Genomic DNA, 47,488 nt, shown 5'->3' with positions numbered 1-47,488 from the left:
GGGCGGCGCGGGAAATCCTGGTTCCGCACCGGCCTCGATGCCCTACGCGGCGATCTCCTCAATGCCCCTCAAAGCGCAGCGACCCTCTGGGCCAATCGATGCCCAAAACGCCTCCCAGCCTTGTGAGTCGTGTACCGTGGGCAAGCCAACGCCTCATCTGCTTAGCTCTTTGTTATGTCACAGGTTTTTGTCACAAAACCGGTGGCCACTTTTGCGAAACCTGCTTAGCCCCCCGCAGAGGGGGGAGGGAGAAGCCCGGGTCTGACGCCGTCCGGTTTCCAAGGATCGTTGCGTAAAGCCTGACACGATCAGGCCGCCCGCATCGGCCGGATTGTGTTCGAAGTCCCCCGCTCTTCAACTTCAGTTCAAGACGCGACAAACGAAATCTGCTTCGGCTTGCGCCGCAGACAGGTTAAAAGACACGATCCAGAGAAACGCCACGCGAGCAAAAAAACCATGTCCGCATCCCCCGCCATCCAGACCGAGCCGCAGGATCTCGTGGCCCTCACCAAGGCCGCCGGCGAGAGCGCCAAGGCGCTGGCCGCCGAGGCCACCCGCCGGGTCCGCACGCGGATCCTCGGGACGGATGGGCGGATCGACGCGGCCAAGCTCGAAGGCCAGCAGCACGCCGCCCACGGCCTCGCGTGGCTCGCCACCTACGCGGAGGCAGTCCGCGAACTCGGCAGCTACGCCGAGCGCCTGCAGGCCGAGGGCCGGTTCGGCGAGACCGAGTCGCTCCTCGTGCGGATCGGCGCGGGCGAGTATCTCGATCAGCTGTTCTCCGGCATCCCGATGAGCCAGGGCGAGATGGTCCGCCCGATCGGCTCGCTCGGCCTCACCGCCAAGGAGGTGGCGCAGTACCGCACCGATGCGGTCGAGACCCTGATCGCCGAGGGCAATACCCTCGAGAACCGTGCCGCCCTGGTCGCCCAGATGCGCGACGGCAGCGGCGCGGCGACCGTCGGCGCCTCGGGCCTCGACGAGGACATGGAGGCGATCCGCTCCGAGATGCGCCGCTTCGGCAAGGCCGAGGTGGTCGATCAGGCGCATGAGTGGCACCTGAAGAACGCCTACATCCCGATGGAGATCGTGACCAAGATGGCCGAGCTCGGCGTCTTCGGCCTGACGATCCCCGAGGAATACGGCGGCATGGGCCTGTCCAAGACCGCCATGTGCGTGGTTTCGGAGGAGCTGTCCCGGGCCTATATCGGCGTCGGCTCGCTCGGCACCCGCTCGGAGATCGCCGCCGAGCTGATCCTGTGCGGCGGCACCGAGGAGCAGAAGCAGCGCTTCCTGCCCAAGATCGCCTCGGGCGACATCCTGCCCACCGCCGTCTTCACCGAGCCGAACACGGGCTCGGATCTGGCCAGCCTGCGCACCAAGGCCGTCAAGGACGGCGACACGTGGAAGATCAGCGGCAACAAGACTTGGATCACCCATCCGGTCCGCGCCGACATCATGACCGTGCTGGTGCGCACCAAGCCCGAGGAGAAGGGCCACAAGGGCCTCTCCATGCTGATCGCCGAGAAGCCCCGCGGCACCGACGCGGATCCCTTCCCGGTCCAGGGCCTGTCAGGCGGCGAGATCGAGGTGCTCGGCTACCGCGGCATGAAGGAATACGAGCTGGCCTTCGAGGGCTTCGAGGTCCCGGCCGCGAACCTGCTCGGCGAGGTCGAGGGCAAGGGTTTTGCCCAGCTGATGCAGACCTTCGAGTCGGCCCGCATCCAGACCGCGGCGCGCGCCGTCGGCGTCGCCCAGTCGGCTCTCGATGTCGGCCTGCGCTATGCCGAGGAGCGGGTGCAGTTCGGCAAGCCGCTGGTCAGCTTCCCGCGGGTGGCCGACAAGCTCGCCATGATGGCGGTGGAGATCAACATCGCCCGCCAGCTCACCTACTTCTCGGCCCGCGAGAAGGACGAGGGCAAGCGCTGCGATCTCGAGGCCGGGATGGCCAAGCTGCTCGGCGCCCGCGTCGCCTGGGCGGCGGCCGACAACGCCCTCCAGATCCACGGCGGCAACGGCTTCGCGCTGGAATACGCGGTCAGCCGGATCCTGTGCGACGCGCGCATCCTGTCGATCTTCGAAGGTGCGGCCGAGATCCAGGCCCAGGTGATCGCCCGCCGGCTGCTCGAAGCCGCGTGAGGGACCGGGCGGCTACGCGGCCGCCCGGCATCGTCGGGGCTCTGCCCCGCGTCGGGGCTCTGCCCCGCGGCGGGGCTCTGCCCCGACACCCCGCCAAAGGGCCCCAGGCCCTTTGGAAACCCAAATCTACTTGGTGATCTTCACCGAGACCGGGTCGCTCGACGGGAAGGTCTCCTCCAGGGCGTCGTCCAGGCGCTCGTTGAGCTTCTCCTGCTTGTTGTCGGGATGCGCGTTGTCGCCCGGCTTGGCGCTGCCCTGCTGGAAGCCCGGCTTGGTCTCGTTCTGCTTCTGCTCGTCGGCCATGGTGGTCGCTCGTCCGTGACGGGGGCACGCAAGGTGCCGGTGCGCATCAACGCGGGCGGCGGCGGGTGTTTCCGATCTTTCGGGGACCGCGCGGCAATCCGGCCCCCGTTCGCTCACGTCGCCGGGATCGACCGCTCGGCCGCCGCGGCGGCGACCGGATCACGGGCATCGGCGCCGCGCATCACGGTCTCGTAGACCCGCGCCAGACGGTCGAGATGGGCGTCGAGGCTGAGCGGCGCCGCCCAGTAGCGCGCGTAGGCGGCCCGGCCCATCCGGGTGGCGAGCCTATCGTCCGACAGGCTGCGCAGATGCGTCGCCAGCGATTCCGGGTCGCCCGAGCGGAACCAGAACCCGGTCTCGCCGTCGACCACCGCCTCCCGGCCCGCGCAGGCATCGCTGACGATCACCGGCGCGCCGCAGGCCAGCGCCTCGTAGACGGTCAGCGGCTGGCCCTCGTACCAGACGCTCGGGAAGACCAGCGCCCGGGCCTGCCGCATCAGGGCCTGCACGCCGGCGGCATCGCGCCAGCCCAGCATGACGGCCTCGGGATAGCGTGCCGCGAGCGCGGCCCGCTCGGGCCCGTCGCCGACGAACACCGCCCGCGCCCCCGCCCGCCGCGCCGCCTCGGCGAAGATCGGCGCGCCCTTCTCGGTGGAGATCCGCCCGACGAACAGGGCATCGCCCGGCGGCCCGTCCCGCAGCGGCGCCTGCGCCACCGCGATCGGGTTGTCGACCCGGTGGAACGCCGTCCCCGGGGGCATCAGCGGCCGCACGACCCGCTCCTGCAGGTCGCTGATCGTGATGACGTGAGAAAATAGATCCGGCAGCCGGGCCACCTGGGTGAGGCCGATATGGCGGACCATGCGGGCGACCTTGCGTGGGTAGCTGCGCGCGTCGCAATTCGCCACGATGCAGGAGGCCGACATCGGCGTGCGGTGGCAGATCTTCTGCTCCGGATAGGCGTAGAAGCCGCCGGTCGGGCAGACCAGGAAGAACTCGTGCATCGTGTAGAGGCAGGGCAGGCCCGAGGCCCGGAGCGCCGTGCCGATCGACGGCGAGAGCGCCTTGGCGAAGGCGTGGACATGGACCACGGTGTCGCGCGGGTCGCAGGCGGCGAGTTCCCGCGCGAGCGCCCGGCGCGCCGGGCCGTTCCAGATCGCCTGCGCGGCAAACGCCAGCTTGTTGCGCGTCGTCGCGATATCGTCCTGCTCCAGGCAGACGACGCGGATGCCGGCGGGTTCGAGCCGCGGATCCACCGGGCCGACGGCGGCGAACAGGCTCACCCGGACCCCGCGGGCGGCGAGCCCCAGGGCGGATTCGATCGCCACCTTGGCCTGTCCGCCATTGATCGAGGCGTGGTCTGCGACGAGGACGACGTGCATGGTCGGGTTTCCGACGCTCTAATTCCGGATTGAGCGTTGTAACGACCCGCGGTTGATCCCCCGTAAACTGGTTTTCGCCATGATCCCGGCTGTCGAGACCGGGGCCGTTTGCATGCACGTCGTGATCCTGGCCGAGTTCGCGTCCGCCAGCGGCGGGGCCGAGAAGGTCGCGCTGGAATCGGCCCGGGGGCTCGCGGAGGCCGGCGTCTCGGTCACCTACCTCCAGGCGGTTGCGGGCGCGGCCGACCCGTTGCTCGATCACGCAAACATCCGGCGGGTGGTGCTCGGCTTGCCGGACATCTGGTCGCTCGGCGGCGCGAAGGCCGCGGCGGCCGGGATCTGGCACGCGGCGGCGGCGCGCAGCCTCGCCGCGGCGCTCGCCGCGCTGCCGGAGCGGCCGGACTGCATCCACCTGCACCAATGGACCCGTGCCCTGTCGCCGGCGATCTTCCCGGTCCTGTCGGGGGCGGGCGTGCCCGTCATCGTCACCCTGCACGACTATGCCCTGGCCTGCCCGAACGGGGTCTATTACCGCTTCGACCGGGCTGAACCCTGCGGACTCAAGCCCCTGTCGGCCGCCTGCATCGCGGCGCCCTGCGATGCGCGCAGCCGCGCCCACAAGCTGGTGCGCGTCGCCCGGACCGTGGCGCTGCGGCAGGCGATGCGGGGGCTGCCGCTCCACGTGGTCCATGTCAGCGACGCCAGCCGGCGGCGGATGGGCGACCTTCTCGGCGCCGACGCCCTCACCCACCACCGGATCGACAACCCGGTCCGGGTCGCCGAGGGACCGCCGGCCGAGCCCCACCGCGGCGATGCGATCGCGTATGTCGGGCGCCTGACCCGCGAAAAGGGCGCCGATCTGGTCGCCGAGGCCGCCCGTGCGGCGGGCCTGCCGGCCCTGTTCATCGGCGCCGGGCCCCTGGAGGCCGAACTGTGCGCCCGGGACGGCGTGGAGATCATCGGCTGGCAGAGCCCCGCCGCGGTCTGGGAGATCCTGCGCCGCCGGGCCCGGGCGCTCGCCGCGCCGTCACGCTGGTACGAGACCGGTCCGCTCACGATCTACGAGGCGCTGGCCGCCGGAATCCCGGTGGTCGCCTCCGACCGGTCCGGGGCCGCCGAGAAGGTCCGCCACGGGCAGACCGGCTTCGTGGTCGCCCCGGCGGTCGGGGCCCTGACGGCCGCCTTCACGGCTCTGCGGGACGATGCCTGCGCCGGAGGCCTCGGCGCGCGGGCCTATGCCGAAGCCCGCGCTGCGCCGATGACGCTGGCGACCCATGCGGCCGCACTCCGGACGCTGTACGGCCAGCTCGCACGCGATACGGGTGCGGTGCAGCATCGCCCGTTGCCGGCTCTGCTGGAACGCCCGTGAGGTCCATCACACCGCAATATGTATTCAGGATACACGACCCGTTCCGACCCTCTGGACAACAGGACGATTTCTTGTAAACGGATGCGCGCTCCAAATCGCCAATCCAGGTAGCCTCTATAAACGGCAAAGCTTTGCCGATGGTCTGGTGTATCGGCCCGGGTCCGGAGAAAAACCTTCTGAGATCCTGGATTCGGCATTTTATCGATCCTCCCGAGGGTGTATCCAGCCCCGCATTATGCACTTGACTTCTTGTTGCAGTGCAACATATAGAGGCGCGTCACGGCGGACGCAGCTGGCGTCCCGCTCCAATGATCGTTCTGGAGACACAGATGCAGACCCCGAATTTCGAGATGCCGACCGAGATGCGCGACTTCGCCGAGAAGAGCGTCGACCAGGCCCGCAACGCCGTCGGCACCCTGATGGCCAATGCCGTCAAGGTCACCGAGCAGGCCCAGGTCTCGGGCCAGACCTTCCAGTCGACCGTCAGCGCGGCCCTCGCGAAGGGCTTCGACCACGCCCAGGCCAATGCCAACGCGACCTTCGACTTCGCGCAGAAGCTTGCGCGCACGAAGGACCTGCGCGAGGCCTTCGAGCTCCAGTCCGAGTTCGTCCGGAGCCAGTTCGCGGCGTTCCAGGCTCAAGCCAAGGATTACGGCGCCCTGGTCCAGAACGTCGCCCGCTAGAGCGCTCTCCGCCGAAGTGGACGCCGGTTCGGCGCAAGAGAGCGCGTTAAAATAAGGGTTTAGATCCGTGCCCGATTGCAATGCGATCGGTACACGACAGTGACGACACCGTTGCCGAATAGGGCGCGGGTCCCCTCTCCCGCACGGGAGAGGGTGCAGGTTGCGCTTGCCGACCCAGGCGGCTGACAAGTGTCGTGGGCGGTGTGCAATGCGATCGGGCACGGCTCTAAGGACGGGTCTACCTGCCGGTCCGCATGGATCGGGGGTGTTCCAAAAGATCCGGGCGGCCGCTTCGGGCCGGCCGGATCCAACGATTCGACGCCCGAGCGTCCCGGGTTCGACCCCGGATGGCGCCGACAGGCCGACCGTCGCTTCTGCGGGTCGGGAGCGGACAGGAGGAGATCGCGCGATGGGAAAGCCGCGTCGGCCACGAGTGGGCCTTTCCAACTGGCAGCCGAAGCCGCCCCTGAATACGGGGATGCCTGCTCCGCTCGCGTCCTTGTCCGAGGCCTCGGTGGACGAGTCGGATGTGTCCGTCGTGGCCCTGTCACGCGCCGGGTTCGCGGATGATGACGCGCCGGTCTTGGCGTCAGCTCCGGCGATAGACCCCATCACCCCGGCCGAGTTGGTGGCGCAGGCAGCGCGGGTCGAACCCCGCCTCGCGCCCGAAACCGAGACCCCTGACAGCGTTGCCCACGCCGTGAATCCCCCCGAGGCGGATCGCGACGAAGAGGCCGATCAGGACTCCCACGATGATCGTCATGCGCCCGACCGCGCGGAGCCGGAGACGGCGTTCGCCGCCGCCCCGCCGCCGGATCTCGTCCCCGCCGCGATGCTGCACGCCGCGGAGCCCGCGCCGCTGAACCGGTTCGCGTTCGCACCGGACCGGATCGACATGATCGAGATCGGCTCGACCATCGCCCGCTACATGCAGGGCGAGGGCACGGCCGCCCTGGAGCATTTCCGGGCTCTCTCGGATGTCCGTACGCCGGCCGATCTGATCCGTCTCCAGGTCGGCGAGGCCCAGCGCGCCGCCGACGCCTCCCTGACCTGCTGGGTCACGGTGATGGGCAAGGCGAGCCGCGTCGTCGCGTTCCGTTGAGGCCGGACGTGTCGCCCCCGCGCAAAACGGATGGCCGGATCGAACCGGGTGCGACAACGCTCCGTTAACCAAGCCGGTCCCATGCCGTATCGGAGGGTACGGGAAACCAAACCGCACCAATGCCGAACTGCGCACGTCTGATCCGATCCGCCTGCTTCTGCCTCGCCCTCGCGCTCATTCCGGCGCTGGCGGGTCCGCCCGCGGCCGCGCAGAACGGTGACAAGCCCGCCATCGCCATCGGGGCCGATCTCGCCAGCCAGGGCGGCACGACCCGCCTCACCCTGACCCTGTCCCGGGCCGTGGAGGCCCGCGGCTTCGTGATGGAGCGGCCCGACCGGGCGGTGATCGACCTGCCCGAGGTCAACTTCCAGCTCGAATCGGGCACCGGCAGCCGCCGGGACGGCCTCGTGCAATCCTTCCGCTACGGCCTGTTCGCCCCCGGACGCTCGCGCATCGTGATCGACCTCGCGAGCCCCGCCACCGTGGGCAAGATCGAGACCGCAACCCGGGCCAAGGACGGCGCCGTGCTGCTCACGATCCCGCTGCAGCGCGCCGACCGCGACGCCTTCCGCAAGGCGGCCGCCGCGGCCGATCCCGCCCCCGCGCAGGCCCGGGCCGCCGCGCCCGAACCCACCGACCAGCGCCCGCTGATCATGGTCGATGCCGGCCATGGCGGCACCGATCCCGGCGCCATCGCGGTGGGCGGCGTGTTCGAGAAGGACATCGTGTTCGGCTTCGCCCAGGCGCTCGTCGAGAAGCTGGAGGCAGGAGGCCGCTACCGGGTCCGGATGACGCGCGACCGGGACGTGTTCGTGCCGCTGGCCGACCGCGTCCGCCTCGCCCGCGAGGCCAGGGCCGACCTGTTCGTGTCGATCCACGCCGATTCGATCTCGGCGGCCCCGCAGGTGCGCGGCGCGACGATCTACACCAACGCCGAGAAGGCGACCGATCTCGAATCCGCCAAGCTCGCCGAGCGCGAAAACCGGGCCGACGCCGCCGCGGGCGCCGAGTCCGCCGAGGCGCCGCCGGACATCGCCGACATCCTTCAGGAACTCACCCTGCGGGAGACGCGCGGCTTCTCGTCGGGCTTCGCCCGGACCTTGATGGGCCAGCTCGGTCCGGTGATGGAGATGAGTTCCAAGCCTCACCGGGAGGCGCGGTTCGTGGTGCTGCGCTCCCCCGATGTGCCGAGCGTGCTGGTGGAACTGGGCTACCTGTCGAGCAAGCGCGACCTGGAGATGCTGCAATCGCCGGAGTGGCGCGCCGGGGTCACCGGCTCGATGGCCAAGGCGATCGACATGTTCTTCACCAATCGTGCCAGCCTGGGGCGGCCGGTGATGACGCGTCGCTCGGCCGCCGTCGCCCCAGTTTTACCATAGAGTAAGTGTCGATACGGGCTGTCCGAACGCCCGCTCGCAGCCGTCGCAACCGGCAATCCGAGGGGGCCTCAGGTGACCATCCGGGGGCCGACCGCATCGTGAGCGGAGCTGCGCGCCGGGTGAGCCGATTCCGGCATGCGGCCGGGCCAGCGACGAGCGGAACACCGGATGCGTCTGATCCTTCGTTTCTTCGGGATCCTGTTCAGCGCCGCCGCGGTGCTGTTCGTGATCGGCGCGGCGGCGGGCGGTTACTTCTACTGGAAGTACAGCCAGGACCTGCCCGACCACGCCGCGCTCGCGAATTACGAGCCGCCGGTGATGACCCGCATCCACGCGGCCGACGGCTCGCTGCTGGCCGAATATGCCCGCGAGCGCCGGCTCTACCTGCCGATCCAGGCGATGCCGAAGATCGTGGTCGCGGCTTTCCTGTCGGCCGAGGACAAGAACTTCTACAAGCACGGCGGCATCGACCCCGAGGGGATCGTGCGCGCCTTCCTGACCAACGCCAAGTCGGGCAAGCGCCAGGGCGCCTCGACCATCACCCAGCAGGTCGCCAAGAACTTCCTGCTGTCCTCCGAGCAGACCTACGACCGTAAGGTCAAGGAGGCGCTTCTGGCGCTCCGGATCGAGTCGGCCTACTCCAAGGACAAGATCCTCGAACTCTACCTCAACGAGATCTTCCTGGGCACCATCGTCCCGGGCCGCAACCTGCACGGGGTTGCCGCGGCGGCGCTCGACTATTTCGGCAAGTCGGTCCACGAATTGACCATCAACGAGGCGGCCTACCTCGCCGCCCTGCCGAAGGGGCCCAACAACTACCACCCCTACCGCAAGACCCAGGCGGCGCTCGACCGCCGCAACGAGATCATCCGCCTGATGGCGGAGAACAACTACATCACCAAGGACGAGGCGGACGCCGCCAAGAAGATGCCGCTCGGCGTCAACCCGCGCGTCGCCTTCCCGAACGCCGCCAACGCCAACTACTTCACCGAGGAGGTCCGTCGCGAGATCTCCGAGCGCTACGGCGAGAAGAAGCTCTACGAGGGTGGCCTCTCGGTGCGCTCGACGCTGGATCCGAAGATGCAGGCCTGGGCCCGCAAGGCCCTGGTCGACGGCCTCGTGCGCTACGATCAGGCCCATGGCTGGCGCGGTGCCGTCACCCGGGTCGACCTGACCGGGCGGGACTGGGGCATGGCGGCGGCCGAGGTGCCGGCGCTCGGCGACGTGGCGCCCTGGCGGCTCGCCGTGGTGCTGGGCAACGGCGGCGGCGGCGTGCAGGTCGGCCTCCAGCCCAAGCGCGAGGCGTCGGGCCAGGTCGGCAAGGACCGCGAGACCGGCGTGATCACCCCGGACGGGATGCGCTGGGCCGGCCGTGCCAATCTCCAGGCCGGCGACATGGTCTATGTCGAGGCGATCGAGGGCGGGAAGGGCCAGTTCCGCCTGCGCCAGAAGCCCGAGGTCTCCGGCGCCATCGTGGCCATGGACCCGAATACCGGCCGCGTCCACGCGATGGTCGGCGGCTTCTCGTACGACGAATCCGAGTTCAACCGCGCCACCCAGGCGATGCGCCAGCCCGGCTCCTCGTTCAAGCCGATCGTCTACTCGGCGGCTCTGGACAACGGCTACACCCCCGCCTCGATCGTGCAGGATTCGCCGATCACCATCGAGGGCGGCCCCGGCCAGGAGGCCTGGACGCCTTCGAACTACGACGGCAAGTCCGGCGGCCCGCACACCCTGCGCTACGGGATCGAGCACTCGAAGAACCTGATGACGGTGCGGCTCGCCAAGGATGTCGGCATGCCGCTCATCGCCGAGTATGCCCGCCGGTTCGGCGTCTATGACGACATGCTGCCGGTGCTGCCGATGTCGCTGGGCGCGGGCGAGACCACGGTGATGCGCATGGTCACCGCCTACTCGATGCTGGCCAATGGCGGCCGGCGCATCCGGCCGACCCTGATCGACCGGATCCAGGACCGCATCGGCGAGACGATCTACCGTCACGACAACCGCAAGTGCATCGGCTGCGACGCCGAGAAGTGGTCGGGCCAGGACGAGCCGAAGCTGGTGGACGATTCCGAGCAGGTGCTCGACCCGCTGACCGCCTACCAGATGGTCTCGATCATGGAGGGCGTGGTCCAGCGCGGCACCGCGACCCTGCTGAAGCAGATCGGCAAGCCGCTCGCCGGCAAGACCGGCACCACCAACGACGCCAAGGACGCGTGGTTCGTGGGCTTCTCGCCGGATCTGGCGGTGGGCATCTATCTCGGCTTCGACAAGCCCCGCTCGCTCGGCGACCGCGCCACCGGCGGCGGGCTGGCCGCGCCGATCGCCCTGGAATTCCTCAAGACCGCCCTCAAGGACAAGCCGCCGACCCCGTTCCGCGTGCCACCGGGCATCAAGCTGATCCGCATCAACCTCGCCAGCGGCACCCGCGCCGGCTCGAGCGAGGGGGCGGGGACGATCCTGGAGGCGTTCAAGCCCGGCACGGCGCCGCCGGATTCCTACGTGGCCCCGTCCGGCGGCAGCCAGGCGCCGGCCCCCGCGGCGGCGGTGCCGGCGGATCCCGATCGGGCCGCGCAGGCGGGTGGGCTTTATTGAGATGAGAGGCAGCGCGGCGCGCTCTTGAGAAAGAGCCGGCGCCGCGTTCCACTCTCCCCCACAGAGGGCCTTTGGGATTCACACATCAGGTCTGGGCTCAGTGTGCCGTCGATAGGCTTGGCAATCCCAACGTGCCACGCGCCCTCCCTCCCCCCCTCTGCGGGGGGAGGGGGCCCGCGTATGATGATCGCCCGCACGCCATCCGCACAGAAAAAAGCCGCCCCGGAGGGAGCGGCTTGGAGGAGTCTTCAGGGAGGCATCAAACAGAGCGGACGAGAAGGTCCAACTCCACATCCAGAAAACTGGATGCCTGTTTATCAATTAAGAACCTTAACACGTAGTAAATACTAGTCTCCGCAAGCGATCATGCCGCCAGACTGTCGAACAGCCCGCGCCCGTCGGTGCCGCCGATCAGATCCTCGACGAAGTTTTCCGGGTGCGGCATCATGCCGAGCACAGTCCGGTTCTCCGAGAGGACGCCCGCGATCGCGTTGAGCGAGCCGTTGCGGTTGGCCTCGACGGTGACGGTCCCCGCCGCGTCGCAGTACCGGAAGGCCACCCGACCCTCGGCCTCGATCCGCGCCAGGGTCTCGGGATCGGCGAAGTAGTTGCCCTCGCCGTGGGCGACGCAGACGTCGATGACCTGACCCTGCCGGTAGGCACTGGTGAAGCGGGTATCGGTGCGCTCGACCCGGAGCGTCTGCCGGTGGCAGATGAAGCGCCGGTTCACGTTGCGCATCAGCACGCCCGGCAGCAGGCCGGATTCGCACAGGATCTGGAAGCCGTTGCAGATGCCGAGCACGAGGCCGCCCCGACCCGCATGCGCCCGCACCGCATCCATGGCGGCGGCCCGTCCGGCGATCGCCCCGCAGCGCAGATAGTCGCCGTACGAGAAGCCGCCCGGCAGGACGGCGAGGTCGGTGCCGGCCGGCAGGTCGTGGTCCGCGTGCCAGACGAGGCTCACCCGCGCGCCCGACCGGCGCAACGCCCGGACGACATCGCTCTCGCGGTTCGAGCCGGGGAAGACGATGACCGCGGCGTGCATCAGAGGATCTCGATCGCGTAGTTCTCGACCACCGTGTTGGCCAGGAGCTTCTCGCAGGCGGTGCGCAGCGTCGCCTCGGCGGCGGCAGCGTCGGTGGCCGCCACCTCGATGTCGAACACCTTGCCCTGCCGCACGCCCTCGACCCCCTGGATCGCCAGCGACTTGAGCGCGGCCTCGATCGCCTTGCCCTGCGGGTCCAGCACGCCGGTCTTCAGGGTGACGATAATACGGGCTTTCATGGATTTTCGGGTCTCGCGCGTCGCCGGGACGAGGGTCTCACCTGCGGCAACGTTTCACAGGCTGCCGCAGTTCTCTGTAGCAGGAAGGCCGCCGGCCTGTCGAACGCGGGTCGCGTTATCGACGGGGCGCGGCGGTGCCCGCGCGCAGCGGCTCGATGCTGATCGCCCGCCGCCAGAGCTGCAGCATGATCCAGGCCGCGAACAGGCTGAACAGACCCATCAGGACATGGCCGACCCGGTCCCCGAGATCGAACAGGCCCGCCAGCGCCCAGCCGGCCGCGATGGCGACAGCGAACACCTCGGTGCCGACGAGGACCATCATGCTCACGATGGTGATGGCGTTGCGCCCGTTCACGCGATCGACCCCTGAAAATAGGACGGGTCCCGGACGAAAACCGTCCGAGACCCGCGCAGCTAGCCCGGCAGGGCCGCCGATGCAACCAAGCGCACCGCTGTTAGCGCGGCGCGCGCTTCGCCAGGATCCGCTGCAGCGTCCGCCGGTGCATGTTCAGGCGCCGGGCCGTCTCGCTGACATTGCGGCCGCACAGCTCGTAGACCCGCTGGATGTGCTCCCACCGGACCCGGTCGGCCGACATCGGGTTCTCGGGCGGATCGGCCCGCTCACCCGGCTGCGCCATCAGCGTGCCGTGGATCTCGTCGGCATCGGCGGGCTTGGCGAGATAGTCGAAGGCGCCGAGCTTCACCGCGGTGACCGCGGTTGCGATGTTGCCGTAGCCGGTCAGGATCACGCCGCGTGCTTCCGGGCGGCGCTCCTTCAGACGGGCGATCACGTCGAGGCCGTTGCCGTCGCCGAGGCGCATGTCGATCACCGCGAAGGCCGGGGCCCGGGCTTCCACGGCCGAGACGCCGTCCGCGACGCTGTCGGCCACCTGCACGTGATACCCACGGCTCTCCATGGCGCGGGCGAGACGGGTCTGGAAGGGCTTGTCGTCATCGACGATCAGCAGGCTGCGGTCGGAGAAGGCGGCCAGTGGATCGGCGTCGCTGAGCACGGCAGCGTCGGTCGCCGCCGCGGTCCCGGGCTGCGTAAGCATCGGGCGTTCCTTTCAGGTTTTCATCGTCGGTTCTTGGTCTGTCCCTTATATAGGGACGACATCGCGCGGGGGCAGGGGGTGTTGGATATTGAGTTCCGGCGAATGACGCGGCGCTGCCCCGCGCTCGAAGATGTGGCGGGCCCAGGAGACGCGCACCACTGCCCCGTGGGCCTCCGGCGTGGGCACGTTCATCAGCACCAGCTGGGCGCCTGAGCGCTCGATCAGGGTCTTGGCGATGAACAGCCCGAGCCCCAGCCCCGCCCCGACAGTCCCGCCCGATTGCGGCCGGTCCTGACTGCGGGTGGTGACGTAGGGCTCGCCGGCCCGCAGCAGAACCTCGCTGGAGAAGCCCGGACCGTCGTCCCGGATCTCGAGCCAGACCCGCTCCTGGCTCCAGCGCCCCTCCACGGACACCCGCGCCTCGGCGAAGTCCGCGGCGTTGTCGAGAATATTGGCGAGGCCGAACATCACCCCCGGGTTGCGGCGGCAGGCCGGCTCCGGCCCGTCCCCGAGGCTCGTGATGTCGAGCGCGGTGCCGAGCGCCCGCTGCGGAGCCACCAGCTCCTCGACGAGGTGGCTGAACGTGACCGTCTCCAGGAAGCCGGCGCCGGCGCCGTCGCCGTCGAGCGAGGTCAGCTTGCCCAGGATGCCGCGGCAGCGGTCGACCTGCTCGCGCAGCAGGTTCAGATCCTCCGCCACCGCGGGCGAGGCGGTGGGGCCGAGCTGGCGGATCAGCTCCTTGGTGACCAGCATGATGGTGCCGAGGGGGGTGCCCAACTCGTGGGCGGCCGCCGCCGCCAGCCCGTCGAGCTGGGACAGGTGCTGCTCCCGGGCGAGCACGAGCTCGGTGGCGGCCAGCGCCTGGGCGAGGAGCCGCGTCTCCTCTGCGACCCGCCACGCGTAGACGCCCGTGAACGCGGTGCCGAGCAGGATCGCGGTCCAGACGCCCGAGACGTACAGGAACGGCAATTCGATCCGCCCGTCCGCGAACCAGGGGAGCGGCCGGTGGACCAGGGCCAGCAGGGTCGCGAGACCGACCGCCAGCAGGCCGAGCGCCAGCGTCCGCTCCGGCGGCAAGGCGGTCGCCGAGATCAGCACGGGGGCCAGGAACAGCAGCGAGAACGGGTTCTGCAGCCCGCCCGTGAGAAACAGCAGGGCGGCGAGCTGCACGATGTCGAACGCGAGGAGCAAGGCCGCGGAATCGTCGCTCAGCCGGTAGCTCGCGGGGAAGCGGATGCGCAGCGCGAGGTTCAGCCAGGACGAGGTGGCGATCACCAGGAAGCACCAGCCGAAGGGCAGCGGCAGACCGAGGCCGAACTGCGCCCCGACCACGGCGGCGCTCTGGCCGGTGATGGCGAGCCAGCGCAGGCGGACGAAGGTGTCGAGCCGCAGGTGTCGCGCGTCGCGGACGAGGCCGTTCAGATCGGAATCGGGCATGCACTGCTTCGGTGGGGCGTCGGGCGGACTGAGCCGGTACGAAAGTTTCGCGACAGCCGGCGACGTTCAAGTCCGGCGATGTCGCGGATGCGGGAGGCCGGCAAATTTTCCGGGGCAAGTCTTCCGGGGCAACTCATCCGGGCCGAATCGTCACAGGCGCCATCGTCACAGGGGAAATCGTCCCCATCTGGGGATGTTCCATTATCGTTCAGGGTGGAACATTATCCTGCCAATTCCGGTCGGGGGGCGTTCGGTGCCGGTTGGCCCGCAACACCGAAGGCCGGCGGCAGACCGTGAGGTAACGATGCTCCTGGCCTATTCGATGTACGAGGGCGCCCGCGCCCTGATGACGCCGGCCCGGGTCGCCGCCGATCTCACGCGCTACGGCCTCCAGATTCCCGGCAATCCCCTGGCCTACGGGCCCTACGCGCGGGCGGTCAGCGCGGGCTGCGAGATGTTCGAGCGCGTCACCCGCCAATACGGCAAGCCGGCCTTCGGCTTCACCGAGACGATGGTCGACGGGCAAGCGGTGCCGGTCAGCGAGCGGGTGGTTTGGGAGCGGCCGTTCTGCCGCCTGATCGCCTTCGACCGCGCCTTCCCGACACCGCCCGCCGAGGCGCAGCCGAAGCTCCTGATCGTCGCGCCGATGTCGGGCCATTACGCCACGCTGCTGCGCGGCACCGTGGAGGCGATGCTGCCGAACCACCGGGTGTTCATCACCGACTGGACCGACGCCCGGATGGTGCCGCTGCTGGCCGGCCGCTTCGACCTCGACGACTACATCGACACCCTCCAGGAGATCTTCGCATTCCTGGGGCCGGATCTGCACGTCATGGCGGTGTGCCAGCCGGCGGTGCCGGTCTTGGCCGCGGTGGCGCTGATGGAGGCGGCCGACGAGCCCGCCGTACCGAGTTCCATGACCCTGATGGGCGGCCCGATCGACACGCGCCGCTCGCCCACCGCGGTGAACTGCCTCGCGCAGGAGCGCGGCCAGAAGTGGTTCGAGCAGAACACGATCAGCCTCGTGCCGCCGATCTACCCGGGGGCGTGGCGCCGGGTCTATCCGGGCTTCCTGCAGCTCTCCGGCTTCATGGCGATGAACCTCGACCGGCACGTCACCGCCCATTCGGACATGTTCGACCATCTGGTGGGCGGCGACGGCGACTCGGCCGAGAAGCACCGGGACTTCTACGACGAGTACCTCGCGGTGATGGACCTCACCGCCGAGTACTACCTCCAGACGGTGCAGACCGTGTTCGTGAACCACGCCTTGCCGAAGGGTGAGATGCAGCACCGGGGCGTTCCGGTCGATCTCGGGGCGATCCGCCGCTGCGCGATCCTGGCGGTCGAGGGCGAGAACGACGACATCTCCGGCGTCGGCCAGACCAAGGCGGCGCTCGACCTGACGCCGAACCTGCCCGATGCGCGCAAGGCCTATCACCTCCAGGCCGGGGTGGGGCATTACGGGGTGTTCAACGGCTCGCGCTACCGCACGGTGATCGCCCCGCGGATCGCGGCCTTCATCCGCGCCATGCAGGCGGTGCCGGCCGCGCGCGGCGGCCATCTGCGGCAGGTGGGCTGAGGCTGGAGAAAGTGGGTGCTGCTCGGTGTAGAGCGCGCGCCCTCTCACGCCGCGAGCCTGCGATGTTCACGCATCGGGTCTTGAAGGTCGCGACACCCCCCTCTCTCCGCTTGCGGGAAGCGAGAGGCGAAGCCGGAGCGAAGGTGAGGGGGCGATTCCGGAAGAGACTCCTCCGTTCAAGCCCCCTCACCTTCGGCTGCCGCCTCGCTCCGGTGACGACAAGGTCGCCGGAGCACTCTCCCCGCAAGCGGGGCGAGGGGTTTGCTGGTGCTTTCGTCGGCGCAGCGCGCGATGTGTGCATCCGGTAGCCCCGCAAGGGGGAGGGGAACAGCGCCTGCCGTTCAGACGGTCCGGTCACAGCACCCGCCGCGGATCGAGCGCATCGCGCAGGCCGTCGCCGATGAAGTTGATCGACAGCACCGTCAAAAAAATCGCGCCCCCCGGGAACAGCGCCCAGTGGGGCGCGACGTCGAGGTGGTCCTTGGCGTCGAATAGCAGCCGCCCCCAGGTCGGGATGTCGGGCGGGAAGCCGAGCCCCAGGAACGAGAGCGTCGATTCCGCGATGATCGCCGCCGAGACCTCGATCGAGGCGGCCACGATCACCGGCCCCAGCGCGTTCGGCAGGATGTGGCGGCGCACGAGGTGCCCGGTGGTCGCCCCCTGCGAACGGGCCGCCTCCACGAACTCCTTCTCCCGGAGCGTCAGGAACTGCGCCCGCACCAGCCGGGCGACCGGCATCCAGCGCAGGCCCCCGATCACCGCGACGATCATCAGGAACACGCCGCCCTGCGTGCCGAACACGGCCTTCAGGCTGTCGCGGAACAGGTAGATCACCAGCAGCAGCAGCGGCAGTTGCGGCAGCGACAGGAACAGGTCGGTCAGCCACATCAGCAGGGGGTCGAGCAGGCGGCGCGACATGCCGGCCAGCGCCCCGACCAGCACCCCGATCAGGCTCGCCACCGCCATGGCGGCGAAGCCGACCGCGAGGGAGATCCGGCCGCCATGGATCATCCGGGCCAAGAGATCCTGGCCGAGATCGTCGGTGCCGAACGGATGGTCCCAGGACGGGCCCTGGAGCTGGGCGGCGAAATCGATGTCGTCGATGGCGACCGGCCAGAGCAGGCCGCCGAACACCACGCCGGCGACCAGTACGGCCAGCACGCCGACGCTCGCCAGCGCCAGCCGGTGCCGCCGGAAGCGCCGCCACGTCTCCCGCCCCGGCGAGGCCGGCACGCGGGCAGGGGCCATCGCCTCATCGGAGGGCGATGCGGGGGTCGAGCCAGCCATAGAGCAGGTCCGCGACGAGGTTGAACAGGATGACGAGGCCGGCGAACACGAAGGTCACCGCCATCACCACCGGCGTGTCGTTGGCCAGCATCGCGTCGATCAGCAGCGAGCCGATGCCGGGGATCCGGAAGATCTGCTCGGTGACGATGGCGCCGCCGAACACCGCCGGGATCTGGAGGGCGACCAGCGTCACCACCGGGATCAGGGCGTTGCGGGCGATGTGCCGGCGGGTCACCGTGCCCTCGGAGAGGCCCTTGGCGCGGGCCGTGGTGACGTAGTCGAGCCGGGCGACGTCCAGCGCCGAGGCGCGCACGTACCGGGTGTAGGAGGCGGCCTGGAAGAAGCCCAACACCGCCACCGGCATGATCGCCTGCCGGATGTTGGCCCACATCCAGGGGAGGCCGGAGCCCGGCAGGTCGGCCTGGTAGACGAAGGGCAGCCAGCCGAGCTTGATCGAGAACAGCAGGATGAACAGCAGGCCGGTGAAGAAGGTCGGCAGCGAGAAGCCCACGAAGGCCAGGGTGTTGGCGACCTGATCGGCCAGCGAGTAGGGCCGGCGCGCGGCGTAGAGACCGACCGGCACCGCGATCAGCAGTGCCAGCACCTGAGAGGAGCCGACGATGAACAGGGTCGTCGGCAGCCGCTGCAGGATCAGCGCATCGACATTCACGCGGCTCGCGAACGAGAAGCCCCAGTCGCCGTGCAGCATGGCGGTGAGCCAGTGCAGGTAGCGGGTGAAGATCGGGTCATCGAGGCCGAACTTCACCCGCAGAGCCGCCCGCACCTCGGGGGGCACGTTCGGGTTGCTGGCGAGTTCGCCGAACGGGTCGCCCGGCGCGAGCGCCAGGACGGTGAACAGGATCAGGCTGATGCCGAGCAGGCTCGGGATCGCGATCAGGAGCCGTCGCAGGATGTAGGCGCCCATTGGTGTGCCCCTTCTTGGCGCCGCGCTCCCGCTCAGGCCTCCCGGTACCAGTCGGGCAGGAACGACAGGTCGTTGTCCCAGCCGCTGCGGGGCGCCGTGAGCGCGGCGCCCACCGCCGAGACCTCGGCGCGGTGGATCAGCGGCAGCACGTTCTCGGAGACCGCGAGGTCGTTGCAGGTGATGAGGAGCGCCGCGCGCTTGACCGGGTCGAGCTCGCTCTGGGCGGCGCTGTAGGCTTTGTCGTAGGCATCGTTGCGCCAGCGCACGACGTTGCGGCCCTGCCACTTGTTGGCCTTCTGGGCGACCTCCCAGGAGGCGTACATCAAGAGCCAGATCGCCGGATCGGCCTGGGTCATGCTGTAGGCGTACATCTCCATGTCGGCGTAGAAATGCGTGCAGGTGTCGGGGTTGGCCGGATCGGAGGAGAAGAACACCGAGCCGGTCACCGATTTCAGCTCGATCGCGATGCCGGCCTTGGCGGCCGCCTGCTTGATGATCGCCTGGGTCTTCTGGCGCGGGGCGTTGATCGAGGTCTGGAAGACCAGCTTGAGCGTCTTGCCGTCCTTGGCGCGGATCCCGTCCGAGCCCTTGGTCCAGCCGGCCTCGTCGAGGAGCGCGTTGGCGCGTGCCGGGTCGAAGGCGAAGCTGGTATCCTTCGAGACGAAGCGCTCGGGGCCGTTCACCGTGTTGGCGGTGGCCCTGCCGGTGCGGCCGTAGATGTAGGTCTGGATCGACTTGCGGTCGACCAGCAGGTTCATCGCTCGGGCTACCTTCGGGTCCGAGAAGGCGGGGTGCTTGGTGGTGATCGAGGCGCGCTCGCCGTCGACCTCGACGTTCGGGTCGGTGGCATTCAGCAGCAGGAATTCCAGCTTGCCGCCGTAGACCACGTCGACCCGGCCCTTGCCGCCGGTCTCCAGGCGCTTCAGCACCTCGTCCTCGATCAGCATGTTCCAGGCGTAGTCGTACTCGCCGGTCTGGAGCACGGCGCGGGCGGCCGAGACCGCATCGCCGCCGCCCTTCATCTCGATCGTGTCGAAATACGGCCGGTTCGGCAGGTGGTAATCCGGGTTGCGTTCGCCGCGGACGATGTCGCCGGGCCGGAACTCCACGAACCGGTACGGGCCGGTGCCCACCGGGGCGAGGTTCTGCGGCGCGTCGCGCGATTTCGCGCCGCTATAGGGGCCGAACAGGTGCTGCGGCAGCACCATCCCGACGATGCCCACGAAGGCGTCGCACCAGAACGGTGTCGGCTTGTCGAACAGGACCCGGACGCTGAGGTCGTCGATCTTCTCGACCGTGCAATCCTTGTAGGAGCCGGCCGTCACCGCCGCAGTGGCGGGATCGCGGGCATACGCCCAGGTGAACACGAGGTCGTCGGCGGTGAGCGGCTTGCCGTCGTGCCATTTGACGCCGGGCTTGAGCGTCCAGACCACCGAGCGGCCATCGGCGGCCAGCGCCCCGTTCTCCTTGGACGGGATCGTGGCGGCCAGCACCGGCACGAGGTTGCCGTCCGGGTCCCAGGCGGCGAGCGGCTCGTAGAAGATCCGCGAGGCGTCCTGATCCTTGGTGCCGACCGCGAAATGCGGGTTGATCAGCGTCGGCGCCTGCCACCAGAGCAGCTTGAGCGCACCGCCGCCGCCGGCCTTGGTCGGCTTGTAGCCGGCCCGGATATCGGCCGCCATCGCCACGCCGTTGCCGGCCAGCATCAGCCCGGCCATCGGCGCGGTGAGGCCGACCGCTACCATCCGCTGCACGAAGGCGCGCCGCGACAGGCGGCCGTCCTTCACACGTCCGATGAGGCCGCGCAGATCCCGCTCGTCCATGATCATTCCTGATTGCCGCCGTGACGGGCACAGCACCATTCCGAATGCGGTGTTGGCAAGGGGCGGGCCAGTGACGCTTCAATCGAAACGTGTTGACGATCCGGCATGCCGGACGCCTTCCTGGCCCCGGCCCTGCATGCACGAACGCCCGCCAGGGTGGCGCGGGTTCGATCGGTACCACACCGGGAGACGACACGATGGATAACCGCAGCACCGTGTGGCGCCATGTCGACGCCCGGAAGGCGCGGCTGATCGCCCTGTCGGAGCGGGTCTGGGGCATGCCGGAGGTCTGCTACACGGAAGAACGCTCCTGCGCCGAGCACGTCGCCGAATTGCGCCACCAGGGCTTCCGGATCACGGAAGCGGTCGCCGGCATCCCCACCGCGGTGATGGGCGAGGCCGGGGAGGGCGGGCCGGTCATCGCGTTCCTCGGCGAGTACGATGCGCTGCCCGGCCTGTCGCAGGAGGCGGGACTCGCCGAGCACCGGCCGATCGAGCCGGGCGGGCACGGCCATGGCTGCGGCCACAACCTCCTCGGCTCGGCGGCTCTGCTGGCCGCCACAGCCGTCAAGGACTGGCTCGCCGAGACCGGCACCCCCGGCCGCGTGCGCTATTACGGCTGCCCGGCCGAGGAGGGCGGGGCCGCCAAGGCCTTCATGGTCCGCGCCGGCGCCTTCGCGGATGCCGACATCGCGATCTCCTGGCACCCGGGCAGCTTCTGGGAGGTGGCGCCGCCGGCCGCGCTGGCCAACACGCGGGCGGACTTCACCTTCACCGGGCGGACCGCCCACGCCGCGGCGGCTCCGCATCTCGGACGCTCGGCGCTCGACGCCGTGGAGCTGATGAGCGTCGGCGTGAACTACATGCGCGAGCACATGCCCTCGGATGCAAGGGTGCACTACGCCTATCTCGACGCGGGCGGCATCGCGCCGAACGTCGTGCAGGCGGGGGCGCGCGTGCGCTACTCGATCCGCGCCCGCGATCTGCCCGGCATGCTGGCCCTGGTGGAGCGGGTGAAAAAGGTGGCGCAGGGCGCCGCGCTGATGACCGAGACCGCGGTCGAGGTGCGGATCGTCAGCGCCGTGTCGAACCTGTTGGGCAACACGCCGCTGGAGCAGGCGCTCCACGGGGTGATGGAGGAGCTGGGGCCGCCGCCCTTCGACGATGCCGACCGGGATTTCGCCGAACGAATCCGCGCGACGCTCAGCGATGGCGACATCGACGCCGTGTTCCGTGCCATCGGGATGCCGCGGACCGCGGCGCCGCTCGCGGATTTCCTCGTGCCGCTCGACGCCCCGCGCAACCCCGCGATCGGCTCGACCGATGTGGGCGACGTGAGCTGGGTGGTGCCGACCGTGCAGGCGCACGCCCCGACCGTGGCGATCGGCACGCCGTTCCATACGTGGCAGGTGGTGGCGCAGGGAAAGACCCCGGCGGCCCACAAGGCGATGGTGCAGGTCGCCAAGGCGATGGCGGCCACCGGCACCCTGGCGCTGACCGATGCGGCCCTGCGGGACGCCGCCCGGGCGGATCTCGCCCGGCGGCGCGGCGCGGCCGGCTACGTCTCGCCGCTGCCCCCGGAGGTCGAGCCGCCGCTGCGCATGTCGTTGGCGTGAGGCGAGAGCAGGGTACGGGGTTTATAAGTTCAGAGACTCGGTTGGCTCAGCCGACAGCTTGAAGAGACGCGGATCCCCTCTCCCCGCGCGCGGGGAGAGGCCCGCACGGACCTCGTCGTCCGTGCGGGAAGCGCAGGCGCAGCCGGAGCGAAGGTGAGGGGGCTCGTCAGGACGAGCCTCTTCCGGCACCACCCCCTCACCTTCGGCTGCCGCCTCGCTCCGGCGACAACGAGGTCGCCGGAGCCCTCTCCCCGCCCGCGGGGAGAGGGGTGCTCTGCGGGTATCATCGGCGCAGCGGGCTAAGCATGAATTCGCAAGCCCGCACATGAGAGAGAGCGCATCCCGCTCCATTAGGAGCTGGTGCCACAAAGATATGTTATCGCCCGATCAGGCGGACAGCGAAGCCCCACCGCTGGCATAGCGGCTCGGCGGCCGTGCCAGCCCGAGATGGTCGCGCAGGGTCGCGCCCGCGTAGTCGCGGCGGAACAGGCCGCGCCGCTGCAGGATTGGCACGACCGCGTCCACGAAGGTCTCCAGCCCGTCCGGCAGCACGTCGGGCATCAGGTTGAAGCCGTCCGCCGCGCCCGCCCGGAACCACGCCTCGATATCGTCGGCGATCGCCTCCGGGGTGCCCGCCATGATGCGGTGGCCGACGCCGCCGCCCAGCGCCCGCAGGAGCTGGCGCACCGTCAGACCCTCGCGCCGGGCGAGCGCGACCGTGCCCAGGAACATCGTGTGGTTGGCGTCCGCCGGCAGGGGCAGCGGGTCGGGCAAAGGCTTGTCGAGCTCGAGCCGCGTGGGGTCGATCCGCAGCGTCCCGGCGAGCCGGGCGAGGCTGTATTCCAGGGGCACGAGATCCCAGAGCTCGTCCTGCCGCCGCCGCGCCTCGGCCTCCGTGGAGCCGATCACCGTGGCGAGGCCGGGCAGGATCACCAGCGCGTCCGGCCCGCGCCCGTAGCGCGCCGCCCGCGCCCGCAGGTCCCGGGCATACGCCACCCCGTCCGCGATGGTCTGCGCGAGCGAGAACACCGCGTCCGCAGTGGCGGCGGCGAGTTCGCGCCCGTCCTCCGAGCCGCCCGCCTGGAAGGTCACCGGGCGCCCTTGCGGGCTGCGCGGCACCGTGAGCGGCCCTTCGACGGTGTAGTGCGCGCCGCGATGGTTCACCGCGTGCACCTTGGCGGGATCGATGAACCGGCCGCGCGCCGTGTCGCCGAGGAAGGCGTCGTCCTCCCAGCTGTCCCACAGGGCGTGGACGAGGTCGGTGAATTCCCGCGCCCGCGCATAGCGCGCGCCGTGCTCGGAGGCGCCCGCGAAGCCGAAATTGCGGCCCGCGGCGGCGTCCGCGGTGGTCACCACGTTCCAGCCCACCCGGCCCCGGCTCACGAGGTCGAGGCTCGCGAAGCGGCGGGCGAGGTTGAACGGCGCGTTGTAGGTGGTCGAGGCGGTGGCCACGAGGCCGACATGGCGCGTCACCGCCGCGATGCTCGCCAGCACCACCGTGGGTTCGAGGGCGTTGAACGGCCGGTAGTCGATCCGGTCGTTGATCGCCGGGGTGTCGGCCAGGAAGATCGCGTCGAGCTTGCCCCGCTCGGCGACGCGGGCGACGCGGATGAAGTGGTCGATGTCGATGAACGCGTCCGGCCGGCTCCCCGGCAGCCGCCACGCGGACGGGTAGACGCCGGAATGCAGCAGGTTGACGTTGAGATGCAGGGTGCGGCCGGTCATCGGTGGGCTCCGGGTCAGCGGACGCGCGGCAGAACCTGCCCGGCGAAGCGGCGCATCTCCGCCTCGAACGGCTGGAACTGCAGCATGAACAGGTCGATCCCGGCGGCGTGGAACGCGCGGATCCGCCCCGCTACGGTCTCGTAGCTGCCGACCAGCCCGGCCGCGGTGCCGCCGTTGGTGCCGACATGCCGCGTGGCCGCCGCGTCGGTCTTGGCGAACATCACGCTGGCCGTGTCGGTGCGGGCGCGGGTGTCGGCGCGCAGGTCCGCGTCGCGCTGCGCCAGGGCGAGGAGCCGCGCGTGCTCGGCCTGCGCCTCCGCGTCGGTGTCCCGGGCGATCACGAAGACCGAGAGGCCGTAGCGCAGCGGGCCGTTGGCCGCGGGCCGCCGCGCCACGTCGGCGATCAGCGCCGCGACGTCGGCGAGCGGCTGGCCGTTGATGAACCAGACATCGGCGTGGTCGGCCGCCAGCGCCCGGGCGGGCTCCGACTCGCCGCCGACATAGAGGGTCGGCCTGGGCCGGACGGTACCGGCGGGGCGAAGCTGGTAATCCGCGACCTGGAAATGCGCGCCCGCGAAAGTGACCCGCTCGCCGCGCATCAGCCGGTCCACGAGGCCGATCCATTCCCGCCCGTAGGCGTAGCGATCGTCATGGGCGGGGAAGGGGAGGCCGGCCCGCTCGAACTCGGCGCGGTTCCAGGCATTCACGAGGTTCAGGGCGAAGCGGCCGCCGCTGATGTGCTCGATCTGCAGCGCCATCTTGGCGAGCACCACCGGATGGTAGAGCCCCGGCTTGATCGCTGCGATGATCTCGATCCGCCGGGTCAGCGCCGCGAGCGCCGCCGCGGCGGTCCAGGCCTCCAGCTGGTCCCGCTCGGCGTCGTAGGGGTTCATCGTGTGCTGCGCGACCAGCACGGACTCGAAGCCCAGGGCCTCGGCCTCCAGCACCAGGGCGCGGTTGCGCGCCCAGCTGGCGTCGTCCGGCTCGTCGGGATCGTGGTGCGCGGCCCGGGAGCCGTGGACGGCCGCCCAGATGCCGAAGCGGGGCGCGGTGACGGGGCCGGCCATCGGCTCAGCCCCGCCCGGCCGGCGGCTGCCAGATCGGCACGGCGGTGGCGTCGATCCGGCGGGGGATGAGCTTGGCCTCGTGGAACACGTCGGCGATGGCCTGCTGCTCGCCGAGCTGGCCGCGCTCCACCGGCTCGACCGCGTAGGTGCGGCGGCTGTTGGCTGCGGCCACGACGGGCGGCGGCAGATCGCCCCAGATCGGGGCCAGGAGCGCCACGGCCGCCTCCGGGTTCGCCCGCATCCAGGCGCCGGCCTCGACCAGCGACCGGTAGATCGTGGACACCACCTCCGGCTGGGCGGCGACGAAGCTGTCGTTGGCGAGGTAGTAGCGGTGGTAGCTCGTCAGCCCGGCGGCGTCGGCGATGACCCGCACCGGGCGCTTGGCCTCCGCGAAGGCGAGGAACGGGTCCCAGATCGACCACGCGTCGAGGCTGCCCTGCTCGAAGGCGGCCGCGCCCTCGGGGGCCTGGAGATAGGCCGGCTTGATGTCGGCGAAGGTCAGCCCGGCACGCTTGAGCGCGGCGGCCAGCACGTAGTGGCTGCCCGAGCCTCGGGACACGCCGACCGTGCGGCCCTTGAGGTCCGCCACCGTGCGGACCGGCGAGTCCGCGGGCACGATGATCGCCTCGGCGGCGGGTGCGCCGCGCTCGCGGGCGTAGAAGGTCAAGGGCGCCCGGGTCGCCTGCGTGAAGATCGGCACCGCGTCGGCGACGTCGGCGTGGATGTCGACCGCGCCCGCCGTCATCGGCTCGATCACACGGGTGAACAGGTGCCAGCTCGGCGCGAAGCCCAGCGGCGCGAGGCGCTCGGCCAGCGTGCCCTTCACCTTCAGCACGGTGAACAGCACCGAGGAGCGCTGCAGACTGATCTTCACCTCGCGCGGCGCCGCGTGCACGGAAGGCGCGCCGAGCGCCACGGCGGCGGCTCCGCCGAAGCCGGCGCGCAGGAGCCGGCGCCGGGACAGGGTTTCGTCGGTCATCGGGCGCTCGGGGGGCATCGGGTCAGGTGGGATGAGGAGCCGGAGACGTGGGCTCGGCGCTGAGTCGGCGAAGCTTTTCGCCTCATCGCGACCGCCTCCATTGGTGGCCGAGGTCGATTCCCGGATCAAGGAAACGGTTTTTCGATCTTTCCGCCGCTCGTGGAAGTCGATCCTGCATCGGATCGTAACGGCAGCGATGCTGTTCCGATCGGAAGCGGACAACGTGCGCCGACAATGATCGCGCGTGCCCCGGATGAGCCAGCGTCATCGGTGCTGCAACCGGAAACGACTGCGCCGAACACGGGAAACCGTTTTTCTCCTCACCCCGCCGCGCGCAAGATGAAAGTATTCCGATGGCCTCTACGGAGAAACGACGCTTCCAAAGGCGTGACCGAACGCCGGTTCGCTCTTGAGATCGGAAAAGAACTTCGCGATTCCATGGGTCTGCCCATCGGGCGGGCTTGGAATTGGCCGCGCTTGGAATTGGGCGGGCTTGGAATTGGGAATTTGTGCCATGTCGCAGACGGAAGCGGGCTGGGGCGCGGGTCCAAGCGCGCGCTACGAGGCGCTGGCCGAGCGCTTCCGCCCGGTCTTTGCCGAGATCCGGGCCACCGCGGCGGAGCGGGATCGCACCCGCGGCCTGCCCCATGCCGAGATCGGCTGGCTGCGGGAGGCGCATTTCACGACCCTGCGGCTCGCCGAGGCGGAGGGCGGCCACGGCGCCAGCCTGCCCGAATTGTTCGCCCTGCTGATCGAGCTGTCGAGCGCCGATTCCAACGTCACCAACGCGCTGCGGGCGCATTTCGGCTTCACCGAGGACGCGCTCTGCTCGTCGTCGCCCGCATGGCGCGCCGCCTGGATCGCGCGAATCGCCGCCGGGGCGACGATCGGCAGCGGCGTCTCGGAGACCGGCCCCGCCAAGGTCGGTGCGTTCGACACGCTGGTGCGCCACCGGGACGGGCACCCCGTGGTCGACGGCCGGAAATTCTACACCACCGGCTCTTTGTTTGCCGACTACATCCACCTCGCGGCCGAGGATGAATCCGGGGCGGCCGTGACCGCGGCGGTGCCGGTGCGGGCCCCCGGCGTGACCATCGTGGACGATTGGGACGGGTTCGGGCAGGCGCTGACCGCCAGCGGCACCGCGACCTTCGCGGGCGTCGTGCTCGATCCGGACCTGATCAAGCCGGATGCCCCCCGCTTCCCCTACGCGATGGCGTATTTCCAGCTCGTGCACCTCGCCACGCTGGCCGGCATCGGCCGGGCGGCCGCCGAGGACGTGGCCCGGCTGGTGGCCGAGCGCACGCGGGTCTACAGCCACGGCAATGCCGGGCGCACCGCGGACGATCCGCAGATCCAGGCGGTGGTCGGCCGGGTCCGGGGCAACGCCTACGCGGCCGGCGCCATCGTGCTGAAGGCCGCCGAAGCGCTCGAACGGGCCTACGCGGCGCACCAGGCCGGGGACGGCCCGGCGGCCGACCGGGCCGCGACGCTCGCCGATGTCGAGGTCAACCAGGCGGTGAGCGTGGTGACCGATCTCGTGCTGCAGGCGACGACGACGCTGTTCGACGCCCTCGGCGCCTCCGCGGTGAAGGCCGGGCTCGCGCTCGACCGCCACTGGCGCAACGCGCGGACCATCGCGTCCCACAATCCCCGGATCTACCGGGACCGGATCGTCGGCGCCTTCGCCATCACGGGCGCGACGCCGCCCCGGCAATACCGGGTCGGCACGGCGTGACGCTTCGGGGCCGGGCGGCCGATCCGGTCAATGCAGGTGGGCCGGTCAATGCAGGTGGGCGAGCCGGCCGCGCACCTGCGCGCGGGCGAGGCAGAAGCCGAGTTCCATCAGCAGCGCCTCCGTCAGGGCCACAGCCTTCGGCTCCCCCAGATCCTTGAGGGTGCGGTAGCTCGCCAGAACGAGGTCCACGACCTGCTCCAGCGGCGGCGTCGCCTGGGAGATCCTTGAGGCGACGAGCGGATCGTCGCAGGCGTCGCTCTGCGTGATGTCCACCACGATGCCGCGGCCCGCCACCACGGTGCCGGTCTCGTCCGGATCGAACTTCCCGCGGGCCAGGATCCGGCGCATCTGGCCGTCGGCCGAGCAGACCCGGTGCTCGGCGATGAACCACCCGCCGACCTCCGCGCATCCGAGGATGTGCTCCATGACGTGGGCGCGGTCATCCGGATGGACGCCGTTGTTGAAGGTCTCGAACGGGATGCCCGCCGCGCCGAACTCGGGTGTGAAGCCGAACAGCTGGGCCACGATGGGATCGGCCATCACGACGCCCCGGCGCACGTCGATCTGCCAGCGGCCCACAGCATCGGCATCGTCGAGAACGGCCTGCAGCTCCTCGTGGCCCGGATGGGCGCTCACGCCTCCCGACATTCGCATCGGCTCGATTCCCCCCCAAATCAGTCTGATTTCAACTAGAGATAGCACACGACCAAATTGTGGTCACATCAAGCAGTCAATCGGCCGCCCGATCGCATGCGAATGGGTCTCGGCGCGTCTTCAGGGGCTTCGTCACCGCGGCAAGACCATCGTGGATGCGGTTTCAGGCCGCACCCAAGTATCAGAAGCGCAATTGCAGGCGCGCGGTCCCGGATTGCGCGACGAAGTTGTCGCCGACCTGTGCCTGATACTCGCCCGTCACCTCCACGCCGTTGCCGAGACTGATCTGAAGCCCCAGCCCGGCTTCGCCGAGGCGGTCGGGGATCGACGAGTCCGTCGCGAACCGCCCGAGCGCGCCGGTGCCCTGGAAGCTCGCCCGGCCGGTGAAGTGGTCGTCCGACAGGACCATCATGCCCAGCGTGCCGTAGGGCCGGATCCAGCGCCCGCCCTCCAGATCGATCCGACCGCCGATCTCCACGTTCGGGCTGAACGCCACGAGCGTCTTGGCCAGGGGGCGGACGTCGAGGTTGAAATCCCCCGCGCCCGACTCGGAATAGGCCGGGCTGTAGCTGTAGAGCAGGTCGAGATCCGCGTAGGGCTTGATGTACCAGTCGCCGAACAGGACCTGATAGCTCGCCCGCAGGCGCCCGCCGGCGCTGAGGATCTCGGACCGGCTGCGCGCCGTGGCGCGGGCCCCCGCGAAGTCGATCAGGCGCTTGTTGTCGGCCCAGGCGTAGCCGACGTTGGCCGAGGCCGCGAACAGCCAGGGGCCGACCTGATGCTTGAGCGCGGCCGAGACGTCGCCGGCATCGCTCGTCGTGCCGGTGATCCGGTCGGGATCGCTCTGGATCGCGCGGGTGTAGGCGCCGGTCAGGCCGAAGAACCAATCCGGCGCGAACTCGGTCTGGAGGCCGGTCTGGTAGCTCAGGGCGTTCTGGTGATAGCCGCCGTCGTCGGGGGTCGAGAAGTACCGCGTGTTGGTGCCGGTGATGCGGCCCCAGACGCACTCGCCTTCGCGCAGCAGCGTGCCGGTGCCCACGAAGGCGGGGCAGCTCATGGCCCGCTGCAGGCCCTTGCGGGTGTCGAGCGTCCGGTCGGTCAGCGTGTCCTGGTTGGATTCGGGCTTCAGCTCGTCGAGCGCGGCGGCATAGCCCTTCTGGCTGTCGACCGACAGGAAGCGGGCGTAGAGGTTGCCGAGCCGCGTGGTGTTGCCGTCCCAGGCATCCTGCAGGCCCTGCGCGACGTTGCGCTGGTCGGTGGTGAGCGTGATCCCCACCGGCGTCGTGAAATGCGCCTGCGGGCTGAGCGCGACGGCATCGGCGGTCGAGGCCAGCGCCCACGAGATCGGAACCGCGCCGGAATGCAGGACGCTGTCGGTCGTGGTGGCGGTGACGGCCTGGACCTGCCCGGCCCTCAGGAAGGTGTAGCGCCCCGGCAGCAGGCCGCTGACGATGTGGGGCTCGACCACGCCGCCCAGGGTCGCGGTGCCGCTGACCGTCAGGAGGTCGTTGCGCGGCGCGCCCGCCGGCGCCAGCGGCGCGATGTCGACCAGCAGGCGGCCGGCCGCATTCTGCACGAAGTTGCCGGTGACGGTCGCCTGCGCCACCGTGCCGACGCCACCGATATCGAGGATCGCGCCGTTGCGCAGCAGCCCGTCGCGGCCCAGCGCGACGATGCCTTCCGGACCCGTGCGCAGGATCGCCGACGCCGTGCCGTCGAACCCGTTGTCGAACACGACGCGCCCGGCCTGCCCGCCGCCGGTCACGTCGATATCGCCGGTCACGGTGCCGCGGTTGGTGATCGTGCCGGTGGTGAAGGCGCCGGTGATCGCGCGGCCCGAGGCCGCGCCGACCACGCCGCCCTGTTCGATGGCGATCCGGTTGTCGCGGCCGCCCTCGACGCGCAACGCCGCGCCGGTGCCGCTGCCGCCGGTGACGAGGCCGTCCACCCGGATGACGATCCGGCCGCCGCGGCCCGGGTCGGGCTCGAGGCTGCCGTCGGTGCGCTGGACGCCCGACTGGGCGTAGATCGCGTGGGCATCCAGGCCCGACGCGATGATCGATCCGGACGCGTCGATGGTGATGGCGCCGCCGTTTCCGGTCACGGCGCGGCTGCGCACGGGATCCGTCGCCGTCTCGCCCGACAGGCCGACGAGCAGGCCGCCGCCGCCGCCGAGGCTCTGCGCGAAGAGGCCGTGGGATTCCGTGCCGGTGGTGCGGATCACGGAGCCCTTCTCCAGGGCGACCGCGATCGTCCCGCCGTCGCCGCGGCCGCCGTCCCGCAGCGCGTAGGGAATCGCGTAGCCCATCGCCTGATGGGCGCCGCCGTAGCCGCCACCGCCGCCGATCGATTGCAGCAGCAGGGCCGGCGCGGCGTCGCCGGTGGTCGAGACCTGCGCGCTTGAACCTATCCTGACCTGGATCGTGCCGCCGTCACCCGCGGCGCCGCCCGAGCCGCCCAGCCCGAACGTGTACCGGTGGCCGCCCGGCCCCGCCGCCACGGAGGCGAGACCGCCGCCGCCGCCGATGCTCTGGGCCAGGATGCCGACGGCGCCGAAGCCGCTGGTGGCGACCGTGCCGTCCTGCACGATCTTCAAGAAACCGCCATCGCCCGCCACGGCGCCGGAGCCGCCGAGCGTCAGGCTGCCCGATTTCGCCGAGACGGAGGCGGGATCCTCCGGCGGCGCGATTTGCACGATGTCGAGCGCCGCGAGCAGCGCGTTCGCCAGCGCCCTGGCGTCGCTCCCGGAGCCGTCCGTCTTCCCGTCCGAAGTCCCGGACTCGGCCGCCGCATCGTCGCCGGCCGGCGCGGCGAAGCTGCCGCCACCGCCGCCGATGCTCTGGGCGACCAGGGCATGCGCCTCGATCCCGGTCGTCGTCACGGTGCCGCGGTTCTCCACCGTGACGGCGCCGCCCTGCGCCCCGGACCCGCCGCTGCCACCGACGTTCAGGTTGAGGGTGATCCCCTTGCCGGCCATGCTGTTGACGCTCGCCCCGACGCCGGTGCCGCCGCCGCCGCCGATGCTCTGCGCGGAGAGGCCGTAGGCGGCGTCACCCTGCGTGGCGACCGTGCCGGCGTTGATGATCCCGACGAAGCCGCCCTGATTGCCCGTGCCGCCCGAACCGCCGACCGTCGCCGTGAGGTTGGTCCGGTTGGTGGCCTCGGCGAAGGACACGCCCCCCTGGCCGCCGCCGCCGCCGATGCTCTGCGCCATGATCCCGTGCGCGGAGGCGCCGAAGGTGGTGATCGTCCCGAGGTTCTTGACGTTGACCTCGCCGCCGGTGCCGCCGTTCGCTCCGTCGCCCCCGAGGGCCAGGGTCGCCGAGACGTCGGGCAGTTTGGTCGCGGTCTTCTTCTGCGCCTCCAGATAGGACCCGATGTTGGTCGCGTAGGATTTCAGCGCCTTGGCGAAATCCGAGTTCTTCAGCGTGTCGGCGAGGCCCTTGTAGGTGTCGCTCGACTTGATGTCCTTGAGGAACTGGTCGAGGGCCTTCTTGTCGTCCGCGTTGGCCTTGTCGGCGGCCCATTTCTGGTAGGCCTCGACGCCGATCGCCTGCTTGATCTGCTGCCAGATCTCGCCCACGGCATCGGGCGAGACCTCGGTCCCGGCCGCGAGGCTGCCGCCCGTGCCGCCGCCCCCGCCGATGCTCTGGGCCAGGATGCCGTGCGCGCCGGCGCCCGCGGTCGTGATCGTGCCGGCCGCGTCGTTGGTGACGGTCACGGACCCGCCCGTGCTGCCGGTCCCGCCGGTCCCGCCGAGCTTTCGGGTGATCGTGAGCTTGCCCGTGGCGGTGCTCGACACATCGCCGCCATTGCCGCCGCCGCCGCCGATGCTCTGGGCCTGGATGCCGGTGGCGTTCGAGCCGCCGGTCGCGATCGCGCCTTCGTTCGTCACCCCGACGAGGCCGCCGCGATTGCCGGTGCCGCCCGAGCCGCCGACGGTGTCGGTCACCGTCAGGGTATCGGCGATCGGGAGCTTGCCGACGATGTCGTTGAGGGTCTTATCGAAGGAGATCCCGGAGGTCGCGATCGCGGAGGCCGGGCCGGCATTGCCGCCGCCACCGCCGACACTGAGGGCCAGGACGCCGATCGCGGCGTCGCCCCCGGTGGTGACGCGGCCCGCCTGCGTGACGGAGACCTCGCCACCGCTGCCGCCGCCGCCGCCGGTCCCGCCGCTCTGGTCGCGGTTCTTCCCGCCGATGCCCCGGGTGATGGCGATGTTCTGGCGCAGGCTCAGGGTGTTGGTCGTCGCGGTCGCGCCGCCGCCGGAGCCGCCGCCGCCGCCGATGCTCACGGCTTCGATGCCGGACGCGCTATCGCCGGAGGTCCGCACGGTGCCGTTGTTGGTGACGCGGGCGCTGCCGCCGTTGCCGCCGCCGCCGCCCGTGCCGCCGAGGGTCGTGGTGGCCGCCACGGCCATCTGCCCCGGCGGTGCGACGGCCAGCGCGTAGGCCGCCGCGTCGCCGCCGATGCCGCCGCCGCCGCCGACGCTGAGGGCGCGCAGGCCGGCCGCCCCGTCGCCATAGGTGGTGACCGCGCCGCCGTTGGTGATGCGCGCCGTACCGCCCGCGCCGCCATCCCCGCCGGACCCGCCGATCGCGGTGGAGAACGCGAAGCTCGGCAGCGTGTTGCCGGTCGGTGTCACGAAGGGCAACGCGATCGCCGTCGCGTCGGCGAGACCGCCCACGCCGCCGCCGCCGCCGATGCTGAGCGCCGTGAGACCGTCGGCGCCGAGCCCGAGGGTCGTCACGGTGGTCGTGCTCTCGATGGCGGCGGTGCCGCCCTGTCCGCCCCGGCCGCCGCTCCCGCCGATCGCCCAGGAGGCCGCGAGCGCGAAGCCCACGGCCTTGCTCTTGGCGTCCCCGCCGGCGCCGCCGCCGCCGCCGATGCTCTGGACCAGGACGCCCGTCGCGCCGTCGCCGCCGGTCTCGATCGTACCGCCGAGGCCGGTGAACGTGGCGAGGGCGCCATCGCCCCCGCCCCCGCCGCTGCCGCTGCCGCCGAGGCCGACCGCGATGAACGCGCCCGCCGTGAAGGCGCGCCCGCCGCTGCCGCCGCTGCCGCCGATGCTCTGGACCAGGGCCCCGTAGGCGGCCTCGCCGCTCGTGGCGATCCGGCCGCCGGCGTTGATGATCTCGGCGGTGCCGCCGAAGCCCCCCGTTCCGCCGGTGCCGCCGCTGGAGAACCACAGCGTCTCGCCCCCGGCACCGCCGCCCTTCGTCGTGGACGGCACGGCGAGCGGCGAGAGGGGCAGGGCCGCATCGGCGCTGCCGCCGCCGATGCTCTGGGCGACCAGGCCGATCGCCCCCGTGCCCGCGGTCGTCACGGTGCCGCTGTTGGTCAGCGTCACCGATCCGCCCGTGGCGGCATCGCCGCCGGTGCCGCCGCCGAAGACGCCGCCGCCGCCCTTGCCGCCGGGGCCGCCGACCGATTGCGCCACGACGCCCAGGGCGTACTCGCCCTGCGTGACGACCGTGCCGCGCTGGGTCACCGTGACGGTGCCGCCGTCCCCACCCCGGGCGCCGTCGCGTCCGCCGGAATCGCCCTGGTCTCCGCCCCGGCCGCCGACACTCTGGACGAGGGCGCCGAAGGCGTAGTCGCCGGCCGTCCGGATCGTCCCGGCCATGTCGAGCTTCGCGAGCGCGCCCGCACCCCCCTGGGTCACCTGGGGTTTGCTGTAGGCGGTGCCCATCCGTGCGCGGTCACCGCCCGCGCCGCCGAGGGATTCGACGATCACCGCGGTGGCACCGACGCCGTCGGTGCCGACCCGGCCGGAGGGCGTCACCGTGAGCGAGGCCGCGCCGCCGGCCCCGCCCGTCCTGAACGCGGTCTGGTCGGCGGCCGTGCCCCCCGAACCGGCGTCACCCCCGGTTGCGCTGACCCGCACGGCCAGGAAGGCCTGCCCCACGGTCGAGACCGCGGACGACAGGGTCAGGGCGACCGGGCCGGCATCGCCGCCGCCGCCGAAATTCGTCAGGGCGTCACCGCCTGGTCCGCCCATGGAATAGACCCAGAATCGGGGCGCCGGCCTGAACGCCGCCTGCCCGGCCGGGTCGGTCTGGTCGCCCTGCCCGGTCACGTCCTCCGACAGCAGCACCGACACGGCGCCGCCACGACCGCCCTTGGCGCCGAAGACCGAACCCGTGCCGTAATCGTCGCCCCGTCCGCCGCGCCCGCCCTGCGAGCCGATCTGGATCGTCGCCGCGGGGTCACGCCCGGCGGCTGCGGTATCGACATCGATCAGGCTCAGGTCGCCGCCATCCCCGCCGGGCGTCGCCGGGGTGTTCCGCTGGAGGATGAAGACTTTCCCGTCCTGGCCATTCGCGCCGGTGACCACCTGGGGCTGGGGGCGCTCGGCGGCGCGCGCCGGCCCGGCGAGGCCCTGCAGGGCGATCAGGCTGACCGTCGCCAGAAGCCATGCGGAGGGCCGCATCCGCCCGTCGAGGATCCCGAGGGACCGTACAACTCGCGAGCACGACATCGGCCATACGCCCCTTACCCGCCAGGGCCCGTACGGAACGGCAAGGGCATGGCGGAACCACAAGGATCTGCAGCGGTTTCAGCCGCGTCGCACCGATCCGAGTTCGGCGCAGCGCAGCAATGCGCAGCGTCTAGTAAATTTACCCTTTCCTGAAAAGGCAAATCGACAGCTGAGGCTGCGGAATCGCCAGTATTGATATTGGAAAGACAGTAATTTTAAATGTCAGATATTTTGGTGTCCTCCTAAGTTCGCTCGGGCCGCGCGCAAATCGTGATTCGCTGAAAACAAGATCTCGGCGCGCGACGATCGACCTCAGACCGCGACCCTCATGGCCGCGTCCCCGGTGCCGAGGCGCGCCGCGATGACCTGCGCGAGGTATTCGGCATCGCGGCCGACCGCACCGAAGCGGCCCGAGCCCCAGGTGTTCAGCCAGGGCAGGCCGATGAAGGAGATGCCGGCCTCGGCGGTCACGCCGCGCCGGTGCTTGGGATGGCCCGCGCCGTTGAACACGGAGGCGTCGAGCCACCGGAAATCCGGCGTGAAGCCGATGCACCAGAGGATGCTGGTGATGCCGGAGCCTTCGAGGGGGAGCGCGGTGACGGGCGGGCCCGGCTCCCAGACGGGGGTGTAGGGCGCCTGCGTCGGCGCCGCGATGCCGGCCTTGGCGATGTGCGTGTCGATGGCCGCGTTGATGCTGTTGTAGGTCCGGTCGGCCTGATCGAGCGAGCGCTTGAGATTGTCGCGGAAGCGGAAGGCTCCGTCGGCGTAATCCTCCAGCACACCGTAGAGCTGCATGCCCTGGGTCGCGAAGCGGCGCAGATCGATGTCGCGGCCCCCGTCGCGCCCGGTCACGTAGTGGTTGGTGTTGTCGCGGACGCCGTCGCGCAGCGGGTGGTTCTCGACGGTCATGTCGTAATAGCCCATGTCGGCGAGCCATGTGACGACGTCGCGGCCACGGTAGAAGCGGGCGCAGCGGGGCGCATCGCCCACCGCCAGATGCACTTGGCGCCCGGCAAGGTGCAGATCCTCCGCGATCTGCGCGCCCGATTGCCCGGAGCCCACGACCAGCACGGCGCCGTCCGGCAGCTGGGCCGGATTGCGGTACTGGTTGGAATGGATCTGTGTGATGGTGCCCGGCAGCCTCTCGGCCATGCGCGGAATGATCGGGGTGTGGTAGCCGCCCGCGGCGACGACGATCTCGTCGGCCGTGTAGTCCCCATCCGAGGTCTGCACCGCGAACAGGCCGTCGTCCCGCCGCGCCACGCGCGTCACCGCGACGCCTTCGCGGATCGGCGGCTTCACCTTCGCCACGAAGGCCTGGAGATAGGCGACGATCTCGTCCTTCTTCATGAACCCGTCCGGGTCCGGCCCGTCGTAAGGGTGCCCCGGCAGGTCGCATTGCCAGTTCGGCGTGACGAGGCAGAACGTGTCCCAGCGCTGCGTCGCCCAGGTGTGGGCGGCTGTGTGCTTCTCGAACACGCGGTGGTCGATGCCGCGCTGCGTGAGGTGGTGGCTGACCGAGAGGCCGGCCTGACCGCCGCCCACGATGACGACGGGACTGTGAGGGATCGGGGCGGTCATGGCGCTAACTCCTGCGCGGGTTCGGGCGGATGGGCTGTTCAGGCGGGGATCGGCGTCCGCCGGGCGCAGGCCCGGTAGGTCGCGTCGTGGCGCTCGGCGCAGGCGCGCCAGGACAGGGCGGCGGCGCGCCCGCGGCCGGCCGCCCGCAGCCTGGCCCGGGTCTGCGGCAACAGGGCCGCCGCCATGGCGTCAGCGAGGGCGTCCGGGTCGGCGGGATCGACGAACAGCGCGTCGGCCGGCGCCAGATACGCGGTGAACGGCGGTCGGTCGGAGACGATCGCGGGGGTGCCGCACGCCATGGCCTCCAGCACGCACAGGCCGAACCCCTCGGTCCACGAGGGGAAGGCCAGGAGATCCGCGGCCCGGTAGAGCGCCGGCATCTCGGCCTGCGGGACGGGGCCCGTCTCGATGACCGCCGCGCCCCGGCCGACCGTGAGCCCCTCGGAATCCAAGGCGGCTTGGCAGCGGGCGCGGTAAGCCGCATGGTCGAGGAGTGAGGCACCCCCGGCGATGACGAGCTGCGCTTGTCGGTGGCGGGCCCGCAGCCGGACGAAACCCGCGATGATGCCCAGCGTGTTCTTGCGCGCTTCGAAGCCGCCGACGCTCAGGACCACAGGCCCCGGGCCGAGCCCCCAGCGCTCGCGCAGGGCGGCATCCACCCCGGTCGGCGCGTTGCCATAGACCGACAGATCGACCCCGTTCCCGACGATCTCGGCTTTCGCGCCGATCTCGTTCCGGATCCAGTCCGCCCAGAGGCGGCTGACGCAGAGCAGGCGCTGGGCCTCGCGGATCGAACGCGCCTGCCAGTCGGCCAGCACCGGGTCGGCGAAGTGATCGACATGGTGGACGGTGCGCACGAAGCCTGGGATCAGGCGCCGGTGCGTCAGGTTTGCCAGCGCGTTGCCGCCGATCCCGTCATGAGCGTGAAACACTTCGAAATCGCGGGCCGCCGCGACTTCGAAGTGGCGCAGGTAGTCGTCGATGCGGGCGCGCACGAGATCGACTGTCGAGCCAGCGACCGGTTGGGCCGCCACCGCCACGGTGGGGCAGGCCGTCGCCCGGAAGAAGCCGCGTCCGGACGGGTCGGGGGCGTGGACCAAGGCCTCGTGGCCCAGCGCGCACAGGGCCTCGGCCAGCGCCAGACAATGCGCGACGCCGCCCCGCGGGTTGGTGGAATGGGTCAGGATGGCGATGCGCAGGGTTCTCACGGGGCAGCCCCCGGGTCGTCCCGGCCGCAGCCGATCAGCGGGCCGGCCGCGAAATCCCAGACCACGGCCTCGGCCCCCACGGAATCCCGCACCCGGGCGACCCGGCTGGCGTCGAGATGCCCGATCGGGGCGGTCGCGATGCCGCGCTCGGCGAAGCGCGCGGTGACGGCCGGCGTCCGGTCGGGGCGGACGCTCACGAGGTAGCCGAAGCTCGGGAAGGCCGTCAGCCAGCGCGCCAGCGGGACGTCGGCGGGGCGCGGGATCGCATCGAGGTCGATGGTGCCGCCGACACCCGAGCATTCGAGCAGCATCAGCGCCGTGCCGACGATGCCCGCCATGCTGATGTCCTTGGCGGCGCGGGCCAGGCCATCCTCGGCAAGGCCCGGCAGCAGGGCCAGGTCGCCGCGCAGCCGGTCCCCCGGCGCGCCGGTCGAGGCGTCCCAGTAGGGGTGCGGCTCGCGGAAACGTCCGCGCAGGTCGATGGCGGCGATGAGGTCGTCGCCAGGCGCGGCGTCGAAGCTCGTCAGGAGGCGCGGACCCGCTCGCCCCAGCACGGCGACCGCCAAATTGCCGGTGGCCGCACGGGTGTTGGTGTGGCCGCCCACCACCGGCACGCCGTAGAGCGCTGCCGCATCCGACAGGCCGGCCAGGATCGGGTCCGCGGCCCCGGCATCCCGGCTCCACAGGGCGTCGACCACCGCGATCGGGCGCCCGCCCATGGCCGCGACGTCGCTGAGGTTGACCATGATCCCGCAATAGCCCGCGAAATATGGATCCTCGGCCACAAAGCCGTCGAGGAAGCCCTCGATGGCCAGCAGCAGGTGTCCGTCGCCGTCGGGGATCGCCGCGCAATCGTCGCCGACCGGGATCGCGGCGTGCCGACCCGCGAGACCGAGCCGCGCAACGACGGCGTCGATGTCGCGCTTGTGGCCGACCCCGCGGGCCTCGCGGATGTGGCGGGCGAGCGCCTGGATGTCGGGGGCGGTGCTCACGCGGCCCTGCGCAGCGTGATGAGGCCGTGCTCGGGATCGTGCATCGGCGGGTAGGCCGCGAGGTCGGCTTCCATCAGGCGATGCGGGCGTCCGTGGAGGTCCAGCGCGTCGAGGCTCGTCCAGTGCAGACTCTCGAACAGTGCGGCATTCGCCTCTTGCACATGCGCGAGGAAGCGGGTGCAGCCCCTGGCATGGGCTGCCGAGACCGCGACCCGGATGAGACCGGTGCCGAGCGCGGCTGCGCTCCGGAACGGTTTGGCGACCGCGAGGCGCGAGCCCCACCACTCGCCGGGCCGCTCCGGCACCGCATGGATGCGCACGGTGCCGACCACGGCATCGGCCTCGCCGCCGAGCGTCGAGAGGGCGCAGATCGGTATGGCGTGGGCGTCGACCGCATCCCGGTCATCACCGGAGAACAGGCCCTGCTCGGCGCAGAAGACCTGGCGGCGCAGAGCCGCGCAGGCGCGACGCTCCCAGCACGCAATCGCTAATTTCACGTGAAAACTATTGGGCCGGTAGGGTGGAACGGGGTCGAACATCAGGCTGCCCCCGTCCGCTCGTAGGCGGAGAGCGCCGAGCAGGCGCCGCAGCGCCCGCAGCCGGCCTTGATGTCGGTGGAACGCAGGTTTGCGGTGGCCAGCATCTCCGCGAGGGGCTTCAGGATGGCGTGCATGAAATCGGGCCCGGGGGCCGGGTGGCTCTCCAGCGGCGTGCCGGAGATCGGCACGAACGGCACCACGAACGGGTAGACGCCCATCCCGATCAGGCGCTCGGCCATCGCCAGGACTGCCTCCGGCGTATCACCGAGGCCGGCGAGGATGTAGGTCGAGACCTGGCCGCGGCCGAAGACTGGGACGGCGGCCGTGAAGGCGTCGAAGTAGCGTTCCAGCGGCACGCTGGCCTTGCCGGGCATGATGCGGGCGCGGACCTCGGGGGTGACGGCCTCGAGATGCATGCCGAGCGCATCGATGCCCGAGGCCTTCATCCGCTCGAACCAGCGGTCGTCGTCGGGGGGCTCGCACTGGGCCTGGATCGGCAGATCGACGGCGGCCTTCACCGCGAAGGCGCTCTCGCACAGGATCGCGGCGCCGCGGTCGGTGGCGTTCGGCGTGCCGGTGGTCATCACCATGTGCTTGACCCCGTCGAGCAGCACCGCGGCGCGGGCGACCTCGGCGAGTTGCTCCGGCGTCTTGCGCGCCACGGTGCGTCCGGCCGCCAGCGACTGGCCGATCGCGCAGAACTGGCAGGTCTTGGTGCGGCTCGCGTACCGGATGCAGGTCTGCAGCACTGTGGTGGCGAGGACGTCGCGCCCGTGCAGCACGGCGATCTTGGAGTAGGGCACGCCGTCGAAGGTCGAGAGCCCGTAGAAACGCGGTTTGCCCGGGAAGGTGGCGCGTCCGATCACGACGCCCTCGTGCTCGATCACCGCGATCCCGTCCGCATCCGGCCGGCGCACGAGGAAGGGCGAGTCGAAGGCGGTCTCGGTGTGGACCGGCACCATCACGGTGCGGCCCGCGATGGTCATGGCCTTGTGGTCCGAGGGGCCGGCACCGCCGCGGCGGCTCGGGGCCCCGGCGCGGCTGTCGGCCAGCCTAACGCCGTAGGATTGCAACGCGTTGATCAGGCGCTCCGTCGGCATCCCGATCAGGCCCGTCGTGACCGGCGCCGTGGGGGACAGACTCGTCGGAAGCGGGCTGCTGCTCATGGTCGAGGCTCCGGGGGGCGGGCTGCGAACGGGCTGGCGGGTGGACGAACGCGGCCGGGCGGTCGTCGTGGAAGAGGCTGAGAAGCTCGGGCCGGGCGTAGTGGCCGACCGAGTCCATCATCCGCTTGCGCTTGGTCACCAGCGCGAGGTCCATGTCGGCGATCAGGATGCCCTCGCCGGGCCCAAGCGGATCGGCGAGGTGCTTGCCCTCGGGCGACACGATGGCGGTGCAATTGCCACCCTGGCAGGCGCCGCGCAGGCGCTCGTCCGGACAGACCTGCGCTACCTGCGCGTCGGTGAGCCAGCCGGTGGCGTTGACCACGAAGCAGGCCGCCTCCAGGGCATGGTGGCGGATCGTGACCTCCATTTGGTCGGCAAAGATCTGGCCGACCAGCGAGCCCGGGAATTGCGCGGCGTGGATCTCCTCGTGGCGCGCCATCAGGGCGTAGCGGGCGAGCGGGTTGTAGTGCTCCCAGCAGGCCAGCGCTCCGACCCGGCCGACGGCCGTCTCGACGACGGTGAGGCCGGCACCATCGCCCTGACCCCAGATCATGCGCTCGTGGTAGGTCGGGGTGATCTTGCGGCGCTTCAGCTTCAGCGCCCCGTCGGAATCGAAGATCAGCTGCGCGTTGTAGAGCGAGCCGTGGTCGCGCTCGTTGACGCCGAGCACGATCACCACGCCGTGGCGGCGTGCGGCGGCCGAGACCGCCTGGGTCACCGGCCCCGGCACCGCCACCGCGCGCTCGTAGAGCTTCAGGTGCTCCGCCCCCTGCAGCGCGGGCGGCAGGACGAAGGAGAAGTAGGGGTAGTAGGGCACAAAGGTCTCGGGGAAGACCATAAAGTGCGCGCCCTTGGCGGCGGCTTCGTCGATGGCGTTGAGCACGCGCTCCAGAGTGCCCTCCGGCCGGTCGAGGTCCGGCGCGATCTGGACGGCAGCCGCGCGTACGATTCGGGTCTCTGGCCGGCACTCTGACATGGATGATCCTCCGGCTGGACCAGCGGCTGCGCGGCTTGCGCGACCGCCGGGTACGAGCGTCAGACGGTCCAGGCGACTCAAACGGTCCAGGTGTCGATGATCACCGCGTTGTCGCGCTTGTGCAGGAGCATGCAGTCGAGCACGTCGAGGGGATTGATCATGCGGATGCCCTCGATGAAGGCGGCCTCGCCGTGGCCGTACAGGGCCTGGGTCGAGAACCGGCAGGCATAGACCTTGCCGCCCTCGGCCATGAACTTCTCGAGCTGGTTGTTGAAGTTGAGGTGGCCCGGGAAGGCCTCGTCACCCAGCCGCGGAAAGCCACGCTGGACGCCGAGCGTGATGCCCGGCCCGTAGAGCAGAATCGAGGTCTCGAAGCCTTTCCGCTGCAGGCGCGTGGCCTGGAGCAGGTTGACGAGGCCGATCGAGCCTTCGAACGCAACGGTGTGGAAGGTCACGAGCGCTTTCTGGCCCGGCTCGGCCTTCACATCCTCGAAGACCTTCTCCTCATAATCGACCAGAAAGTCGCCCTTCTTGTGGGGGTCGCGGTTCACGGCAGGCATTGCACACGCTCCTCGATGGGTTGGACCGCGGCAGAGGGGGGCTGCGTGCGATCGAATCCCGTAATGGCAAGCGACGTGCCAGCTCAGAGCGATCAACAGTCCATGCAATGCGCCGATCAGAAATACATACAAAGGCGCGATCAATGCAGCGCAAATGATTGTTGGTCGATCGCTCAATCAAGCAGCATGCTGTGCGCCTAGAGTGCCCATGGACTGCTTGCTGCCGCGTCAGAGATTGTATGAATTGTATGGATCCATGCTACGATATGCAGGAGCGCGCGCACGGTATGGTGCTTGCAAGCCATACAATCAGGCATTGATCGCATCTTGATGGCCTGGGCGCGGAACCGATGAAGCCGACGGAGCAGGAGGGGTGGCCGGACAGCCGAACCGGCGCGGCGGATGCTTGGACGCCCGACCTCAAGCGCTGGGGCAAGCCCCATTATCTGGCCATCGCGGAGGCCCTGGCGGACGACATCCGGACGGGACGCCTCGGCCCGGGCCTGCGCCTGCCGACGCAGCGCGCCCTGGCAGAGGCGATCGGCCTGAACTTCACCACCGTGTCCCGCGGCTATGTGGAGGCGCACAAGCGCGGCCTGATCGAGGGGCGCGTCGGCCAGGGGACCTTCGTGGTCGATCCGGCGGGCGCGGCCCGGCCGAGCGGGGCCGCCCGGGCGCCCCGGGTCGGGCCGGTCGACTTCACCATGAACCTGCCGCCTGAGCCCGATCAGCCGGCCCTGCAGGCCCGCATGCGGTCGTCGTTCGCGGAGCTGTCCGGGGATCTCACCAACCTGCTGCGCTACCAGGGCTTTGGCGGGACCGACGACGACAAGGCGGCGGCCCTGCGCTGGCTGAGGGGCCGCGGGATCGTGGCGACCCGGGAGCGCCTGCTGATCTGCCCGGGCGGGCACAGCGCCCTGTTCGGCGTGCTGGGGCAGGTCGCCCAGGCGGGGGACACGATCTGCGCCGAGCGCATCACCTATCCGGGCATCCGGACGCTGGCGGCACATCGGGGCCTGCGCCTCGTCGGCCTGCCGATGGATCGACACGGGATCGACCCCGACGCCTTCGCGGCCGCCTGCACCAAGGCCGCTCCGAGGGCGCTCTATCTCAATCCGCTGCTGCAGAACCCGACCACCGCGACCCTGTCGCGGTCGCGGCGCGAGGCGATCATCGCGGTGGCGCGCCGGTATGCCGTAACCATCATCGAGGATGATGCCTACGCGCGCATCTGCCCGACGCCCCCGCCGAGCTTCGCGGAACTCGCCCCCGAGATTACCTATTACGTGGCCGGCCTCGCCAAGTGCCTGGGCGCTGGCCTGCGCCTCGCCTACCTCGTCGCCCCGAGCGCCCGGGCCGCCCTGCCGCTCGGCGGCGCCCTGCGAGCTGCCACCGTCATGGCCTCGCCGATCGCGACGGCGCTGACGACGCGCTGGATCAACGATGGGACCGCGGAGGCGATCGTGCAGTTCGTGCGCTCGGAATCGGCCGCCCGCCAGCGCCTCGCGGCGGCGCTGCTTCCGCCCGAGACCTACACGGCCGATCCGCACGCCTTCCATGCGTGGATTACCCTGCCGGCGGGCTGGACCCGCTCGGCCTTCGCCAGCCAGGGGCGGTCCGCCGGCCTCGGCGTCGTCGGCAGCGATCCGTTCTGCGTGACGGGCACGCCCCCGGAGGCGGTCCGCCTCTGCCTCGGCGGGCCCTCGACCCGGCAGCAGATCACGAACGGCCTGGAGATGCTCGCCCACGCGCTGGAGGGCTCACCGGCGCTGGCTTCAAGCTACATCTGATCCCCGGGTGCCGTGCGCGTCACGGTCGATCCCATCTATTCGATCACGGGCGCCTGTGCCGGGTCCAAGATCACCGGCTCGTCGGGGACGTTGGGTCGGCCGGACCGATCGTCCGAGTCCGGGCGGGGGTGCTTCTGGGCGGTACACCCGACACAGGTCCAGCGCATCGCGAGGGCGTTGCCGGCCTCCGCTTTGCGGAAGCTGAAACCGTGGGCCTTCCGCACCGCCCCGGATGTGGTCGTCTTGGGCGCGGCCTTCCTGGAGGCGGTCTCGGGACCGGTCCTGAACGGGGTCGTCCTGGACGTGACCGTGGGGGCGGTCGTCACAGCGGCCGGGAAGGGTGCCCGACCGTCCTGCGCGTGCAGGGAGCTATGGAGCAGCATCGTTCCAAGCACAATCATGAGCGGCCGAGCGCCTCTGATCATTGATTACCCCATGTTCGAATCATGCCGGGCACGGTGGTGTGGGCCGGATCGCTGTCGCAAGCGTCCGGCCATCGGCCCGACCCGCGGAGCGGGGCATACGCAGGGCGCAGACGCGCGTTGCAGAGCTCGCGCACCGGCTTCCCACCGCCCTATGGCTGGACCCGTGCTCGGTCGCATAGCCATCGACCACGGCTCTGCGGCTTTGTTTTGACGTGATCTCGGCCAGACCGGTCTCGGCTCGTGCGGAGCGTGCCTTACCGCGCCATCACGTTTCGCTCGCGGGCGGCCATCGCCGGGTTGCTGGTCGACGTCCCGAACCGGGCGGACGTGGAGGAGGCGTGCACAGGGCCGGCCCTCCGGCTTGGACCGGACCCGCACCCCGCGCAGATCGAGCCGAGCGCGCGCCGGGCGAGGGCTTCCGTGCGGGCAAAGGCAGCGGCAGGAGACAATCTCGCGCGTAACGTCGCGCCGCTGGCCATCCGGGTCACATCGGCAGCCGGCCGCACCTGGGAGGGATTGGCCAGCGCGGTGCCGAGGCTCGCGACGGCAATGCAGGCGGGGAGGGCAATCCGCAGGGCGGATCGTGCGAGACGGAGATCGGTCGGGCCCCCCCGTCGGGGACACAGGGTCTTGGTCCGAGCCAAAAGTGTTCCGCTCTGAACAGCCATCGCGTCCCTCCGTTCCTGGACCATTCGGTCTCTGCAAGGGATGGTCCGGAATCGGCTATGCGCTCTGACGGGGCTGCAGCGCGTCGCCCTCCTCGGCCGCAGGCCGGGACGCACGGCACGCACGCGGCTCATCACAGCCGCTCGATCACACGGCGCTCCGGGGTTCGCCGCATCGACATAGGATCCCGGATATGCGTAGTTCACGCCCGGTTGAAACCGGAAGGCTCGATGGCGGAAACAGCTCACGTCACTCTCCAAATCCAGGAAAGAGGGCGAAAAGCAAAATCCGGCGTGATCCAGCTGCGCGACGCATCGATCGTTGCCTGTCTGTGCGTGATCGCAGCAGTTCTTATTGCTGCTGCGACGGCGTACTTGGCCCTGAACAAGGTCTGGCCAGCCCTTGCGCCTGTCCGTGTTCATGAGCGACTGCGTGTCTGGTCACGCTTCAGTCTGCTCGCAATCCAAGAGATCCGCTCCTGGCGCTGAACCCTAGCGTTCTGCCGGATTTACCTAAGTAGATTCCGCTGGTGAAGTTTTGAGTTTCCTTTATCAATCAAAAATATTTCGATTTAGGTTGAAGCAAGTCCTGCCCTGAAGCCAGATTTCGTTTCGGTTCTATAGAGATGGGCAGTGACGAGAAGCCGTTGAGCATCCCAGAGAAGACCAGCAGACCGCGCTATCGAAGCCCGACAGAGTGGCTGTCGGTCGGTGTGTTGGCCGCCGCCACGCTGGCCGTGATCGGCGCTTGGGGCTATGCCGCATGGTGGATCGGGTCGACAGTGTTGAACTGGATAGAGTGACGCGTCCGTCCTTGTTTCTGCAAACTGGTTAGCCGGCGTTTTAGAAAGCCAACTTAGCAAGCCAACTTGGCAAGTCAGCCCGGCAAGGCTGACGATGCGCAGGGCTGCGATCACGGTCCCGAGGGTGACGGCGACGGGCGGGGCGTGTCGTCCAAGTTTGCGTCTCGCGATCAGTTCCTGATGATCATGCGGGGTTTCGGCGGCCCCCCGATCGCAAGCCTCGATATCGATCGAGGCTATCCGTCCCTCACGGCGTTCCGGCGCATGCGCGTTTTTCGGTCTGATGTCCCGTGGAGCGCGCGGGCCCGAGCAGGATGGGGCCTCGCCTTCAGACGTCCCGGTCTCGGGCGCCACAACGCGGGAACGTGGTTAAGTCCTGCCTGCGAGCGTCGTTCCGATCCAAGCACCGCCCAAGTGAGGCCACAGGGCCCATCGATGTGACGCGACGTAGTTCTCACGTCTAGCCTCGGTGAACGCCGATCATCCTTTGTCTATCAATCAATCATGGAATTAGAGAATTTTATTCAAGCTCTTCGATTAAAACATATCTTTTGAGGTCATGAAGATTCATTTTAGCCTTCAAGGAAATCTATTGGCTTGCCAGGATGTGCAGATTTTCGAGATCTCATGACGTCAGAAAATTGCTTAATCGGGCGACTGCGTAAAAACACATCCTTGTGGTCTCCGACACGTCGTGCAAAATCCGGATGTCGTTGATCAAGATGACTCGAGAAATGGGAAGCGGAATGGATCTTCCTTGAGATTGCGAATTGAAATCAATAGACGCGTTGACGAAAGCTGATTGTCCGATCGCCGTGCTCAACCTGCGGATAGGACAGATGGCCTGAACGCCCCATCGCGTTTCGACGCCGGGTCGGCGACGACCGCGCCGCGCCGCGCCCTGCAACAGATATAAGCGTGCCCGGCTCCAAGCCTTTGTCGGGACGTACTGTCTTGCGCCGAACCGGAGTTCACTTCGGCGCAAAGTGCTCTTGCATGCCGTTCCGGGCCGGCTGCGCATATCGATCGTTCAAGGCGGCGCCCTGCAGATCGTTCGATCCTCGACAAGTGACCAAGAAAGTTTAGATCAGGTTGTTCATATTGCGATTTGATAAAATATTATAGAGTATTTGAAACAGTAGCCCGTGTCGTTTGCGGTTCATGATGAAAGAGCAGGGTTGATCAAGGCAGCTTGACCCACGCGCTGTCGCGACGATCGTGCAGTGAGGGTCGTTGAAATCCATATCTGTCGTCAAGGGAACACTCAGATGATCGCTGTACTCATGCCCGCCGTGATCGGTGGCCTACTTGCCGTTATCGGGACTTGGCCCTGGTTTGGCCCTTACGCCATCCTGATCGGCTCCTTGGCAGCGGGTGGCCTGGCGATTTCGATCGGGTTTTTCCTGGCGTATCAGCGGAGTCGGTCGTCGTCCAAGCAACGCAGCCGCCTCGCGATCGCGCAAACGGAAATTCATCTGGGATGATCGACCCCGACGCGGCTCAACGCCTGCGCCAACCCGCGCTGTGTCTGAGCCTGGGGTCTTGAGCTGAAACGACCCGCGCGAGCCAAGTCGTGGATGTTGGCTCCAAGCCGGACCGATCGCGACCATCCAGGCGTGCGGCATCGTTCGCATCCGAGGTGCGCAGGCCGGCGCAGTGCAACAGACACGCAGATCCGACAGCGGGTGTTTCAAAGACCGCGGCCGCGCGATCGAGCCTAGAGAGGGGATCGCTCAGTTAGGAGACCGCAGTTAATGATAGCTTCAGCTTGGTGTGCGACTTGGTTTCTGTCCGTGCATGCTGCTTCGAGGCATCAGGACCACCACGGCAAACCGATCCATTGGGGGGCGCATGCTTGGCTGGGCCATCATGATGCTGGCATGCGTCGGTTACTTCCTGAATGAGGCGTTAAGCGCCCCGATCATTGAGGACGACGGATCGGACACCGTTCAAGCTCCCCGGCATGACCCGTCGGATCCGGCTCTGTCCGGGCTGACGGCCGCCCCGCAACACTTGCCGTCGCGCAGCGCATCGGATCAGTAGGCGTTGGAGCGGCCCGGGAGCACGTGAAGCGCCGTGGCGGCCAGGATCTTGAGATCCAAAGCGAAACTTTGGTTCTCAATGTACCACAGGTCGAACTCGACCCGGCGCTGCATGTCGGCCAGCTGCGGGGTG

At 69.9% G+C, this 47,488-nt stretch carries 37 protein-coding genes; 13 read left to right on the top strand and 24 right to left on the bottom strand.

Annotation, left to right across the window (positions count from 1 at the left end; translation table 11 throughout):
• The first annotated feature begins 456 nt into the window (after nt 1-456).
• Nucleotides 457-2,139 carry an acyl-CoA dehydrogenase family protein gene (locus MKK63_RS27990; RefSeq protein WP_244007295.1) on the top strand — a complete coding sequence of 561 codons (1,683 nt, stop codon included), beginning with the start codon at nt 457-459 and terminating at the stop codon, nt 2,137-2,139.
• Nucleotides 2,140-2,265: 126 nt separating this feature from the next.
• Here MKK63_RS27990 and MKK63_RS27985 read toward each other — a convergent pair whose 3' ends face one another.
• Both MKK63_RS27985 and MKK63_RS27980 read right to left on the bottom strand, forming a co-directional pair.
• Nucleotides 2,266-2,442, bottom strand: a complete 177-nt coding sequence (locus MKK63_RS27985) for a hypothetical protein (protein ID WP_244007293.1) — start codon at nt 2,440-2,442, stop codon at nt 2,266-2,268.
• 113 nt (nt 2,443-2,555) lie between these two features.
• Nucleotides 2,556-3,824: a glycosyltransferase family 4 protein gene (locus MKK63_RS27980; protein ID WP_244007291.1), complete on the bottom strand. Its 1,269-nt coding sequence runs from the start codon at nt 3,822-3,824 to the stop codon at nt 2,556-2,558.
• Between the two features lie 112 nt (nt 3,825-3,936).
• Between MKK63_RS27980 and MKK63_RS27975 the strand changes: the two genes are divergently transcribed.
• From MKK63_RS27975 to MKK63_RS27955, 5 genes are all read left to right on the top strand, one after another.
• The gene (locus tag MKK63_RS27975; RefSeq protein ID WP_244007304.1) at nt 3,937-5,193 is read left to right on the top strand and encodes a glycosyltransferase; all 1,257 of its coding nucleotides are present in this window, start codon (nt 3,937-3,939) and stop codon (nt 5,191-5,193) included.
• 329 nt (nt 5,194-5,522) lie between these two features.
• Nucleotides 5,523-5,876: a phasin gene (locus tag MKK63_RS27970; protein ID WP_243917650.1), complete on the top strand. Its 354-nt coding sequence runs from the start codon at nt 5,523-5,525 to the stop codon at nt 5,874-5,876.
• 478 nt (nt 5,877-6,354) lie between these two features.
• Nucleotides 6,355-6,978 carry a hypothetical protein gene (locus MKK63_RS27965; protein WP_244007288.1) on the top strand — a complete coding sequence of 208 codons (624 nt, stop codon included), beginning with the start codon at nt 6,355-6,357 and terminating at the stop codon, nt 6,976-6,978.
• A 119-nt stretch (nt 6,979-7,097) separates the two neighbouring features.
• Nucleotides 7,098-8,357 (top strand): N-acetylmuramoyl-L-alanine amidase, encoded by a 1,260-nt coding sequence (locus MKK63_RS27960; protein ID WP_244007286.1) that lies wholly within the window; start codon nt 7,098-7,100, stop codon nt 8,355-8,357.
• A gap of 168 nt (nt 8,358-8,525) precedes the next feature.
• Nucleotides 8,526-10,955 (top strand): penicillin-binding protein 1A, encoded by a 2,430-nt coding sequence (locus tag MKK63_RS27955; protein WP_244007284.1) that lies wholly within the window; start codon nt 8,526-8,528, stop codon nt 10,953-10,955.
• A gap of 364 nt (nt 10,956-11,319) precedes the next feature.
• On the opposite strand, the gene purQ is transcribed toward MKK63_RS27955, so the two are convergent.
• From purQ to MKK63_RS27930, 5 genes are all read right to left on the bottom strand, one after another.
• Nucleotides 11,320-12,000, bottom strand: a complete 681-nt coding sequence (purQ, locus tag MKK63_RS27950; RefSeq protein WP_244007282.1) for a phosphoribosylformylglycinamidine synthase subunit PurQ — start codon at nt 11,998-12,000, stop codon at nt 11,320-11,322.
• Entirely contained in the window at nt 12,000-12,239 is a 240-nt protein-coding gene (purS, locus tag MKK63_RS27945) for a phosphoribosylformylglycinamidine synthase subunit PurS (protein WP_244007280.1), read from the bottom strand. The genes purQ and purS overlap by 1 nt, the downstream gene beginning before the upstream one ends.
• Before the next feature lie 115 nt (nt 12,240-12,354).
• A complete protein-coding gene (locus MKK63_RS27940; protein ID WP_244007278.1) occupies nt 12,355-12,594 on the bottom strand; it encodes a hypothetical protein in 240 nt (79 codons plus the stop codon).
• Nucleotides 12,595-12,694: 100 nt separating this feature from the next.
• Nucleotides 12,695-13,294, bottom strand: coding sequence for an ActR/PrrA/RegA family redox response regulator transcription factor (locus MKK63_RS27935; protein WP_243917671.1), 600 nt, complete (start codon nt 13,292-13,294; stop codon nt 12,695-12,697).
• A gap of 45 nt (nt 13,295-13,339) precedes the next feature.
• Complete coding sequence (locus tag MKK63_RS27930; RefSeq protein ID WP_244007276.1) at nt 13,340-14,731, bottom strand: ActS/PrrB/RegB family redox-sensitive histidine kinase; 1,392 nt, start codon at nt 14,729-14,731, stop codon at nt 13,340-13,342.
• Nucleotides 14,732-15,035: 304 nt separating this feature from the next.
• Between MKK63_RS27930 and MKK63_RS27925 the strand changes: the two genes are divergently transcribed.
• A complete protein-coding gene (locus tag MKK63_RS27925) occupies nt 15,036-16,313 on the top strand; it encodes a polyhydroxyalkanoate depolymerase (RefSeq protein ID WP_279574907.1) in 1,278 nt (425 codons plus the stop codon).
• A 354-nt stretch (nt 16,314-16,667) separates the two neighbouring features.
• On the opposite strand, the gene MKK63_RS27920 is transcribed toward MKK63_RS27925, so the two are convergent.
• Genes MKK63_RS27920 through MKK63_RS27910 form a run of 3 tightly spaced genes read right to left on the bottom strand, consistent with a single transcriptional unit; the run spans nt 16,668 to nt 20,348 of the window.
• A complete protein-coding gene (locus tag MKK63_RS27920; protein ID WP_244007274.1) occupies nt 16,668-17,600 on the bottom strand; it encodes an ABC transporter permease in 933 nt (310 codons plus the stop codon).
• A complete protein-coding gene (locus MKK63_RS27915; RefSeq protein ID WP_244007272.1) occupies nt 17,566-18,525 on the bottom strand; it encodes an ABC transporter permease in 960 nt (319 codons plus the stop codon). The genes MKK63_RS27920 and MKK63_RS27915 overlap by 35 nt, the downstream gene beginning before the upstream one ends.
• Nucleotides 18,526-18,557: 32 nt before the next feature.
• Entirely contained in the window at nt 18,558-20,348 is a 1,791-nt protein-coding gene (locus tag MKK63_RS27910; protein ID WP_244007270.1) for a peptide ABC transporter substrate-binding protein, read from the bottom strand.
• Between the two features lie 197 nt (nt 20,349-20,545).
• Here MKK63_RS27910 and MKK63_RS27905 point away from each other — a divergent pair, with 197 nt between their 5' ends.
• Nucleotides 20,546-21,964: a M20 family metallopeptidase gene (locus MKK63_RS27905; RefSeq protein ID WP_244007269.1), complete on the top strand. Its 1,419-nt coding sequence runs from the start codon at nt 20,546-20,548 to the stop codon at nt 21,962-21,964.
• A 387-nt stretch (nt 21,965-22,351) separates the two neighbouring features.
• Here the strand turns inward: MKK63_RS27905 and MKK63_RS27895 are convergent, their stop codons facing one another.
• From MKK63_RS27895 to MKK63_RS27885, 3 genes are read right to left on the bottom strand one after another with little or no spacing between them, the layout of a single operon-like run.
• Nucleotides 22,352-23,689, bottom strand: a complete 1,338-nt coding sequence (locus MKK63_RS27895; RefSeq protein WP_244007267.1) for an LLM class flavin-dependent oxidoreductase — start codon at nt 23,687-23,689, stop codon at nt 22,352-22,354.
• Between the two features lie 14 nt (nt 23,690-23,703).
• Nucleotides 23,704-24,756 carry an LLM class flavin-dependent oxidoreductase gene (locus MKK63_RS27890; RefSeq protein WP_244007265.1) on the bottom strand — a complete coding sequence of 351 codons (1,053 nt, stop codon included), beginning with the start codon at nt 24,754-24,756 and terminating at the stop codon, nt 23,704-23,706.
• Between the two features lie 4 nt (nt 24,757-24,760).
• Nucleotides 24,761-25,735 (bottom strand): ABC transporter substrate-binding protein, encoded by a 975-nt coding sequence (locus MKK63_RS27885; RefSeq protein WP_244007263.1) that lies wholly within the window; start codon nt 25,733-25,735, stop codon nt 24,761-24,763.
• A 514-nt stretch (nt 25,736-26,249) separates the two neighbouring features.
• Between MKK63_RS27885 and MKK63_RS27880 the strand changes: the two genes are divergently transcribed.
• The gene (locus MKK63_RS27880; RefSeq protein WP_244007261.1) at nt 26,250-27,473 is read left to right on the top strand and encodes an acyl-CoA dehydrogenase family protein; all 1,224 of its coding nucleotides are present in this window, start codon (nt 26,250-26,252) and stop codon (nt 27,471-27,473) included.
• Between the two features lie 45 nt (nt 27,474-27,518).
• Here the strand turns inward: MKK63_RS27880 and MKK63_RS27875 are convergent, their stop codons facing one another.
• The 9 genes from MKK63_RS27875 to MKK63_RS27835 form a co-directional block, all read right to left on the bottom strand.
• A complete protein-coding gene (locus tag MKK63_RS27875) occupies nt 27,519-28,127 on the bottom strand; it encodes a PAS domain-containing protein (protein ID WP_244007259.1) in 609 nt (202 codons plus the stop codon).
• Between the two features lie 181 nt (nt 28,128-28,308).
• Nucleotides 28,309-34,560 carry an autotransporter outer membrane beta-barrel domain-containing protein gene (locus MKK63_RS27870; RefSeq protein WP_244007257.1) on the bottom strand — a complete coding sequence of 2,084 codons (6,252 nt, stop codon included), beginning with the start codon at nt 34,558-34,560 and terminating at the stop codon, nt 28,309-28,311.
• Nucleotides 34,561-34,920: 360 nt separating this feature from the next.
• Nucleotides 34,921-36,189, bottom strand: a complete 1,269-nt coding sequence (locus MKK63_RS27865) for an MSMEG_0569 family flavin-dependent oxidoreductase (RefSeq protein ID WP_244007255.1) — start codon at nt 36,187-36,189, stop codon at nt 34,921-34,923.
• A 38-nt stretch (nt 36,190-36,227) separates the two neighbouring features.
• On the bottom strand, nt 36,228-37,397 hold the full coding sequence (locus tag MKK63_RS27860) for an MSMEG_0565 family glycosyltransferase (RefSeq protein WP_244007253.1): 1,170 nt from the start codon (nt 37,395-37,397) through the stop codon (nt 36,228-36,230).
• The gene (locus MKK63_RS27855) at nt 37,394-38,389 is read right to left on the bottom strand and encodes a sll0787 family AIR synthase-like protein (protein ID WP_244007251.1); all 996 of its coding nucleotides are present in this window, start codon (nt 38,387-38,389) and stop codon (nt 37,394-37,396) included. Before MKK63_RS27855 ends, MKK63_RS27860 begins: the two co-directional genes overlap by 4 nt.
• Complete coding sequence (locus MKK63_RS27850) at nt 38,386-38,928, bottom strand: MSMEG_0567/Sll0786 family nitrogen starvation N-acetyltransferase (protein ID WP_409564567.1); 543 nt, start codon at nt 38,926-38,928, stop codon at nt 38,386-38,388. Before MKK63_RS27850 ends, MKK63_RS27855 begins: the two co-directional genes overlap by 4 nt.
• Nucleotides 38,928-40,028, bottom strand: coding sequence for an MSMEG_0568 family radical SAM protein (locus MKK63_RS27845; protein ID WP_244007298.1), 1,101 nt, complete (start codon nt 40,026-40,028; stop codon nt 38,928-38,930). Before MKK63_RS27845 ends, MKK63_RS27850 begins: the two co-directional genes overlap by 1 nt.
• Complete coding sequence (locus tag MKK63_RS27840) at nt 39,982-41,070, bottom strand: Nit6803 family nitrilase (RefSeq protein WP_244007249.1); 1,089 nt, start codon at nt 41,068-41,070, stop codon at nt 39,982-39,984. Before MKK63_RS27840 ends, MKK63_RS27845 begins: the two co-directional genes overlap by 47 nt.
• 77 nt (nt 41,071-41,147) lie before the next feature.
• The gene (locus MKK63_RS27835; RefSeq protein ID WP_244007247.1) at nt 41,148-41,630 is read right to left on the bottom strand and encodes an MSMEG_0572/Sll0783 family nitrogen starvation response protein; all 483 of its coding nucleotides are present in this window, start codon (nt 41,628-41,630) and stop codon (nt 41,148-41,150) included.
• A gap of 350 nt (nt 41,631-41,980) precedes the next feature.
• On the opposite strand from MKK63_RS27835, the gene MKK63_RS27830 reads away from it, so the two are divergent.
• The gene (locus MKK63_RS27830) at nt 41,981-43,420 is read left to right on the top strand and encodes a PLP-dependent aminotransferase family protein (RefSeq protein WP_244007245.1); all 1,440 of its coding nucleotides are present in this window, start codon (nt 41,981-41,983) and stop codon (nt 43,418-43,420) included.
• Between the two features lie 35 nt (nt 43,421-43,455).
• Here the strand turns inward: MKK63_RS27830 and MKK63_RS27825 are convergent, their stop codons facing one another.
• Nucleotides 43,456-43,803 (bottom strand): hypothetical protein, encoded by a 348-nt coding sequence (locus tag MKK63_RS27825; protein WP_244007243.1) that lies wholly within the window; start codon nt 43,801-43,803, stop codon nt 43,456-43,458.
• Between the two features lie 938 nt (nt 43,804-44,741).
• Here MKK63_RS27825 and MKK63_RS27820 point away from each other — a divergent pair.
• From MKK63_RS27820 to MKK63_RS27810, 3 genes are all read left to right on the top strand, one after another.
• Entirely contained in the window at nt 44,742-44,999 is a 258-nt protein-coding gene (locus tag MKK63_RS27820; protein WP_244007242.1) for a hypothetical protein, read from the top strand.
• 137 nt (nt 45,000-45,136) lie between these two features.
• Entirely contained in the window at nt 45,137-45,313 is a 177-nt protein-coding gene (locus MKK63_RS27815) for a hypothetical protein (protein WP_244007240.1), read from the top strand.
• 1,268 nt (nt 45,314-46,581) lie between these two features.
• Nucleotides 46,582-46,797, top strand: coding sequence for a hypothetical protein (locus MKK63_RS27810; RefSeq protein ID WP_244007238.1), 216 nt, complete (start codon nt 46,582-46,584; stop codon nt 46,795-46,797).
• 552 nt (nt 46,798-47,349) lie between these two features.
• Here the strand turns inward: MKK63_RS27810 and MKK63_RS27805 are convergent.
• Nucleotides 47,350-47,469, bottom strand: coding sequence for a sugar transferase (locus MKK63_RS27805; RefSeq protein WP_244004827.1), 120 nt, complete (start codon nt 47,467-47,469; stop codon nt 47,350-47,352).
• Between the last annotated feature and the right edge of the window lie 19 nt (nt 47,470-47,488).

The organism is Methylobacterium sp. J-088 (assembly GCF_022829295.1).
Taxonomy (GTDB): Bacteria; Pseudomonadota; Alphaproteobacteria; order Rhizobiales; family Beijerinckiaceae; genus Methylobacterium.
Note: the sequence above shows the minus strand (reverse complement) of the source record. Positions and strands in the feature narration are given on the sequence as shown.

What these genes read in the sequence shown, in the direction of transcription:
- MKK63_RS27990 (WP_244007295.1), top strand. Translation starts at nt 457, where the DNA reads ATGTCCGCATCCCCCGCCATCCAGACCGAGCCGCAGGATCTCGTGGCC.
- MKK63_RS27985 (WP_244007293.1), bottom strand. Translation starts at nt 2,442, where the DNA reads ATGGCCGACGAGCAGAAGCAGAACGAGACCAAGCCGGGCTTCCAGCAG.
- MKK63_RS27980 (WP_244007291.1), bottom strand. Translation starts at nt 3,824, where the DNA reads ATGCACGTCGTCCTCGTCGCAGACCACGCCTCGATCAATGGCGGACAG.
- MKK63_RS27975 (WP_244007304.1), top strand. Translation starts at nt 3,937, where the DNA reads ATGCACGTCGTGATCCTGGCCGAGTTCGCGTCCGCCAGCGGCGGGGCC.
- MKK63_RS27970 (WP_243917650.1), top strand. Translation starts at nt 5,523, where the DNA reads ATGCAGACCCCGAATTTCGAGATGCCGACCGAGATGCGCGACTTCGCC.
- MKK63_RS27965 (WP_244007288.1), top strand. Translation starts at nt 6,355, where the DNA reads ATGCCTGCTCCGCTCGCGTCCTTGTCCGAGGCCTCGGTGGACGAGTCG.
- MKK63_RS27960 (WP_244007286.1), top strand. Translation starts at nt 7,098, where the DNA reads ATGCCGAACTGCGCACGTCTGATCCGATCCGCCTGCTTCTGCCTCGCC.
- MKK63_RS27955 (WP_244007284.1), top strand. Translation starts at nt 8,526, where the DNA reads ATGCGTCTGATCCTTCGTTTCTTCGGGATCCTGTTCAGCGCCGCCGCG.
- purQ (WP_244007282.1), bottom strand. Translation starts at nt 12,000, where the DNA reads ATGCACGCCGCGGTCATCGTCTTCCCCGGCTCGAACCGCGAGAGCGAT.
- purS (WP_244007280.1), bottom strand. Translation starts at nt 12,239, where the DNA reads ATGAAAGCCCGTATTATCGTCACCCTGAAGACCGGCGTGCTGGACCCG.
- MKK63_RS27935 (WP_243917671.1), bottom strand. Translation starts at nt 13,294, where the DNA reads ATGCTTACGCAGCCCGGGACCGCGGCGGCGACCGACGCTGCCGTGCTC.
- MKK63_RS27930 (WP_244007276.1), bottom strand. Translation starts at nt 14,731, where the DNA reads ATGCCCGATTCCGATCTGAACGGCCTCGTCCGCGACGCGCGACACCTG.
- MKK63_RS27925 (WP_279574907.1), top strand. Translation starts at nt 15,036, where the DNA reads ATGCTCCTGGCCTATTCGATGTACGAGGGCGCCCGCGCCCTGATGACG.
- MKK63_RS27920 (WP_244007274.1), bottom strand. Translation starts at nt 17,600, where the DNA reads ATGGCTGGCTCGACCCCCGCATCGCCCTCCGATGAGGCGATGGCCCCT.
- MKK63_RS27915 (WP_244007272.1), bottom strand. Translation starts at nt 18,525, where the DNA reads ATGGGCGCCTACATCCTGCGACGGCTCCTGATCGCGATCCCGAGCCTG.
- MKK63_RS27910 (WP_244007270.1), bottom strand. Translation starts at nt 20,348, where the DNA reads ATGGACGAGCGGGATCTGCGCGGCCTCATCGGACGTGTGAAGGACGGC.
- MKK63_RS27905 (WP_244007269.1), top strand. Translation starts at nt 20,546, where the DNA reads ATGGATAACCGCAGCACCGTGTGGCGCCATGTCGACGCCCGGAAGGCG.
- MKK63_RS27895 (WP_244007267.1), bottom strand. Translation starts at nt 23,689, where the DNA reads ATGACCGGCCGCACCCTGCATCTCAACGTCAACCTGCTGCATTCCGGC.
- MKK63_RS27890 (WP_244007265.1), bottom strand. Translation starts at nt 24,756, where the DNA reads ATGGCCGGCCCCGTCACCGCGCCCCGCTTCGGCATCTGGGCGGCCGTC.
- MKK63_RS27885 (WP_244007263.1), bottom strand. Translation starts at nt 25,735, where the DNA reads ATGACCGACGAAACCCTGTCCCGGCGCCGGCTCCTGCGCGCCGGCTTC.
- MKK63_RS27880 (WP_244007261.1), top strand. Translation starts at nt 26,250, where the DNA reads ATGTCGCAGACGGAAGCGGGCTGGGGCGCGGGTCCAAGCGCGCGCTAC.
- MKK63_RS27875 (WP_244007259.1), bottom strand. Translation starts at nt 28,127, where the DNA reads ATGCGAATGTCGGGAGGCGTGAGCGCCCATCCGGGCCACGAGGAGCTG.
- MKK63_RS27870 (WP_244007257.1), bottom strand. Translation starts at nt 34,560, where the DNA reads ATGCGGCCCTCCGCATGGCTTCTGGCGACGGTCAGCCTGATCGCCCTG.
- MKK63_RS27865 (WP_244007255.1), bottom strand. Translation starts at nt 36,189, where the DNA reads ATGACCGCCCCGATCCCTCACAGTCCCGTCGTCATCGTGGGCGGCGGT.
- MKK63_RS27850 (WP_409564567.1), bottom strand. Translation starts at nt 38,928, where the DNA reads ATGTTCGACCCCGTTCCACCCTACCGGCCCAATAGTTTTCACGTGAAA.
- MKK63_RS27845 (WP_244007298.1), bottom strand. Translation starts at nt 40,028, where the DNA reads ATGCCGACGGAGCGCCTGATCAACGCGTTGCAATCCTACGGCGTTAGG.
- MKK63_RS27840 (WP_244007249.1), bottom strand. Translation starts at nt 41,070, where the DNA reads ATGTCAGAGTGCCGGCCAGAGACCCGAATCGTACGCGCGGCTGCCGTC.
- MKK63_RS27835 (WP_244007247.1), bottom strand. Translation starts at nt 41,630, where the DNA reads ATGCCTGCCGTGAACCGCGACCCCCACAAGAAGGGCGACTTTCTGGTC.
- MKK63_RS27830 (WP_244007245.1), top strand. Translation starts at nt 41,981, where the DNA reads ATGAAGCCGACGGAGCAGGAGGGGTGGCCGGACAGCCGAACCGGCGCG.
- MKK63_RS27825 (WP_244007243.1), bottom strand. Translation starts at nt 43,803, where the DNA reads ATGCTGCTCCATAGCTCCCTGCACGCGCAGGACGGTCGGGCACCCTTC.
- MKK63_RS27820 (WP_244007242.1), top strand. Translation starts at nt 44,742, where the DNA reads ATGGCGGAAACAGCTCACGTCACTCTCCAAATCCAGGAAAGAGGGCGA.
- MKK63_RS27815 (WP_244007240.1), top strand. Translation starts at nt 45,137, where the DNA reads ATGGGCAGTGACGAGAAGCCGTTGAGCATCCCAGAGAAGACCAGCAGA.
- MKK63_RS27810 (WP_244007238.1), top strand. Translation starts at nt 46,582, where the DNA reads ATGATCGCTGTACTCATGCCCGCCGTGATCGGTGGCCTACTTGCCGTT.
- MKK63_RS27805 (WP_244004827.1), bottom strand. Translation starts at nt 47,469, where the DNA reads ATGCAGCGCCGGGTCGAGTTCGACCTGTGGTACATTGAGAACCAAAGT.